At 71.8% G+C, this 54,495-nt stretch carries 58 protein-coding genes and 1 tRNA gene (1 of these 59 cut by a window edge); 27 read left to right on the top strand and 32 right to left on the bottom strand.

The window, feature by feature from the left end; all coding sequences use genetic code 11:
- Positions 1-197: 197 nt before the first annotated feature.
- The 5 genes from ACYVNR_RS04575 to ACYVNR_RS04555 form a co-directional block, all read right to left on the bottom strand.
- A complete protein-coding gene (locus tag ACYVNR_RS04575; protein ID WP_461046867.1) occupies positions 198-563 on the bottom strand; it encodes a hypothetical protein in 366 nt (121 codons plus the stop codon).
- A 71-nt stretch (positions 564-634) separates the two neighbouring features.
- Positions 635-1,150, bottom strand: coding sequence for a 2-C-methyl-D-erythritol 2,4-cyclodiphosphate synthase (ispF, locus tag ACYVNR_RS04570; RefSeq protein WP_045190921.1), 516 nt, complete (start codon positions 1,148-1,150; stop codon positions 635-637).
- Positions 1,147-1,944, bottom strand: coding sequence for an SDR family oxidoreductase (locus ACYVNR_RS04565; RefSeq protein WP_045191097.1), 798 nt, complete (start codon positions 1,942-1,944; stop codon positions 1,147-1,149). The genes ispF and ACYVNR_RS04565 overlap by 4 nt, the downstream gene beginning before the upstream one ends.
- Before the next feature lie 108 nt (positions 1,945-2,052).
- Positions 2,053-2,754: a 2-C-methyl-D-erythritol 4-phosphate cytidylyltransferase gene (gene ispD / locus ACYVNR_RS04560; protein WP_045190922.1), complete on the bottom strand. Its 702-nt coding sequence runs from the start codon at positions 2,752-2,754 to the stop codon at positions 2,053-2,055.
- 14 nt (positions 2,755-2,768) lie between these two features.
- Positions 2,769-3,251 carry a CarD family transcriptional regulator gene (locus ACYVNR_RS04555; RefSeq protein WP_030199704.1) on the bottom strand — a complete coding sequence of 161 codons (483 nt, stop codon included), beginning with the start codon at positions 3,249-3,251 and terminating at the stop codon, positions 2,769-2,771.
- A 329-nt stretch (positions 3,252-3,580) separates the two neighbouring features.
- On the opposite strand from ACYVNR_RS04555, the gene ACYVNR_RS04550 reads away from it, so the two are divergent.
- A complete protein-coding gene (locus ACYVNR_RS04550; RefSeq protein WP_045190923.1) occupies positions 3,581-4,102 on the top strand; it encodes a hypothetical protein in 522 nt (173 codons plus the stop codon).
- Positions 4,103-4,215: 113 nt separating this feature from the next.
- Here the strand turns inward: ACYVNR_RS04550 and ACYVNR_RS04545 are convergent, their stop codons facing one another.
- Positions 4,216-4,899, bottom strand: a complete 684-nt coding sequence (locus tag ACYVNR_RS04545; protein WP_045190924.1) for a response regulator transcription factor — start codon at positions 4,897-4,899, stop codon at positions 4,216-4,218.
- A 56-nt stretch (positions 4,900-4,955) separates the two neighbouring features.
- On the bottom strand, positions 4,956-6,290 hold the full coding sequence (locus ACYVNR_RS04540) for a sensor histidine kinase (protein WP_461046864.1): 1,335 nt from the start codon (positions 6,288-6,290) through the stop codon (positions 4,956-4,958).
- 316 nt (positions 6,291-6,606) lie between these two features.
- Here ACYVNR_RS04540 and phoU point away from each other — a divergent pair, with 316 nt between their 5' ends.
- Together phoU and ACYVNR_RS04530 are read left to right on the top strand one after the other, a co-directional pair.
- Positions 6,607-7,323: a phosphate signaling complex protein PhoU gene (gene phoU, locus ACYVNR_RS04535; protein WP_045190926.1), complete on the top strand. Its 717-nt coding sequence runs from the start codon at positions 6,607-6,609 to the stop codon at positions 7,321-7,323.
- Positions 7,324-7,476: 153 nt separating this feature from the next.
- Positions 7,477-8,427, top strand: coding sequence for a type IV toxin-antitoxin system AbiEi family antitoxin domain-containing protein (locus ACYVNR_RS04530; RefSeq protein ID WP_461046862.1), 951 nt, complete (start codon positions 7,477-7,479; stop codon positions 8,425-8,427).
- 47 nt (positions 8,428-8,474) lie between these two features.
- Here ACYVNR_RS04530 and ACYVNR_RS04525 read toward each other — a convergent pair whose 3' ends face one another.
- The 3 genes from ACYVNR_RS04525 to mshA form a co-directional block, all read right to left on the bottom strand.
- Positions 8,475-9,218, bottom strand: coding sequence for a phosphoglyceromutase (locus ACYVNR_RS04525; protein WP_045190928.1), 744 nt, complete (start codon positions 9,216-9,218; stop codon positions 8,475-8,477).
- A gap of 24 nt (positions 9,219-9,242) precedes the next feature.
- Positions 9,243-9,719, bottom strand: a complete 477-nt coding sequence (locus ACYVNR_RS04520; RefSeq protein ID WP_045191098.1) for a YbjN domain-containing protein — start codon at positions 9,717-9,719, stop codon at positions 9,243-9,245.
- A 77-nt stretch (positions 9,720-9,796) separates the two neighbouring features.
- Positions 9,797-11,116 (bottom strand): D-inositol-3-phosphate glycosyltransferase, encoded by a 1,320-nt coding sequence (gene mshA, locus ACYVNR_RS04515; protein ID WP_461048281.1) that lies wholly within the window; start codon positions 11,114-11,116, stop codon positions 9,797-9,799.
- Between the two features lie 113 nt (positions 11,117-11,229).
- On the opposite strand from mshA, the gene ACYVNR_RS04510 reads away from it, so the two are divergent.
- Complete coding sequence (locus ACYVNR_RS04510; RefSeq protein WP_458798784.1) at positions 11,230-12,030, top strand: methyltransferase domain-containing protein; 801 nt, start codon at positions 11,230-11,232, stop codon at positions 12,028-12,030.
- Between the two features lie 170 nt (positions 12,031-12,200).
- Entirely contained in the window at positions 12,201-13,133 is a 933-nt protein-coding gene (locus tag ACYVNR_RS04505; protein ID WP_461046859.1) for an MEDS domain-containing protein, read from the top strand.
- Between the two features lie 123 nt (positions 13,134-13,256).
- On the opposite strand, the gene ACYVNR_RS04500 is transcribed toward ACYVNR_RS04505, so the two are convergent.
- The 9 genes from ACYVNR_RS04500 to ACYVNR_RS04460 form a co-directional block, all read right to left on the bottom strand.
- Positions 13,257-13,715: a phosphomannose isomerase type II C-terminal cupin domain gene (locus tag ACYVNR_RS04500; protein ID WP_052677284.1), complete on the bottom strand. Its 459-nt coding sequence runs from the start codon at positions 13,713-13,715 to the stop codon at positions 13,257-13,259.
- An 82-nt stretch (positions 13,716-13,797) separates the two neighbouring features.
- On the bottom strand, positions 13,798-14,112 hold the full coding sequence (locus ACYVNR_RS04495; protein WP_045190931.1) for a DUF2516 family protein: 315 nt from the start codon (positions 14,110-14,112) through the stop codon (positions 13,798-13,800).
- Between the two features lie 53 nt (positions 14,113-14,165).
- Complete coding sequence (gene dtd / locus ACYVNR_RS04490) at positions 14,166-14,591, bottom strand: D-aminoacyl-tRNA deacylase (protein WP_461046857.1); 426 nt, start codon at positions 14,589-14,591, stop codon at positions 14,166-14,168.
- A gap of 10 nt (positions 14,592-14,601) precedes the next feature.
- A complete protein-coding gene (locus ACYVNR_RS04485) occupies positions 14,602-15,594 on the bottom strand; it encodes an asparaginase (RefSeq protein ID WP_461046855.1) in 993 nt (330 codons plus the stop codon).
- Between the two features lie 150 nt (positions 15,595-15,744).
- Entirely contained in the window at positions 15,745-16,725 is a 981-nt protein-coding gene (locus ACYVNR_RS04480) for a hypothetical protein (RefSeq protein WP_461046853.1), read from the bottom strand.
- Positions 16,726-16,769: 44 nt separating this feature from the next.
- Complete coding sequence (locus ACYVNR_RS04475; protein WP_461046851.1) at positions 16,770-17,198, bottom strand: helix-turn-helix domain-containing protein; 429 nt, start codon at positions 17,196-17,198, stop codon at positions 16,770-16,772.
- Between the two features lie 71 nt (positions 17,199-17,269).
- The gene (locus tag ACYVNR_RS04470; RefSeq protein WP_461046849.1) at positions 17,270-18,124 is read right to left on the bottom strand and encodes a beta-keto acid cleavage family enzyme; all 855 of its coding nucleotides are present in this window, start codon (positions 18,122-18,124) and stop codon (positions 17,270-17,272) included.
- 35 nt (positions 18,125-18,159) lie between these two features.
- On the bottom strand, positions 18,160-19,206 hold the full coding sequence (gene ygfZ / locus ACYVNR_RS04465; protein ID WP_461046847.1) for a CAF17-like 4Fe-4S cluster assembly/insertion protein YgfZ: 1,047 nt from the start codon (positions 19,204-19,206) through the stop codon (positions 18,160-18,162).
- Between the two features lie 49 nt (positions 19,207-19,255).
- Complete coding sequence (locus ACYVNR_RS04460; protein WP_461046845.1) at positions 19,256-19,753, bottom strand: heme-binding beta-barrel domain-containing protein; 498 nt, start codon at positions 19,751-19,753, stop codon at positions 19,256-19,258.
- Positions 19,754-19,776: 23 nt separating this feature from the next.
- On the opposite strand from ACYVNR_RS04460, the gene ACYVNR_RS04455 reads away from it, so the two are divergent.
- A complete protein-coding gene (locus ACYVNR_RS04455; protein ID WP_461046843.1) occupies positions 19,777-20,148 on the top strand; it encodes a DsrE family protein in 372 nt (123 codons plus the stop codon).
- A gap of 13 nt (positions 20,149-20,161) precedes the next feature.
- Here ACYVNR_RS04455 and ACYVNR_RS04450 read toward each other — a convergent pair whose 3' ends face one another.
- Together ACYVNR_RS04450 and ACYVNR_RS04445 are read right to left on the bottom strand one after the other, a co-directional pair.
- The gene (locus ACYVNR_RS04450; protein ID WP_045190941.1) at positions 20,162-20,974 is read right to left on the bottom strand and encodes a hypothetical protein; all 813 of its coding nucleotides are present in this window, start codon (positions 20,972-20,974) and stop codon (positions 20,162-20,164) included.
- Positions 20,975-20,980: 6 nt separating this feature from the next.
- Positions 20,981-21,238: a MoaD/ThiS family protein gene (locus ACYVNR_RS04445; RefSeq protein ID WP_461046841.1), complete on the bottom strand. Its 258-nt coding sequence runs from the start codon at positions 21,236-21,238 to the stop codon at positions 20,981-20,983.
- Between the two features lie 80 nt (positions 21,239-21,318).
- Between ACYVNR_RS04445 and ACYVNR_RS04440 the strand changes: the two genes are divergently transcribed.
- Complete coding sequence (locus tag ACYVNR_RS04440) at positions 21,319-22,023, top strand: response regulator transcription factor (RefSeq protein WP_458798795.1); 705 nt, start codon at positions 21,319-21,321, stop codon at positions 22,021-22,023.
- A gap of 77 nt (positions 22,024-22,100) precedes the next feature.
- On the opposite strand, the gene ACYVNR_RS04435 is transcribed toward ACYVNR_RS04440, so the two are convergent.
- Positions 22,101-23,909, bottom strand: coding sequence for a bifunctional metallophosphatase/5'-nucleotidase (locus ACYVNR_RS04435; protein WP_461046839.1), 1,809 nt, complete (start codon positions 23,907-23,909; stop codon positions 22,101-22,103).
- Between the two features lie 183 nt (positions 23,910-24,092).
- Here ACYVNR_RS04435 and mshD point away from each other — a divergent pair, with 183 nt between their 5' ends.
- From mshD to pstB, 7 genes are all read left to right on the top strand, one after another.
- Positions 24,093-25,070 (top strand): mycothiol synthase, encoded by a 978-nt coding sequence (mshD, locus tag ACYVNR_RS04430; protein WP_461046837.1) that lies wholly within the window; start codon positions 24,093-24,095, stop codon positions 25,068-25,070.
- Between the two features lie 44 nt (positions 25,071-25,114).
- A complete protein-coding gene (locus ACYVNR_RS04425; protein ID WP_461046835.1) occupies positions 25,115-27,403 on the top strand; it encodes an RNA degradosome polyphosphate kinase in 2,289 nt (762 codons plus the stop codon).
- A 66-nt stretch (positions 27,404-27,469) separates the two neighbouring features.
- Positions 27,470-28,417, top strand: a complete 948-nt coding sequence (locus ACYVNR_RS04420; protein ID WP_045190947.1) for an NUDIX hydrolase — start codon at positions 27,470-27,472, stop codon at positions 28,415-28,417.
- Between the two features lie 255 nt (positions 28,418-28,672).
- Positions 28,673-29,800 carry a phosphate ABC transporter substrate-binding protein PstS gene (gene pstS, locus ACYVNR_RS04415; protein WP_461046833.1) on the top strand — a complete coding sequence of 376 codons (1,128 nt, stop codon included), beginning with the start codon at positions 28,673-28,675 and terminating at the stop codon, positions 29,798-29,800.
- A gap of 115 nt (positions 29,801-29,915) precedes the next feature.
- Positions 29,916-30,923 carry a phosphate ABC transporter permease subunit PstC gene (gene pstC / locus ACYVNR_RS04410; RefSeq protein ID WP_045190949.1) on the top strand — a complete coding sequence of 336 codons (1,008 nt, stop codon included), beginning with the start codon at positions 29,916-29,918 and terminating at the stop codon, positions 30,921-30,923.
- Positions 30,920-31,879, top strand: a complete 960-nt coding sequence (gene pstA / locus ACYVNR_RS04405; protein ID WP_045190952.1) for a phosphate ABC transporter permease PstA — start codon at positions 30,920-30,922, stop codon at positions 31,877-31,879. The genes pstC and pstA overlap by 4 nt, the downstream gene beginning before the upstream one ends.
- Before the next feature lie 19 nt (positions 31,880-31,898).
- Entirely contained in the window at positions 31,899-32,675 is a 777-nt protein-coding gene (gene pstB, locus ACYVNR_RS04400; RefSeq protein WP_045190954.1) for a phosphate ABC transporter ATP-binding protein PstB, read from the top strand.
- Between the two features lie 120 nt (positions 32,676-32,795).
- Here pstB and ACYVNR_RS04395 read toward each other — a convergent pair whose 3' ends face one another.
- From ACYVNR_RS04395 to ACYVNR_RS04380, 4 genes are all read right to left on the bottom strand, one after another.
- Positions 32,796-33,800 (bottom strand): inorganic phosphate transporter, encoded by a 1,005-nt coding sequence (locus ACYVNR_RS04395; protein WP_458798801.1) that lies wholly within the window; start codon positions 33,798-33,800, stop codon positions 32,796-32,798.
- 7 nt (positions 33,801-33,807) lie between these two features.
- Positions 33,808-34,428, bottom strand: a complete 621-nt coding sequence (locus ACYVNR_RS04390; RefSeq protein WP_045190956.1) for a DUF47 domain-containing protein — start codon at positions 34,426-34,428, stop codon at positions 33,808-33,810.
- A gap of 147 nt (positions 34,429-34,575) precedes the next feature.
- The gene (locus ACYVNR_RS04385; protein ID WP_045190957.1) at positions 34,576-34,767 is read right to left on the bottom strand and encodes a hypothetical protein; all 192 of its coding nucleotides are present in this window, start codon (positions 34,765-34,767) and stop codon (positions 34,576-34,578) included.
- 354 nt (positions 34,768-35,121) lie between these two features.
- Positions 35,122-35,733, bottom strand: coding sequence for a hypothetical protein (locus tag ACYVNR_RS04380; RefSeq protein WP_458798802.1), 612 nt, complete (start codon positions 35,731-35,733; stop codon positions 35,122-35,124).
- Positions 35,734-35,898: 165 nt separating this feature from the next.
- Here ACYVNR_RS04380 and ACYVNR_RS04375 point away from each other — a divergent pair, with 165 nt between their 5' ends.
- Positions 35,899-36,687, top strand: a complete 789-nt coding sequence (locus ACYVNR_RS04375) for a sigma-70 family RNA polymerase sigma factor (protein WP_052677286.1) — start codon at positions 35,899-35,901, stop codon at positions 36,685-36,687.
- A 164-nt stretch (positions 36,688-36,851) separates the two neighbouring features.
- Here ACYVNR_RS04375 and ACYVNR_RS04370 read toward each other — a convergent pair whose 3' ends face one another.
- Entirely contained in the window at positions 36,852-37,373 is a 522-nt protein-coding gene (locus tag ACYVNR_RS04370; RefSeq protein ID WP_461046828.1) for a YbhB/YbcL family Raf kinase inhibitor-like protein, read from the bottom strand.
- Between the two features lie 223 nt (positions 37,374-37,596).
- On the opposite strand from ACYVNR_RS04370, the gene ACYVNR_RS04365 reads away from it, so the two are divergent.
- Complete coding sequence (locus ACYVNR_RS04365; RefSeq protein ID WP_461046826.1) at positions 37,597-38,115, top strand: hypothetical protein; 519 nt, start codon at positions 37,597-37,599, stop codon at positions 38,113-38,115.
- Between the two features lie 34 nt (positions 38,116-38,149).
- Here ACYVNR_RS04365 and ACYVNR_RS04360 read toward each other — a convergent pair whose 3' ends face one another.
- The gene (locus tag ACYVNR_RS04360) at positions 38,150-38,866 is read right to left on the bottom strand and encodes a hypothetical protein (RefSeq protein WP_045190961.1); all 717 of its coding nucleotides are present in this window, start codon (positions 38,864-38,866) and stop codon (positions 38,150-38,152) included.
- A gap of 70 nt (positions 38,867-38,936) precedes the next feature.
- On the opposite strand from ACYVNR_RS04360, the gene ACYVNR_RS04355 reads away from it, so the two are divergent.
- Together ACYVNR_RS04355 and ACYVNR_RS04350 are read left to right on the top strand one after the other, a co-directional pair.
- A complete protein-coding gene (locus ACYVNR_RS04355; protein ID WP_045190963.1) occupies positions 38,937-39,221 on the top strand; it encodes a three-helix bundle dimerization domain-containing protein in 285 nt (94 codons plus the stop codon).
- A gap of 61 nt (positions 39,222-39,282) precedes the next feature.
- Positions 39,283-39,891, top strand: a complete 609-nt coding sequence (locus ACYVNR_RS04350) for a 4'-phosphopantetheinyl transferase family protein (RefSeq protein WP_461046824.1) — start codon at positions 39,283-39,285, stop codon at positions 39,889-39,891.
- A gap of 76 nt (positions 39,892-39,967) precedes the next feature.
- Here ACYVNR_RS04350 and ACYVNR_RS04345 read toward each other — a convergent pair whose 3' ends face one another.
- Complete coding sequence (locus ACYVNR_RS04345) at positions 39,968-41,320, bottom strand: M1 family metallopeptidase (RefSeq protein ID WP_461046822.1); 1,353 nt, start codon at positions 41,318-41,320, stop codon at positions 39,968-39,970.
- Positions 41,320-45,306, bottom strand: coding sequence for a Pls/PosA family non-ribosomal peptide synthetase (locus ACYVNR_RS04340; protein WP_461046820.1), 3,987 nt, complete (start codon positions 45,304-45,306; stop codon positions 41,320-41,322). The genes ACYVNR_RS04345 and ACYVNR_RS04340 overlap by 1 nt, the downstream gene beginning before the upstream one ends.
- Before the next feature lie 244 nt (positions 45,307-45,550).
- Here ACYVNR_RS04340 and ACYVNR_RS04335 point away from each other — a divergent pair.
- Positions 45,551-45,626: transfer RNA gene (locus tag ACYVNR_RS04335), tRNA-Lys, on the top strand.
- Between the two features lie 210 nt (positions 45,627-45,836).
- Here the strand turns inward: ACYVNR_RS04335 and ACYVNR_RS04330 are convergent.
- Together ACYVNR_RS04330 and ACYVNR_RS04325 are read right to left on the bottom strand one after the other, a co-directional pair.
- A complete protein-coding gene (locus ACYVNR_RS04330; protein WP_461046818.1) occupies positions 45,837-48,239 on the bottom strand; it encodes a phosphoketolase family protein in 2,403 nt (800 codons plus the stop codon).
- A 170-nt stretch (positions 48,240-48,409) separates the two neighbouring features.
- Complete coding sequence (locus ACYVNR_RS04325) at positions 48,410-48,604, bottom strand: CsbD family protein (RefSeq protein WP_458802838.1); 195 nt, start codon at positions 48,602-48,604, stop codon at positions 48,410-48,412.
- A 123-nt stretch (positions 48,605-48,727) separates the two neighbouring features.
- On the opposite strand from ACYVNR_RS04325, the gene ACYVNR_RS04320 reads away from it, so the two are divergent.
- The 8 genes from ACYVNR_RS04320 to ACYVNR_RS04285 all read left to right on the top strand — a co-directional run.
- The gene (locus tag ACYVNR_RS04320) at positions 48,728-49,738 is read left to right on the top strand and encodes a cation diffusion facilitator family transporter (protein ID WP_461046816.1); all 1,011 of its coding nucleotides are present in this window, start codon (positions 48,728-48,730) and stop codon (positions 49,736-49,738) included.
- On the top strand, positions 49,735-50,247 hold the full coding sequence (locus tag ACYVNR_RS04315) for a methylated-DNA--[protein]-cysteine S-methyltransferase (protein ID WP_461046814.1): 513 nt from the start codon (positions 49,735-49,737) through the stop codon (positions 50,245-50,247). The genes ACYVNR_RS04320 and ACYVNR_RS04315 overlap by 4 nt, the downstream gene beginning before the upstream one ends.
- Before the next feature lie 85 nt (positions 50,248-50,332).
- A complete protein-coding gene (locus tag ACYVNR_RS04310; protein WP_461046813.1) occupies positions 50,333-50,833 on the top strand; it encodes an RNA polymerase sigma factor in 501 nt (166 codons plus the stop codon).
- The gene (locus ACYVNR_RS04305) at positions 50,826-51,437 is read left to right on the top strand and encodes a methylated-DNA--[protein]-cysteine S-methyltransferase (RefSeq protein WP_045190972.1); all 612 of its coding nucleotides are present in this window, start codon (positions 50,826-50,828) and stop codon (positions 51,435-51,437) included. Before ACYVNR_RS04310 ends, ACYVNR_RS04305 begins: the two co-directional genes overlap by 8 nt.
- Positions 51,434-51,997 (top strand): NUDIX domain-containing protein, encoded by a 564-nt coding sequence (locus tag ACYVNR_RS04300; RefSeq protein ID WP_458802843.1) that lies wholly within the window; start codon positions 51,434-51,436, stop codon positions 51,995-51,997. The genes ACYVNR_RS04305 and ACYVNR_RS04300 overlap by 4 nt, the downstream gene beginning before the upstream one ends.
- Before the next feature lie 95 nt (positions 51,998-52,092).
- Positions 52,093-52,596 carry a SigE family RNA polymerase sigma factor gene (locus tag ACYVNR_RS04295; protein ID WP_458802845.1) on the top strand — a complete coding sequence of 168 codons (504 nt, stop codon included), beginning with the start codon at positions 52,093-52,095 and terminating at the stop codon, positions 52,594-52,596.
- Positions 52,593-53,495, top strand: a complete 903-nt coding sequence (locus ACYVNR_RS04290) for a hypothetical protein (protein WP_461046810.1) — start codon at positions 52,593-52,595, stop codon at positions 53,493-53,495. Before ACYVNR_RS04295 ends, ACYVNR_RS04290 begins: the two co-directional genes overlap by 4 nt.
- 49 nt (positions 53,496-53,544) lie before the next feature.
- On the top strand, positions 53,545-54,495 hold the 5' portion of the coding sequence (locus ACYVNR_RS04285; RefSeq protein WP_458802848.1) for a PHP domain-containing protein. The gene runs 96 nt beyond the window's last position; 951 of the gene's 1,047 nt are visible here — the first part of the coding sequence; its start codon is at positions 53,545-53,547; the stop codon falls past the right edge of the window.

The raw sequence follows: 54,495 nt of genomic DNA, 5'->3' as shown, positions 1-54,495 counted from the left end.
AGTGCAGCGTCGAGTGCTCAGTTGCTGCGCCGGCGTGCCGTGGAGGAGCCGAGCTGGCTCATGTCGCCGCTCCTTGTCGATGAACACCGAGTCTTCCCCCCCGAGTCGAGTGCTCGGTTTCCGACGTGCTCGGCGTGCGAGGAACTGAGCACTCGACTGTCTGCGTGAGTCGAGTGCTCAGTTCCCTTCGTCGTGGGTCAGCGACCGAGGTCCTCGCGCGTCGGGTCGTGCCGGTCGGCCTCGCGCAGCCGCTCGTCTCGCTCCCGACGCGACTCCTCCGCGCCACCGCTCCGGTCGCGCGCCTCGGCCTCCAGCCGCTCGGCCTCGACCTCAGCACGCTGTGCCTGGGCGCGGGCCATCTGCGACCGGGCTTGGGCCTCGGTGGCGGCGGCCTCTTGCTCGCGCAGCTCTTGGTCGTGTTCGCGGGCCTGCTCGCGGATGTCGGCGGCCCGTTCGCGCTGCGCCTCGACTCGGTGGCCCCGGCCGCGAGCGGCGACGAAGCCGATGACGGCGAGAACGACGACGATCGCCACGACGATCCAGATGATGGTGCTGACTCGCATGCCGGACCTCCTCGGCGGGCCACGCGCCGATGCGTCGCCCTACACCGTGGGCGTACCCGCCGCGGCCGCCGTCAAGCGCCGCCCGTCGTCGAGGACGCCTGGTCCACGGCGACGACGAGGGCGGTCGCGATCGCCGCGACCCCCTCGCCTCTGCCGGTGAGCCCTAGGCCGTCGGTAGTGGTGCCGCTCACCGACACCGGGGCGCCGGCGGCCTCCGACAGCGCGGCCTCGGCCTCACCCCGACGCGTGCCGATCTTCGGCCTGTTGCCGACGACCTGCACGGCGATGTTGCCGATCTCGTAGCCGGCCTCCCGCACGAGCCGGGCCGCCTCGGCGAGCAGCGTCACGCCGGACGCGCCTGCGAGCTCGGGCCGGGCGGTGCCGAAGTGGGCGCCGAGGTCACCGATCGCCGCGGCGGAGAAGATCGCGTCGCACGCTGCGTGCGCGGCGACGTCTGCGTCGGAGTGCCCGTCGAGGCCACGCTCGCCCGGCCAGTGCAGCCCGGCCACCCACAGCTCGCGGTCGGAACCCTCCGGGGCGTACGCGTGGACGTCCACCCCGACGCCGACGCGCGGCAGCGTGGTCATCGGTCCTGCTTCCAGTCGATGGGCCCGCGGTGCACCTTGTGCGGCGCGGCCTGGGCGACCGGCTTGATCACCATGGTGTCGATGTTGACGTGCTGCGGCAGCCCCACGACGAAGCCGACGCACTCGGCCACGTCGTCGGCGACGAGGGGCCGGTCGACGCCCTCGTAGACCTTGTCGGCAGCGGCCCGGTCGCCGTGCAGCCGGGTGAGGGAGAACTCCTCGGTGCGCACCATTCCGGGGCGGATGTCGATGACGCGGATGTTCTCGCCGTTGAGCTCGAGCCGGAGGGTCTCGGAGACCACCGACGTGCCGTGCTTGGCCGCGACGTAGCCGGCTCCGCCCTCGTAGACGCGCTCGCCCGCGATCGAGCTGATGTCGACGATCGTGGCGCGAGCCGACTGCCGCAGCAGCGGCAGCACGGCCTGCGTGACACGCAGCGTCCCGACGACGTTGCTGGAGTACATGCGCTCCCACTCGTCGGGGTCGCCGTCCTCGACGCGGTTCACGCCGAGGGCGCCGCCGGCATTGTTGACGAGCACGTCGCAGCGGCCGAGGCCCGCGACGCCGCTCTCGACGGATGCCGCGTCGGTGACGTCCATGACGACCGCCCGCGCGTGTCCGCCTGCGCCCTCGACGGCGGCGACGACCTCGTCGAGCTTCTCGCGCCGGCGGCCGGCGACGACGACCTCGAAGCCGTCACCGGCAAGGCGGCGCGCGATGGCCGCGCCGATACCGGTGCCGCCACCGGTGACGAGGGCGAGGGGTCGGGACTGGTCAGCCGTCTGCTCGGTCATCTGCACGGTCATCTGCTCGGTCACGCTGCCGAGGATAGGCAACTCCCCCGTGGGATGTTGTGCACGGTCGCGCGTGACCGCGCGACACGTCGAACGGGAGCGTTCGGGTCAGGTGCTCTCGGCGAGCAGGCGCGCGGCTGTCTCGAGGTCGGCCGGCGTCGTCACCTTGAACGCGCGAGCGTCACCCTCGACGACGAGCACTGGCTCACCGAGCCGCTCGACGAGCCCGGCGTCGTCGGTCGCGTCGCTCGACGCTGCGTGGGCGCGCACGAGCACGTCGCGGCGGAAGCCCTGGGGCGTCTGGACTGCCCGCAACGACGAGCGATCGGGCGTCGCGACGACCAGACCCTCGACGTCCACCTGCTTGACCGTGTCGACGACCGCCGTGCCCGGTACGACGGCAACGGCCCCCGCCGTGACCGCAGCCACGACCCGGTCGAAGACCTCGACCGGGGTGAGGCACCGTGCCGCGTCGTGCACGAGCACGACCTCGACGCCCGCTGACAAGGCACCGAGCCCGGACGCCACCGAGTCGCCCCGCTCGGCGCCACCCACGACGACCGTCACGGCGCCCGCCGGCCCGACCTCACGGCATACGGCCTCGGCGATCGCCTGCGCGCTCTCGACGTGGGACGCGGGGACGACGAGCACGACCTCGGAGACGGCCGCGCACGCAAGAACCCCCCGCAGGGCGTGCCCGAGGAGGGGCACCCCGGCGAGGGGCACGAACGCCTTCGGGACCGAGGCCCCCAGACGTGAACCGGAGCCGGCCGCGACGACGATGACGCCGACGCGACCGGCTCCGGTCATGTGGTGTGAGCTGCTCAGGACGCGAGGACCTCGTCGAGGATGGTCTCGGCCTTCTCCTCGTCGGTCTTCTCCGCGAGCGCGAGCTCGGAGACGAGGATCTGGCGGGCCTTGGCGAGCATCCGCTTCTCACCGGCGGACAGGCCGCGGTCCTGGTCACGACGCCACAGGTCGCGCACGACCTCGGCGACCTTGATGACGTCACCCGACGCGAGCTTCTCGAGGTTCGCCTTGTAGCGGCGCGACCAGTTGGTCGGCTCCTCCGTGTGCGGGGTGCGCAGCACCTCGAACACGCGGTCCAGACCCTCCTGACCCACGACGTCACGAACGCCCACGAGGTCGCAGTTCTCGGCTGGCACTTCGATCGTCAGGTCACCCTGAGCGACCTTGAGCTTGAGGTAGAGCTTGTCCTCTCCCTTGATCGTGCGTGTGTTGATCTCTTCGATGAGTGCAGCCCCGTGGTGGGGGTACACGACCGTCTCGCCGACCTTGAAAACCATCTGCTGTTTTCCCCTTTCGCGACCTCCAGATTATCACGATCCAGCGCCCATCGCGATTTGAGGAACCGGCATCATCGCAGGTCAGAGCCACAGTCCGGCCCCAGGACGTCATGCCGGACGTCTTGACAGAGAGCCCTTTGGCGTGCATCGAGCGGCCCTCGCCACGGCCTTCCGGCGGCCCCACGACGGCCCCACGACGGCCCCACGGCGGCCGTCCGGTCGGCTCCGGGACACCCGAACCCACCCTCCGGTGCGGTCGCCGGCGCCCGAGGGGCACCTCGCGGCGGGTGCACGACGCTCCCGACGCGGCCGCCGGTAGGCTGTCGCCCGTGAAGCGTCGAATCCTCGCCCAGGCCCCCGCGCGTCGCCCGTCCACCCGTCGGGTGTCGACGGTGCTGGCCGGCGTGGCCCTCGCCGCCGTGACTGCCGGCTGCCAGGTCAACTCCCCCGTGCAGACCGACGTCCAGTACGTCCCGGCCGACGGCGTGCCCGCCGACGTGGGCCAGCTCGCCGTGCGCGACCTCGTGCTGATCGGCGACGGCAAGGGCACCGTCGTCATCTCGGGCTCGGCCGTCAACCTCGGCCAGCAGGAGATGACGGTCCAGATCGCCGCCCAGGCCGACCCGAACGCGACGACGCAGCCCACCGGCTCCGAGGTGCAGCTCCGCCCCCGCGAGCAGGTCAGCCTGGCCAGCAAGGGCCTGCAGCTGACCGGCGTCACGGCGAAGCCCGGCGGCGTCGTCCCGGTCACGGTCACGTCGAGCACGGGCGGCACCGCGGTCGTCAAGGTCCCCGTCCTGCCGGCCACCGGCTACTACGCCACGGTCACGCCGGCGCCGACCGGCGCCTGACCACACCCACCCGGCCTGCGCCTGCGCCTGCGCCTGCGAGCAGCAGCCCAGCAGGTACGCGAGGAGCGGCCCACCGCACGGTGGGCCGCTCCTCGTGCGTCAGGTCGTCCGGTTCAGCTCGCCTCGAACTTGTAGCCGAGCCCACGCACGGTGACGATGTGCACCGGGTTGCTCGGGTCGGGCTCGATCTTGGCCCTCAGGCGCTTGACGTGGACGTCGAGGGTCTTGGTGTCGCCGACGTAGTCGCTGCCCCACACCCGGTCGATCAGCTGCATCCGGGTGAGCACCCGGCCCGAGTTGCGCAGCAGCATCTCGAGCAGCTCGAACTCCTTGAGCGGCAGCGACGCCGACCGCCCGTCGACGCTCACGGTGTGGCGCTCGACGTCCATGCGCACCGGGCCCGACTCGAGCGTCGAGGGCAGCAGGTCCTCCGGCTCGGCCAGGCGCCGCAGCACCGCCTTGACCCGCGCCAGCAGCTCGCGGCTCGAGTAGGGCTTGGTGACGTAGTCGTCGGCGCCGATCTCGAGCCCCACGACCTTGTCGATCTCGCTGTCCTTGGCGGTCAGCATGATGACGGGCACCGAGGAGCGCTGCCGCAGGGCCCGGCACACGTCCACGCCCGAGAGGCCGGGGAGCATGAGGTCGAGCAGCACGAGGTCGGCGCCGTTCTTGTCGAACTCCGCCAGCCCGTCGGGGCCGGTCTCGGCCACGGCGACGTCGTAGCCCTCCTTCTTGAGCAGGTAGGACAGCGGGTCGGAGAACGACACCTCGTCCTCGACGATCAGGATGCGACTCAAGACGGGCCTCTCAGGGTCAGGCGGGCTGGCCGGCGGGGTGGGTCGGGTTCGAGGGTTCAGGCGTTGACGGTCGGTCCGGAGCCGGCCCGGCGCGCGTCGGTCTCGGCATCGGTCTCGGCGTCGGACTCGGCTCTCGTGGCGGCTTCGGAGCCGGCCGAGGGCGCAGGTGCCGTCGGTGCGGCGACCGGCCCGGCGGCATACGCCCCGGGTGGGTCTGTGGAGGGAGGGGCGGGCGCGGGCTCGGCGGCGGGCTGGATGGAGGCCGACGCGTTGGCGGCCGGCAGCTCGATGGTGAACGTCGAGCCGCGGCCGACCTCCGACCACACCGACACGTTGCCGCCGTGGTTGTCGGCCACGTGCTTGACGATGGCCAGGCCCAGGCCCGTGCCACCGGTCGCGCGCGAGCGGGCCGTGTCGACGCGGTAGAAGCGCTCGAAGATGCGCTGCTGCTCGTCGGCCGGGATGCCGAGGCCCTGGTCGGTGACCGAGACCTCGACGACTCCGGGCCTGCCGCGGCGCACCTTGACGCCCACGCGGGTGCCGTTCTCGGAGTATGCGATCGCGTTGCCGATGAGGTTGCTGATGGCTGTCGTGATGAGCTCGGCGTCGCCCCAGACCTCGCAGCCCTCGTCGACCGCAGCGGCGAGCTCGATCCGGCTCTCCTCGGCGAGCAGGCGGCTGCGGTCGGCGGCGTCACGCGCGCACGCGCCGACGTCGATGATGGCGGGGTCCTTGACGACGTCGGCACCCTGCAGGCGCGACAGCTCGACGATCTCCTTGACGAGGCGCGTGAGGCGCGTGGACTCGACGCTGATGCGCTTGGCGAAGCGGGCGACGGCCTCGGGGTCGTCGTGCGCGTCGAGCACGGCCTCGGCGAGCAGCGAGATGCCGCCCACCGGTGTCTTCAGCTCGTGGCTGACGTTGGCGAGGAAGTCGCGGCGGATCTCCTCGACGCGCGCCGCCTTCGACCGGTCCTCGACGAGCAGCAGCACGTGGTCGCCGCGGAGGGGCGCCACGCGGGCCGCGACCACGAGGCGGCCGTCGCCGAGACCCTTGCGCAGCACCATCTCGGCCTCACGGATGACGCCGTCGCGCCGGACCGCTCGGGCGAGGTGCAGCAGCTCCGGGTGGACGAGCTCCTGGCCGCGGACGAGGCCCTGGGCCACGGCGGCCGGCGAGTTGTTGACGACGCGGTCGGAGGAGTCGACGACGATGCCGCTCGAGCGCAGGACCGCGATGACCTCACCGACGCCCGGGGGCAGCGGCGGGTCGGGCGGCGCCGGGTCGTCGGCCGCGGTGGACCGGTCCGACAGGCGCACGGCGACCATCGCCAGGCCGCCCAGGGCGAGGCCGGCGATGCCACCGAGCGTTGCCGCGGTCGTCGGGTCCACGACACTCAGCGTACGCATCCGTCGGGCACGCTCAGACCATGCACGTACGCGTCGTGCGCGGCACGAACCCAGTGTTCACCTGAGCGTCCCCACGCATTCACGAAGCCCTGCGAGCCTCTGCACCAGCGGGGCTGGTGTCTCGCCGCGCGGTGTGCCTCCCGCGGGCCCGCGTGGTGGCAGGCTGGAGGACGACGAAGCCAGACACGGACCAGCGCCGCGCCCGCACCAGAACCACTATGACCAGCGACTGAAAGCCACGACGGCGCGACTGCCGCCATCGGCACCATCGGCACGACCGGCAACTGACAGGAAGACCATGCGCGACCAGTTCCACGAGGACCTCGACACGATCTCGGACCAGCTCGTCGAGCTGACCCGCCTCGCCGGGTCCGCCATCTCCCGCGCCACGACCGCGCTCCTCGACGCCGACGTCCATCTCGCCGAGTCGGTCATCGAGGCCGACCGCAAGCTCGACGACATCCGCATCGAGCTCGACGAGATGTCCATCGACCTGCTCGCCCGCCAGCAGCCGGTCGCGACCGACCTGCGCATCGTCGTCACGGCGATGCACATGAGCTCGGACCTCGAGCGGATGGGCGACCTCGCGCGCCACGTCGCCAAGGTCGCCCGCCTGCGCACGCCCGACTCCGCGGTGCCCCCCGAGCTGCGCTCGCACATCCTGCAGATGGGACAGGTCGCCGAGGCCATCGTCGCCAAGTGCGGATCGATCATCGCCAGCAAGGACGTCGCCGCCGCCATCACCCTGGAGAAGGACGACGACGCGATGGACGAGCTGCACCGGCAGCTCTTCGCCGCCCTGCTCGACGAGAACACGAGCTGGTCGCGCAGCGCGCTCCTCGACCTGACGCTGGTCGGCCGCTACTACGAGCGGTTCGCCGACCACGCCGTCTCGGTGGCCCGCCGGGTCGTCTACCTCGTCACGGGTGAGTACGACTCCGAGGTCAGCTACGACCACGAGGACGCCGAGGACGCCGACGTGCTCGAGTCCATCGAGCACGACAGGCACGCCTGACCAGACCGCGCCCGTCCCGAGGAGGGTTGACGTTGCCAGGGCAGCGTCAACCCTCCACGCGTATGCCGTGCCGTCTGCCGTGCCGTATGCCGTATGCCGGGTGCCTGGGGACAGCGCGCCCGGCCACCCGGTCGACCGCGGCAGGCTCGACCCATGCGCCGAGACCTCCGCGCCGTCGCCGGCTCGCAGCTCGGGCTCGTCACCCGCGCCCAGGCACTCGAGTCGGGTCTGACCGACGCGGCGATCCGCTGGAAGGTCGAGTCCGGTCGGTGGGTCCAGGTGCAGCGCGGGGTCTACTCCACGGCGCCCGGTCGTGACGACTGGCACGCCCGGGCGCTCGCCGCGCTGCTGCGGGTCGGCATCCCGTCAGCCCTCTGCGGGCCGAGCGCGGGGTTGCTCTGGGGGCTCGTGCCACAGCCGGGGAGCGACGTGCACCTGGTCGTCCCGGTCGACCGCCGGCCCGAGACGACCCCAGGCATCGTCGTCAGCCGCAGCCGCCACGCCTACGAACGCACCGACGAGCGGGCCTGGCCACATCGGATCGGCATCGACCACACGGTGTTCGACCTCGCGCAGGGCCAGCCGCTCGACCGCGCCGTGGCTCTCGTGGCCAAGGCCGTGGGGACGCATCGGACGACCGTGCGCAACCTGCGCCTCGCCCTGGCTCAGCGGCCGAACCAGTCGCACCGCACGCTGCTGCTCGAGGTTCTCGCCGATGTCGCCGCCGGCACCGAGAGCCCGGCCGAGCGTCGCTTCACGCGCGACGTGGAGCAGGCCCACGGGCTGCCGGCCTCGGTGCGCCAGGCCGACGGGCCCGGCGGCACCCGGTGCGACAACGACTACCCGGACCTGCGGGTCAAGGTCGAGGTGGACGGGCGGCTCGGGCATGCCGGCTGGGCGAACCAGCAGCGGGACGGCCGTCGCGACCGTCGCAACGCGGCCGGCCGCTGGCTGACGGTCCGGGTCTACTGGAGCGACGTCGCCGTGACGCCGTGCGAGACCGCGCTGGAGCTCGAGGCGATCTTCCGCGGCCGCGGATGGCGGGGGTCAGCCCGCCGCTGCCGACGCCGGGCCTGCCCGGTGGGTCGGGGTGTGGAGGGTTGACGTCGCCAGGGCAGCGTCAACCCTCCACGGGCCGGACGTGGTGCGGGTCAGCGACCCTGGTTGGCGACGGCCTCGGCCGCAGCCTTGGCGGCCTCGGGGTCGAGGTAGCGCCCACCCCGGGTGACGGGACGGAACTGCTCGTCGAGCTCGTAGACGAGCGGCATACCCGTGGGGATGTTGAGGCCCGCGATGTCCTCGTCGGAGATGCCGTCGAGCGTCTTGACCAGGGCCCGCAGCGAGTTGCCGTGCGCGGCGACGAGCACGGTCAGCCCGTCGGCGAGGTCGGTCTGGATCTCGTTCTCCCAGTAGGGCACGAGACGGGTGACGACGTCCTTGAGGCACTCGGTCGACGGCATCGCGGCGCCGAGCCCGGCGTAGCGCGGGTCGTTCGTCTGGGCGTACTCGTCGTCGGGGTCGATGGGCGGCGGCGGCACGTCGTAGGAGCGACGCCACAGCATGAACTGCTCCTCACCGAACTCGGCGAGGGTCTGCTTCTTGTCCTTGCCCTGGAGCGCGCCGTAGTGGCGCTCGTTGAGGCGCCAGTCGCGCTTGACCGGGATCCAGTGGCGGTCGGCGGCGTCGAGCGAGAGGTTGGCGGTGTTGATGGCCCGGCGCTGCACCGACGTGTGCACGATGTCGGGCAGGATGCCGGCGTCCCTGAGCTGCTGGCCGGCCCGCACGGCCTCGGCCCGGCCCTTGTCGGTGAGGTCGACGTCGACCCACCCGGTGAAGAGGTTCTTGGCGTTCCATTCGCTTTCGCCGTGGCGGACGAGGACGAGCGTGTAGGTCATGGCGGCCAGCCTAGCGACGGCCGGTCAGGCGCCCGAGCCGTCGTCCAGCAGGTGACGGAACGCGTCGAGGTTGCGGGTCGACTCGCCGCGCGAGACGCGCCACGCCCACTCCTTCTTCATCGACCCGAGGAAGCCGAGCGCGAGCAGCTCGTTGAAGACGTCGTCACTCGCGGCGAGCACGATGCCGAAGAGCTGGTCGAGGTGTTCGGCGTCGAGCGCGACCGTCGGCACCTCGCCGCGCAGGTAGACGTCCCCGTCGTTGTCGATGGCGTACGCCACCCCCTGCAGCCGCAGGTTCTTGCGGAGCAGGGTGCGGTAGAACGCCTCGTGGTTCTCGTCGGGGTTGCGGATGACGAAGGCGCTGAGGCTCGTCGTGCGGTCGCGCACCAGCACCGAGAGGACCGTCTTGAGCTTCTTCTCGCCGGGCAGGGTCACGACGTACTCCCCCGGCCGCCCGCCGAGCTCCCACTCGAGCCCGACCGAGCCGAGGTATGCCGTCAGGCGGGCCTCGGCGTCGGGGCCCGGTCCGCGACGGGCCGCGTCGGGGCGGCTGCCGTTGCTGCCGTTGCTGGGGGCGCTCACGGGATCACCGCCGTGGGCACGCCGACGAGACTCTGCCCCTCGTCGATGGGCGACTCGGCCGACCCGGTGGCGCGCTCGCGGATCGCCTGGCGGTAGACGTCGAGCAGCCGGTCGGTCGTGGCCGCCCAGCCGAACTGGGCGGCGTGACGGACTGCGGCGTCACCGAGCTCGAGGCGCCGGCGGTCGTCGTGCAGCAGCGACTCGACGGCGTCGGTCCAGTCGGGGATGCCGTGGCCGTCGACCAGCACGCCCGCGTCGCCGACGGCGGTGGGCAGCCCACCCACGCGGGCCGCGACAACGGGGGTGCCGCACGCCTGGGCCTCGATGGCGACGAGCCCGAACGACTCGGAGTAGCTGGGCACGAGCACGAGGTCGGCGGCGCGGTACCACTGCGCGAGCACGGGCCGGCCGACCGGGCGCACGAAGCGGACGACGTCGTCGATGCCGAGCGTGAGCGACAGCTCCTCGAGCTCGTGCGGACGCGTCAGGCCGCTGCCGCTGGGCCCGCCGAGCACGGCGACGGTGAGGTGCTCGCGGCGTGACGGGTCGCGGCGCAGCAGCTCGTCGGCCACGCGCAGCAGCACGTCGGGCGCCTTGAGCGGCTGGATGCGCCCGACGAAGAGGAGCAGTTGTCCGTCGACGGGCAGCCCGAGCTCGCGGCGCGCGGCGAGCCGGTCACCGGGGGTGAAGGTCGACAGGTCGACGCCGGGCGGGACGACCGACACCTTCGCCGGCGGCGCGGCATACAGCTCGACGAGCTCGCGGGCCTCGTCGTCGGTGTTGGCGATGAGCCGGTCGGCGGCCTCGACGACCTGGACCTCACCGATCTCGCGGCCGCGCGGCTCGGGGCGGTCGCCCTCGGCGAGGTGGAGGTTCTTGACGCGGGCCATGGTGTGCATCGTGTGGACGAGCGCGACGCGCCAGCGGTCGGCGGCGAGCCACCCCACCTGGCCCGAGAGCCAGTAGTGCGAGTGGACGAGGTCGTAGTGGTCCTCGGGCACCGACAGCCCTGCCTGCATGATGCCGGCCGAGAAGGCGCACAGCTGGCCGGGGAGGTCCTCCTTGGCGAGCCCCTCGTAGGGCCCCGAGGTCACGTGGCGCACCGTCACCCCGGGCGTGAGCTCGACCTCGACCGGGGTCTCGCCCGTGGTGCGCCGGGTGAAGATGTCGACCTCGACGCCGCGTGCGGCGAGCTCCCTCGCGGTCTCGGCCACGTAGACGTTGAGGCCGCCCGCGTCGCCCGTGCCCGGCTGCTCGAGCGGTGAGGTGTGGACGCTGATCATCGCCACCCGTCTCGGATCGGCCACCGTCGGCATCCCTTCGTCGTGCACACGTGCTCTCCCCGACTCAACCACACCACCGATTCGATGTATTCCGGCGGCCTCAGGGCCGCGCCGATACATCGACCGGGGGTGGCTAGGCTGCGGGCGTGGCCCGCCCAGCACGCCCCGTGGGGACCATCACGCGCGGGACGACCAACCCGAACCGGCTGCGCCGCTGCGACCGGTGGATCGCCGGGCCGCAGGGGTGGCGACTGCGCCGCTCCCCCACCCCGCCGGTCGTCGTCGACCTCGGCTACGGCGCCTCGCCCATCACCGCCGTCGAGCTGCACGACCGGCTGCGACAGGTGCGTCCCGACGTGCAGGTGGTCGGCATCGAGATCGACCCGGAGCGCGTCGCCGCCGGACGGCCACTCGAGCGTGACGGGCTGACGTTCCGGCTCGGCGGCTTCGAGGTGCCGCTCGACGACGGAACGCGCCCCACGGTCGTGCGCGCCTTCAACGTGCTGCGCCAGTACGCCGAGCACGAGGTCGCCGACGCGTGGGCGATGGTGCAGGACCGCCTGGCCCCCGACGGTCTGCTCGTCGACGGGACGTGCGACGAGATCGGCAGGCGTGCCGCCTGGGTGGCCGTCGACGCCTCCGGGCCGCTCAGCCTGACCATCTCGCTGCGGATGGGAGGGCTCGAGCGGCCCTCCGACGTCGCCGAGCGGCTGCCCAAGTCGTTGATCCACCGCAACGTGCCGGGCGAGCCCGTGCACGCCTTCCTCGACGACCTCGACGGCGCGTGGGCCCGGAGCGCTCCGCAGTCCTCGTGGGGTGCCCGCCAGCGCTTCCTCGCCATGTGCGAGGACGTGCGCGCGCGCTGGCCACTGCTCGACGGGCCGTCGCGGTGGCGGCTGGGTGAGGTGACCGTCGACTGGTCCGCCGTGGCACCGACCACCCGTTGACCCTCGTTCGAGGTGATGGCGCGTCACGGGTGACGCGCCATCACCTCGAACCGGCTGGCGCGACTTCCGGCGAAGTCACAGGCGAAACACTCGACCTGCCCGCCCGTCGTCGGCGTAGCATCGGCACCATGTCGCTCGACGGCATGACCGCCTGGGGGCGAGGCCATGCAGTGAGTTTCTACGCACTCGACAGTGAGGGTATCGACGCCGTCGCGCGATTCGTCGCGGACGGGTGGGACCGCGACGAGTGCGTCGTCGTCGTGGCCACCGAGCAGCACCGCCACGCCGTCGCCGAGCTGCTCGCGCAGCGCGGCTACGACCCGGCCGCCCGCTCCGAGCACGGCCGCTACCTCGCTCTCGACGCCGAGTCGACGCTGCAGCAGATCATGCTCGACGGGCGCATCGACCCCGACCGCTTCCTCCTCCGGGCCAACGAGGTCATCGCGCAGGCCTCGTCCGCCGGGGTCCCGATCCGGGCCTTCGGCGAGATGGTGTCGCAGCTCTGGCAGAACGGCCTGGTCGAGCCTGCGATCGAGCTCGAGCTGCTGTGGAACCAGCTGCTGCGCGCGCACGACTTCACGCTGCTGTGCGCCTACCCCACCGGCGCGTTCGAGCACGCCGAGCTCGTCGACGTGCGCCGGGTCTGCGAGCTGCACACCGACCTGCTGCCGCCGAGCGCCGTCTGGGAGGAGGGCGGTATCGTGGAGGCGGGCCACGCCTGTTCGCGCGTCTACCTGCCCATCCCCGAGTCGGTCCCGGCGGCACGGCACTTCGTCGTCGACGTGCTCCGGTCCTGGGGTCACGGCGAGCTCGCTCCCGACGCTGCGCTCATCGTCTCCGAGCTCGCGACGAACGCCCTGCGCCATGCCGACTCGCCGTTCCGCGCCGTCGTCGACCAGCGTCGCGGAAGGCTGCGGGTCGGCGTCGAGGACACCACGGAGACCCCGCTGGAGCGGCGCGAGATCACCATCGACGACGTGAGCGGCCGCGGTGCGCACATCGTCGAGGCGCTGGCCGAGCGGTGGGGATCCAGCCCCCTGCCGGGCGGCAAGGTGGTCTGGGCAGAGTTGACGGCGCGTCCGACCAGCACCCGCGCCGGCTGACCCGCAGGTCGAGGATCGCCGCTTCAGGCTGTGGACGGTCTGCGCGCGGGAGGGGCCCCGAGCATGCGTTTGCCGCCGGGCCCAGCCCGGCGGCATACGTGGTCTGTTGCTCGTGGACCCGCGTCAGCGGACGTAGTCGTCCTCGAGGCGCTCGATGTCGGCCTCGTCGAAGTGGCCGAAGCCGACCTCGAGCAGGCGTCCGGGGCGGTCTCCCGAGTTGCCCATGCGGTGGATCGAGTTGCGCGGCACCCACACGGTCTCGCCGGGCTGCGCGCTCCACGACCGGTCGCCGACGGTGACGTCGATCGGCACGTCGAGCACCTGCCACATCTCGCCTCGGTGGTCGTGGCGCTGGAGCGAGAGCCGGTGGCCCGGCTGGACCGTGATGATCTTGACCGTGACCTGCTCGTTGGAGACGAACTGCTGGAACTGACCCCAGGGTCGCTCGGCCACGAAGATGTCGTCGGCGGGGTTGCGGTCGCCGAGGTCGTAGTCGTCGGGCGTGTGCGTCGGCCCCAGCTCGTGCTCGTGCTGGTGCGGGTCGAGCGCGGAGACGCTGCCAGCCCGGTGCTGGTCGGTCATGGTTCCCCCATCGTCGGTGAGTGCCCAGTGTGCCCTACCGGGACGGCCCACCCGAACCGGACGCCGGAACGACGACCGGTGTTCACCAGCCCCCGCTGGACCGGCCGCCGATGCCGCGCACCTGGCGCAGGGCGGGGCGGACGTCGGCGAGGTAGACGGCCGCGCCCACGAACGCGAGCAGGCCGAAGAGGCTGAGCGGGTTGAAGAGGGTGACGAAACCGATGGCGAGCGCCACGCCGAGGATGGCGAGCCAGAACGTGCGCGTGCGCTTGCCGGCGGCGACGTAGGCCTTGTCGGGGTGGCGCAGGGCGTCGACGAACGCGAAGACCTCACAGCCGAGCGCGACCGCCCCGAGCACGAGGAGGACGACGTTCTGGAACCCCGAGTACAGCTGCATGGACGAAGCGTAACCTGCGCCGCTGAGAGCTCCCAGCGTTCTCCCAGACGCGGCTACGCGTCGATCACGAGGGTGACCGGACCGTCGTTGACCAGCGAGACCTCCATCATCGCGCCGAAGCGTCCCTGCTCGACCTCGACGCCCCGGGCACGCAGTGCGTCGACGAGCGCGGCGACCAGCGGCTGGGCCACCGGGCCGGGGGCTGCCGCGCTCCACGACGGCCGGCGACCCTTGCGGGTGTCGGCGTAGAGCGTGAACTGGCTGACGACGAGTACCGGTGCCCCGGCGTCGACGAGGCTCTGCTCGTCGCGCAGGATGCGCAGCTCTGAGATCTTGCGAGCCATCCGCTCGACGTGGACGGGCCCGTCGTCGTGGGTCACGCCCACGAGGGCGAGCAGCCCGGCGCGGTCGATGGCGCCGACGACCTCGCCGTCGACCTCGACGCGCGCGCTCGTGACGCGCTGGAGGACCGCCCGCACCGGACCGGCCTCAGATGCCGACGGCGACGACGGCCCCGACGGGCTGGCCGTGGCCCAGCACCGGCGCGTGCTCCAGCACCGAGAGCACCTCGTCGCTGCCGACGCCGATGCGGCGCAGCACGGCGGCGAGCACGACGCTCCGTGCCCGCGACGTGCCGTCTGCGACCTTGACGGCGATGCCGCGCCCGTCGCGCAGACCGACGGCGTAGACGGCCTCGGCGCCGTCCTTGGCGACCAGGCCGTCGACGCCGCGGATGAGCGTGGTGACGTCGCGGTGGGTGCCGCCGAGGTACTCGGGGAAGTCGCGGACGGCCCGGGCGATCTTCGCCTCGGCGCCCTCGGTGGCCGACGCGATGCGGCCGAACGCCCGCGCCAGCGCGCTCAGCGGAACGGCATGGATCGGAGCCCCGCAGCCGTCGACGGCGACGGCCGCCGGCTCGGCGCCGGTGAGCTCGCGCACCGTGTCGGCGACGGCGACCTGCAGCGGGTGCGACGGGTCGCGGTAGGTCTCGAGGTCCCAGCCGTTGGCGACGCAGGTCGCGAGCATCGAGGCGTGCTTGCCCGAGCAGTTCTGCACGATCGACTGCTTGGGCTTGCCCTCGGCGATCCAGGCGATGCGCGCGGCGTCGTCGTAGGGGTAGTCGGGCGTGTTCTGCAGGTCGGTCTCGGCCAGGCCCGCGCCGGCGAGTATCTCGCGCGCCGCATCGACGTGGAACTGCTCGCCGGAGTGGCTCGCGCAGGCGAGCGAGAGCAGCCGGCCATCGGTGTCGAGGCCGTGGCGCACCATGGCGAGCGCCTGGATGGGCTTGCTCGAGCTGCGGGGGAAGACGGGCCCGCTCGCGTCGCCGATCTCCAGCTCGACGGAGCCGTCGGGAGCCGTGACGACGGCGGTGCCGTGGTGCACCGACTCGACGAAACCGGCTCGCACGACGTGGGCGACGACCGGCGCTGCCGAGAGTGCCGCGCTGACGGGGGTGGACGTGGTGGCTGCGTGTTCCGACACGCCCCGCAGTATGCCGGAGCGTGCCGCAGGTGCCTGCGGCGAGGTCGCGGGTGCGCCGTTCGTGACGCGGCGGGCCGCGGATGCGACGAGGCCGCCACCCCGGTGGGTGACGGCCTCGTGCGGAGGGGACGCCGTGGCGTCGACCGGTGCTCAGGACTCCGTGGAGGTGGCGGCGGTCTTCTTGGCGGGCGTGGCCTTCTTCGCGGCGCTCTTGGTGGCGGCGGTGGCGGTGGTCGTCGCCTTCTTCGCCGTCTTCTTGGCGGCGCGCTTGGCCGGGGCGGTCTTGCGGGCCGCCGTGGCCTTCGGGTCGTCGGTCGTGGCCGAGGAGCGGGCGGCGACCTTGCGGGTCGTCGTGGCCTCGACCTCGTCGGCCTTGCGCGTGGCGGCAGCCTTCTTGGCGGAGGAGCTGCGGATCGCCTTCTCGTGGGCGGCGGTGCGCTTCGGCTCCACCGGGGCAGCGGCGGCCTCGACGGCCTCGGCCGACTTCTCGACCTGCGCGCCGACCTTCGAGGCGTCCTTGACGACGACGTCCATCAGGCTCTGGGCGACCTTCTCGCCCTCGCTGACGGCCGTCTCGGCGACGCGGCGGCCGCGGGTCACCGTGGCGGTGCCGCGCTCGGCGAGACCGAAGGCGGTGCGCTCACCCTGGGCGCGCAGGTCGGTGACGACCTTCTCGCCGCGGGCAGCCGCGGCGTCGTACTGGTCCTTGGCGTTGCTCGCGATGACGAGGCCCTCGTTGAGGACGCGGGCCGGGAAGTCCTGTGCCTGCGTGACGAAGCGGTCGGCGTACTTCGTGGCCAGCTTCTGCAGCTCGATGGTGCGGCCCTGGAGGTCGACGATGCGCTTCTGGAGCTCCTTCTGCAGCTGGTCCGCCTCCTTCTTGGCACCCTTGCGCAGGTCGACCTGCTTGGCCTGCTTGCGGGCCGCGTCGAGCTGCTCGCTCGCCGAGCGCACGGTGTCGATGGCGATGTTGGCGGCGCCGACGACGGCGTAGAACGGCGTCGGGTCGACCGCGACCTCCGGCAGCTTGCCGTCGATCTGGCCGAGCTGGCCGCGCACGTCGGCCACGGCGGCCTCGGCCTGCTTCTGGGCGTCCTTGACGGCCTTGCTGATCTTCTTGCTGAGAGCCATGTCAGTTCTCCTTGTGGATGGACTCGTTGAGCTCGGGGGTCGCGTCAGCGACGCTGCTGCGACGCGGGGCGCCGGCGGGCTGCCGGCTTCTTGCGAGGGGTCTGGGGTGCTGACGTCTCGTCCTCGCCGACGAACGACAGGTAGATGTCGACGAGCACCGCGCGCTGCCGGTCGGTGAGGACCGGGTCTGCCGCGATGGCGGAGAGGACGTCGGGGCGGGCGGCAGGGTCGTGGTCGACGACCCGCTCGTCGAGGATGCCGGCCCGGACGTAGAGCGACTCGGCAGAGACCTGCAGCCCCTTGGCGATCTGCTGCAGGATCTCGGCGCTCGGGCGCTTCAGCCCTCGCTCGATCTGCGACAGGTAGGGGTTGGAGATGCCGGCCATCTCGGCAAGCTGGCGCAGCGACAGGTGGGCACCCTCGCGCTGCTCGCGCAGGTAGGCCCCCAGGTCGGGTAGCGGAAGCTTGCTCATGCCTCCATTGTGCTAACTAAAGCAAGCAGAATGCAAACTCTGGGCAGCGTGAGCCGCCCCACACTCTCGCGTCAGCGGGTCCGGCGGTCCTTGATGGCGAGCATCGCCCGGGCCTCCGTGGTCGTCATGGCCGGGCGCTGCATGACCTCGGCGATCTGCGCCGCGCGCGCCACGAGCTCGCGGTTGTGCTCGACCGGGCGACCCTTGGCGTACATGAGGTTGTCCTCCATGCCGACCCTCAGGTGGCCGCCGGCGGAGAGGGCTGCGGCGACGATCGGCAGGTGCGCCCGGCCGATGCCGGTGGCCGACCAGCTCGTGACCTCCTCGGGCAGCATCGCGACGCCGGCCATGAGGGCCTGCGGGGTGCCGGGCATCGACCCGGGCACCCCGGTGACGAAGTCGACGTGCACCTTGCCGCCGTAGGGCAGGCCGCACTCGTCGATGAGGCGGCGCAGCGCGTGCACGTGGCCGAGCTCGAACAGCTCGAACTCCGGCACGACCTCGCGCTCCTGCGCCTGCTTGTAGAGGTCGACCATGAAGCCCCACGGGTTGAGGAAGACGCCGTCGCCGAAGTTCGTCGTGCCGCACGTGAGCGAGCACGAGTCGGGGTCGGCGTCGAGCACCGTGAGGCGCTGGTCGAGCGGGTCGGTGACGGCGCCGCCGGTCGAGAGCTGCACGATGAGGTCGGTCGCCTCGCGCACGCCGTCGACCGCCTCCTTGAGGAAGGCGCCGTCGAGGGTCGGCTGGTGCTCGCGGTCGCGCACGTGGATGTGGATGAGCGCCGCGCCGGCCTGCTCGCAGGCGATCGCCGTCTCGACGAGCTCCTCGGGTGTCGTCGGCAGGGCCGGCACGTCGGCCTTGGCGGTCTCGGCGCCCGTGGGGGCGACGGTGATCAGGGTGCTCGCGGCGGTGCGTGCGGTGCTCATGCCGCACATCCTGCCAGCGCCCGGGGGCGCCTCGGTCAGGGGGCGACGATCGTCGTCTGGGCCGCCGAGAGCCCCTCGACGAGCAGGTCGAGCGTGGGGTCGGTGTTGCGCTTGATCACGGCAAGCGCGATCGGCCCGTCGACGTGGTGGCGACCCACCGAGGTCAGGTGGCCGACGACGCGGTCTCCGGCATACACATCGCTCCCCCGCGCCGGCAGCACGTGGCCCGAGCCGTCGAGGTGGAGGAAGACGAGGCGCCTCGGCGGCCGGCCGAGGTTGTGCACGCGGGCCACCGTCTCCTGGCCCCGGTAGCAGCCCTTGTGCAGGTGCACGGCGGTGCGCAGCCAGTCGACCTCGTGGACGATCGTGCGGTGGTCGGTCTCGAGCCCGAGCCGTGGCCGCCAGGCGGCGATGCGCAGCGCCTCGGCCGCCCACAGGCCGGCGAGGGGTCGATCGCCCACTGCGGCAACGAGGTCGGCGCGCGGCACGAGCACCTCGCGCCACGAGCGCTCGGTGCCCGGGTGGTCGTCGACGGGGCCGTATGCCGTCGTGTCGCCGACGAGGTCGGGCCACGGGTCGCGCCACGCGAGGGGCTCGCCGTCGGCGGACTCGCTCGCGTGCGGCTCGCCGAGCACGGCCCACGCGTCGGTGACGAGGGCGACCTCGACGCGCAGCATGAAGCGCATCCGGTCGAGCCATTCGACGAGGGCGCCGCCCGCACCGGGCTCGGTCGTGACCCACGTCGTCCCGCCGTCGTCGACGAGGTGGAGCGAGTGCTCGACGTGGCCCTTGGGTGAGAGGATCAGCGCCTCACGCGACTGGCGCGGCTCGAGGCCGAGCAGGTGCTGGGTGGTGAGCGAGTGCAGCCAGCTGAGGCGGTCGGGCCCGGTGACGGTGACGACGTCGCGGTGCGACAAGTCGACCACGGCCAGGCCCTCCTCGAGGAGGCGCTGCTCGCGCATCGGGTCGCCGTAGTGCAGGGCGACACCCGCCTCGAGGCCTTCGCCCGCGACCGCACCCGGCCGCGCGAGCAGCGGGCTCGGGGCCGTCGTGGGACGCGTGGGCAGTTCGACGTCGCTCATGCTCGGGGCAACGCTGACGGCACACGGCTCATTCCGAAGGCCACCGACGTCACTCGACGCGCTTGAGCGTGGCGGACACGTGGCTCTGCATCTCCTGGCCGACCGCCGCCATGTCCATGACCCACATGAGCTGCGACTCGACGAGGCCGTACATGCGCGTCGCCGCGTTGTACTCCTTCGCACCGGGCGCGCGCAGCACGCCGTCGGTCTTGAGCTGCACCTTGGCCGGCTGGATCTCGCCGTAGTAGAGCTCGAGGATGCCGGTCGGGTGGGCGAGCAGCAGCTCGACCTCGCCGTTCTCGAGGGGGCGCCAGAAGCCGGACTCGACGGCAGCCGGGCGCACCTTGGCGCCGTTCTCGGAGTCGAGGATCCAGGCCCGGCTCTCCCACGTGAGGAAGCCCCGCCCGTCGTGGGTCACCTCGATCTCCTGACCGAAGTGCGCCGACTCGATCGTGGGGTAGCCGACGACCCCGGCGCCCTCCCAGCGTCCGATGAGCCACGCGAGGGGACGCAGCGGCTCCGGGATGTCCTGGTCGAGGTTGAACATGCGCCCGATCGTAGCCTGATCCCATGGACACCCCCGCGCGCTCGCTCGTCGTCAAGGTCACCGCCGGAACCGAGGCGCCGGAGCGTCTCTCGCAGGCCTTCACGGTGGCCGCGACCGCCGTCGCGAGCGGGGTCGACGTGTCGCTGTGGCTCACCGGCGAGTCGACGTGGATGGCCGTTCCGGGGCGGGCGGAGGAGTTCGAGCTGCCGTATGCCGCCCCGCTCGCCGAGCTGCGCGACGCCGTCGTCGCGGGCGGCCGGCTCACCGTCTGCACGCAGTGCGCGGCCCGGCGCGAGCTCACCGAGGCCCAGCTCGTCGAGGGCGCGGTCATCAAGGGCGCGGCCGTCTTCGTCGAGGAGGCGCTGGCCCCGGGCGCCCAGGCCCTCGTCTACTGACGCACCCGCGGGTTCAGGTGAGGACGGAGAAGAGGTGCACGACGGCGCCGACCACGAGCACCGAGCCGACGCCGGAGCCGACCTGGCCGCGGCGCGTCAGCATCGCCGGCTGCAGCGACAGCACGCGCCGGAACGACCACGACACCGTGCCGACGGCCGCGCCGATGCCGAGCGCCTCGAGGGCGGCGACCTCGTCGAAGAAGCTGGCCGCCACGAGCGCGGCGACGACGGACACCGCGAGCGCCACGAGGCCGAGGAAGGGCGCGAGCACCTTGACCCCCGGCAGCAGGTCGACCGCGACGGCCGCACCCACGGCGGCCATGGCGACGACCGCGACGGCCTGACCGCGGTCGCTGTTGGCCGCGACGACGGCGGTCGTGCCCGACGCGATGACGGCGAGTCCGCCGAACGCCGAGAGCAGGGTGAGCACGAGTCCCTCTCGGCCGGTGCGGCGCACGAGCTGGCCGAAGAAGGCGAGCAGGATGCCGAACGCGACGGCCGCGGGCACCCAGAGCAGGTCCTGGCGCAAGGCGCTCAGCACGATCGCCACCGAGCTGACGCCGAGCGCCACGGTGGTGGCCATCGGCGTGTAGGAGCCGCTCAACAGCGGCCAGCCCCACGCCACGGCGAGAGCGAGCACGAGGGTGACACCCAGCGTGGCGGCATACCCCGTGCCCTGGGCGACGAGGAGCGCAACGGCGGCCACGAACGTCGCGACGACGCCGAACCAGCGGATGCGGTCGGCGCGGACCGGCGACAGCGGCACGCGGAGCGTCCCCTCGGGGGCTCCCGCGCGGGCTGCGTCGTCGTCAGGCACGGGGGCCATTGTGCATCACCCTCCGGCGAACGGCGGCAGCACCTCGACGGTGGCTCCCGAGTCCACGACCTGCTCCCGGGTGACCTTGCGGCCGTCGAGCAGGAAGCTCGCCACCCTCGCCACGCGCCCGAGGTCCGGGTGCGCCTGCACGGCAGCGTCGACGACCTCGCCGACCGTCGCGCCCGAGCGCTCCTCGCTGTCGGTGCCGGTCGCCGCGCGCGCGGCCGCCCAGTAGCGCACGGTGACCGTCGGCGCGGCCGCTGTCGTGGGCATCTCGCTCCGTCTCATGGCAGGTGTCTCATCGTTGGTGTGGTCCCGTCCCCCGGTGACCAGTCTCGCCTATCCTGCATGAGATGGCCCGACTGCTGCTGCTCACCAACGCGCTCGCCCCGAGCGCCGAGGTGCTGCCCGCGCTCGGGCTGCTGAGCCACACGGTGCGCATCCTGCCTGCCGAGGCCACCGCGCTCGTCGACTCCCCCGACTGCGACGTCGTCATCGTCGACGCGCGACGGGAGCTCGCGAGCGCCCGGTCGCTGTGCCGGGTGCTGCGCACCACCGGGATCGGCACCCCCCTGCTGGCCGTCCTCACGGAGGGCGGCCTCGCCGGCCTCACGGCCGAGTGGGGCCTCGACGACGTGCTGCTCGACTCCGCCGGGCCCGCCGAGGTCGACGCGCGGCTGCGCCTCGCGATGACGAAGGGCCAGGACGACGAGGCCGACCTCGACATGCCGATCACGTCGGGTGACCTCGTCATCGACGAGGCGAGCTACTCGGCGAAGTTCCGCGGCCACCCGCTCGACCTCACCTACAAGGAGTTCGAGCTCATCAAGTACCTCGCGCAGCACCCCGGCCGGGTCTTCACCCGGGCCCAGCTGTTGCAGGAGGTCTGGGGCTACGACTACTACGGCGGCACCCGCACCGTCGACGTGCACGTGCGGCGGCTGCGGGCCAAGCTCGGCCCCGACCACGAGGCCCTCATCGGCACGGTCCGCAACGTCGGCTACCGGCTCGTGCCCGACCGTCCCGAGGCTCCCGCAGCCCAGCCCGCCGACGCCTGAACCGGTCGAGCCGGTATGCCGAACGGTCCGGCTCCCGAGGGAACCGGACCGTTCGTCGGTCCACCGTCGTCAGGCGGTCACGGCGTGTACGTGACGCGGTCCAGCGGCGGTGCGGTGTAGGGCGAGTGCTTCTCGAGGTAGTTCGAGAAGGCGTCGATGTCGAGCCCGCCGAAGTACCGGTCGGTGCCACCGCGGAAGGCCGGGAAGCCGTCCCCGCCGTCGGCGAGGAAGTTGTTCGTCACCACGCGGTAGGTGGCCGTGGGGTTGACCGCCACACCGTTGATCTTGACGTCGCTGACCGAGACCCGGTTGTGCGTGTACGTCAGGCCGGCGCTCGTGGCGAGCACGTAGGGCCGGGGCGGCGCGCCGGGCGAGTTGATGAACTGCTGGTTCAGCACATCGATGACCTGCTGGCCCGTGAGGGTCAGCGACACGAGGTAGTTGTTGAACGGCTGGACCGTGAACGCCGCCTCGTAGGTGACGTTGCCCGCGGAGTTCTCGACGAGGTCGGCTCGGATGCCGCCGGCGTTCATGAACGACACGACGGGCGTCTGGCCGCCCGTCACGACCGACGGGTCGGCGAGCTGGGCGTCGGCGATGAGGTCACCGAGCGGGGACTCGCCCGCGGCGTTGGGAGTGCGGCTGACCACCGAGCCGGCGACCTGGCCGATGACCTTGTTCGCGATCGTGGAGACCAGCGTCTTGTACCGGCCGATGAGGGCCGTCTGGGCCGGGTCCTTGGCGACGGTGCGCTCGACGATGTGGTTGGCCGAGGTGGCCGTCGTCGGCCGGACGATGTCGGAGGTGCGGCGGTCGTACGTGAGCGTCGTGTCGGTGTAGAGGCGACCGAACGACGAGGCGGACGTGACGAGACGCGGCTTGCCGGCCGGGTCGGGCAGCGCGCAGACATAGGGCTGGTGCGTGTGGCCGGAGACGACCATGTCGATGGCCGGGTCGAGGTTCGCGTTGATGTCGACGAGCGCGCCGGAGATGGAGCCGCCGGTCTGGCAGGCCCAGTCGTAGGACTGGCCGCTCTTCGTCGGGGCCGCGCCCTCGTGCAGCAGCACGACGATGGCGTTGACGCCCTGCGCCTTGAGCACGGGCACGAGAGCGTTGGCGGTCTCGGCCTCGTCCTTGAACGACAGGCCGGCGACACCGGAGGCGGTGACGATGCTGGGCGTGCCCTCGAGCGTCATGCCGATGAAGCCGATCTTGGCCCCGTTGAACTTCTTCACGGTGTAGGCCGGCAGGATCGTCTTGCCGCTCGAGGTCTCGACGACGTTGGCCGCGAGCATGTCGAAGTCGGCTCCGCCGAACACCCCGTCCGGGCAGGAGTTCTGGTTGTTCTGGCCCGCTCCGTCGTCGATGCACCCGCCGTGGGCGAGGCGCTGGAGCTCCTTGTAGCCCTCGTCGAACTCGTGGTTGCCCACCGACGTGACGTCGAGGCCGAGCTTGTTCATCGACTCGACGGTCGGCTCGTCGTGGAAGGCGGCGGACAGGAGCGGGGAGGCCCCGACGATGTCACCGGCGGCGACGGTCAGCGAGTAGGGGTGGCCCTTGCGTGCCTGGGCGAGCTCCGTCGCGAGGTACTCCACGCCGCCGGCGTTGACGAAGTTGATCTGCTCGGCGCGGTTGCCGTCGCCGTCGATGTCGTCCACGTCCGTGTAGAAGTGGTCGATCGTGATGCGACCGCTGGAGCCGCCGGGCGCCTCCAGGTTGCCGTGGAAGTCGTTGAACGACAGCAGCTGGATGTCGAACTGGGTCTTGCCGGGGGCGCTACCGGTGCTCGACCCCGCGGTGGGTGCGGCGAGGGCCGGGGCCGCGAGCGCAGCGGCGCAGGCACCTGCGACCGCGACGCCGGCGATGCGGCGGGTGGAACGGGACATGTCTTCCCCTTGCTCATGGATGGCGAACGTGCCCGCGGGCACCCGGGGAGGGTATCTCCGCACACGGGCGATTTGGGGTTTGCGAGGCAATGGTTCGGTAAAGGCCGGATGTCCAGTCGGACCCGGGCGGGGAGTCGGGACCGTCGGCGCCGGGAGCCGCACGCGTCGTGGTGGAATCGCCGTATGCCGCGCCCGACGATCGCCCGCCACGACGCCACGCACCCGCTGACCCACGAGGCGGCCGAGGCGGTGCTGGCGCTCGCCCGGGCGGCCGCAGCGCACGACGGCGCGCAGCCCCTCTCGGAGCAGTTCCTCCTCTCCGTGCGGGCTCGCGAGCACGACGGCGTCGAGCACGTCCTCGCGCTCGCCGACGACGGCACGGTCGTCGGCTACGCCCAGTCCCGCACGGGCGAGGCGCCGGACGGGGCGCCGGACGGGGCGCCCTCGGGTGAGCTCGTCGTCGCCCCGACCGCCCGCCGCGCCGGCGTCGGCACGGCACTGCTCGAAGCCCTGCCGGACGGCATACGCCTCTGGAGCCACGCGGTGGGGGCGGCCGCCGACGCGGCCACGGGCTTCGCCGCAGCGAGCGGGCTCGTGCCGGTGCGCTCGCTGCACGTCATGGGTCGGTCGCTCACGGGTGGCGACCCGTGGCCCGAGGCGACGGTCGACCCGCGGTATGCCGTGCGCACGTTCGAGCCCGGACGTGACGAGGAGGCGTGGCTGGCCCTCAACGCCGCCGCGTTCGCGCACCACCCGGAGCAGGGCTCGCTGCACCGGGCCGACCTCGACCAGCGGATGGGCGAGCCGTGGTGGGACCCTGCCGGCCTCATCCTCGTCGTCGAGGCCGACCATCCCGACACGCTCGTGGCCTCGCACTGGACGAAGGTCGACCCGCCCGGCGGCGACGTCGGCGAGGTCTACGTCGTCGCCGTCTCACCCGACCACCAGGGCGAGGGGCTCGGCCGCGCCGTCACGGTGCTCGGCCTCGACCACCTGCGCTCCCTCGGGCTCGACAGGGTCGTGCTCTACGTCGACGAGGAGAACGCGGCGGCCGTGCACACCTACCGCCGGCTCGGGTTCGAGGACGTCGAGGTGCACCGGCAGTACGCCCGTGCGACCTCGGCCCGACCCTCGGACGGTGACCGGACCGACCACGGCTGAGACGAGTTCACCCTCCGGTCGCCCATCGGTGCCACGATGGGCAGATGAGCACCGGCAGCCTCACGACCACCGACCTCGACGAGCCCGAGGCAGCGTCCGCCGAGGAGACGACGACCGAGGCCGCCGAGGTCAGCTCGTTCACGGCCACCGTCCCGACGCGGCGCGTGCCGGCGCGTGCCTCCAACGGCCGCTTCGTCGGCACCGGCGCACCCGAGGACGAGGGCGAGCTGCCGGCCGACCGCTACCTCGAGCGCGAGCTGTCCTGGCTGCAGTTCAACGAGCGCGTGCTCCAGCTCGCCATGGACCCCGCGGTCCCCCTGCTCGAACGCACCCGGTTCCTCGCGATCTTCTCGAACAACCTCGACGAGTACTTCATGGTGCGCGTCGCCGGCCTCAAGCGCCGCATCGCCACCGGGCTCGCGGTGCGCACGGCCGCAGGTCTCGAGCCGCGCGAGCTCATCGAGCGCATCGCCCGGCTCGCGCACGAGCTCATGCTGCAGCACGCGTCCGTCTTCCAGCACGACGTGCGTCCGGCGCTCGAGGACCAGGGCATCACCATCGTGCGCTGGGACGACCTCGACGACGACGACCGCGAGCCGCTGCACTACTTCTTCGCCGACCGTGTCTTCCCGGTGCTCACCCCGCTGGCCGTCGACCCTGCGCACCCCTTCCCCTACATCTCGGGGCTCTCGCTCAACCTCGCCGTGCTGCTCCAGAACCCCAAGACCGGCAGCGAGCACTTCGCGCGCGTCAAGGTGCCGCCCAGCCTGCCCCGCTTCATCCTCGTCGAGGAGGACGTCGACGCGGAGGTCGAGCGCAAGCGGTTCGTGCCGCTGGAGGACGTCATCGCGAGCCACCTCGACCAGCTCTTCCCCGGCATGATCGTCATGGAGCACTTCTCGTTCCGGGTCACCCGCAACGAGGACCTCGAGGTCGAGGAGGATGACGCCGAGAACCTCCTGACCGCCCTCGAGAAGGAGCTGACGCGGCGCCGCTTCGGCCCGCCGATCCGGCTCGAGGTCGAGGACGAGATCGACCCGAAGGTCCTCGACATGCTCGCGCGCGAGCTGCAGATCAGCGACCGCGAGATCTACCGCCTGCCGACGCCGCTCGACCTGCGGGGCCTGTTCACCATCGCCGACGTCGACCGCAGCGACCTCGAGTTCGCCAAGTTCTTCCCGCGCACCCACCCCGACTTCGCCCCGACCGAGAGCGCCAAGGCCATCGACCTGCTCGCGGCGGTGCGACAGAAGGACGTGCTGGTCCAGCACCCCTACAACTCGTTCTCGACGTCGGTGCAGGCGTTCATCGAGCAGGCGGCGAACGACCCCAAGGTGCTCGCGATCAAGCAGACGCTCTACCGCACCTCGGGCGACTCCCCCATCATCGACGCCCTCATCGACGCCGCCGAGGCGGGCAAGCAGGTGCTCGCGGTCGTCGAGATCAAGGCCCGCTTCGACGAGGTCAACAACATCTCGTGGGCCCGCAAGCTGGAGGAGGCGGGCGTCCACGTCGTCTACGGCGTCGTCGGCCTCAAGACCCACGCGAAGCTCTGTCTCGTCGTGCGCCAGGAGTCCGAGGGCCTCGTGCGCTACTGCCACATCGGCACCGGCAACTACAACCCGAAGACGGCGCGCGTCTACGAGGACTTCGGCCTCTTCACCACGGACCCCCAGGTGGGAGAAGACCTTTCGCGCCTCTTCAACCTCCTCTCCGGCTTCGCGCCCCGCAGCAAGTTCAAGCGCCTGCTCGTCGCGCCCCGCTCGGTGCGCTCGGGCCTCATCGACCTCGTCGACGAGGAGATCGAGCTGCACCGCAACCGGTCGAAGGACGCCCCACCCGGACGCATCGTCTTCAAGGCGAACTCCATCGTCGACGAGGCCACCATCGACGCGCTCTACCGCGCGAGCATGGCCGGGGTGCGCGTCGACATCTGGGTCCGCGGCATCTGTGCCATCCGGCCGGGCGTCGAGGGCCTCTCGGAGAACATCCGCGTGCGGTCGGTCCTCGGGCGCTTCCTCGAGCACTCCCGCGTGTTCTGGTTCGAGCACGGCGGCGACCCGCAGGTCTACATCGGCAGCGCCGACATGATGCACCGCAACCTCGACCGCCGCGTCGAGGCGCTCGTGCGCATCGCCGACCCGGGCCACATCGTCGAGCTGGCCGACCTCATCGACCTCGCGTTCGCCGAGACGACGTCGCGCTGGGACCTCGGGTCCGACGGCCGCTGGGTGCGCCACCACCTCTCCGAGTCGGGCGAGCCGCTCGACGACCTGCAGGAGAAGCTCATCGAGCGCCACGACAAGCGGCGCCGGAAGGCGCGCCGGCGCTGACCGGCATACGGGCACCTGCGACGCGTGGGGCGACCCGCCGGGCCCACGTCGGGCAGACTGGCGCGCGTGGCCTCCGTGATCCCCGCAGCCGGCACCCTGCCCTGGCGCCGCCGTGGCGGACGGCTCGAGGTCGCGCTCGTGCACCGGCCGAAGTACGACGACTGGTCCTGGGCCAAGGGCAAGCTCGACCCCGGTGAGCACCCGAGCGTCGCGGCCGCGCGCGAGACGCTCGAGGAGACCGGTCTCGTCGTGCGTCTCGGCGTGCCCCTCCCGTCGGCGGAGTACCCGGTGCTCGACTCGACCGGGGGTCCCGCGACGAAGCAGGTGCACTACTGGGCCGCGCGGGTCACCGGGGGCACCGGCGTGCTCGAGAACGAGATCGACGAGGTCGCCTGGGTCGACGTGCGCTCGGCGAACGACCGCCTCGACTACGCCCGCGACCGCGAGCAGCTGCTCGCCCTCGTGCGGGCCGAGCGTGCCGGCGAGCTGCGCACGTGGCCCCTTGCCCTCGTGCGGCACGCCAAGGCGGTCCCGCGCGGCAAGTGGGAGCGCGACGACCGCCTCCGCCCGCTGGATGCCGTGGGGCGAGCCCAGGCGGGCACCGTCGCCGCCGTGCTCGGTGCCTACGGGGTCGAGCGAGTCGTGTCGTCCTCGTCGTCCCGCTGCGTCTCGACGGTGGAGCCGTATGCCGTCGGGCGAGGACTGCGGCTGCGCACGCGCGACAGCCTCTCGGAGGAGGGCTTCGCCGAGAGCCACGACGGCGCTCTCGCACAGGTCGAGCGCCTGCTGCGCAAGGGTGACCCGGCGGCGCTGTGCAGCCACGGGCCGGTGCTGCCCACCCTGATCGAGGTGCTCGGCAGCCGGGTCTCGCACTCCGACGACCGTGGTGACGTCGCCGAGCTGCTGCGCCAGGCCGCGGCCGAGTCGATGCGCAAGGGCGAGGTGCTCGTCTGCCACGTCGTCGGCAAGGGTGACGACGCGCGCGTCGTCGACGTGGAGCGCATCGACACCTGAGGGCACGCCGACCAGCTGCCCGAACCCTCCATCGTGGGCGCGTTCCGACTGTCGCGCATCCCGGGCCGGGGCCGCACCCCAAGCCGTCGACCTGCGTTCACCCTCCGTTAACCGCACGTGGACGGCCCGTCACCCAGCGGACCTATCTTCGCGATGGATCAACCGTCCAGCAGCGTCGCTCGACAAGGTCCGCTCCACCTGGTCGACCGACCACCGGAACAACTCCAAGCATCCTTTTCGAGAGGGAACACACTCGTGTCTGTTTCGCGTATCAGCGCTCTCGGCGCCATCGCCCTGTCCGGCGCTCTTGCGCTCTCCGCCTGCGCGTCCGAGAACAACGGCGCCCAGCCCGGCGCGGGTTCGACCGGCGCCGGCGGCACCTCCGCCGGCGCGGGCGACTGCTTCTCCGGCGACCTCAAGGCCGAGGGTTCGTCGGCGCAGAAGAACGCCATCGACGAGGCCATCAAGGCCTACCAGACGGCCTGCGCCGACGCCACGATCGACTACCAGCCCACCGGCTCGGGTGCCGGCATCAAGCAGTTCATCGCCAAGCAGGTCGACTTCGCCGGTTCCGACTCGTCGCTCAAGACCAAGCCCAAGGACGGCGTCATCGAGTCCGACGCGGCCAAGCAGGCCTGTGGCTCCGAGGCCTGGAACCTCCCGATGGTCACCGGCCCGATCGCGATCGCCTACAACGTCAAGGGCGTCGACAAGCTCGTGCTCAACGCCGAGGTCGCCGCGAAGATCTTCGACGGCAAGATCACCACCTGGAACGACCCGGCCATCGCGGCGCTCAACAAGGGCGTCACGCTCCCCTCGACGCCGATCAAGGTCTTCTTCCGCTCCGACGAGTCGGGCACGACCGAGAACTTCACCAAGTACCTCAAGGCCGCCGCGCCCGGCGCCTGGTCCTACGAGACCGGCAAGAAGTGGACCGGCAAGGGCGAGGGCAAGGAGAAGTCGGCCGGCGTCGCCACCGCGACGAAGGGCCAGGACGGCGGCATCACGTACGTCGAGCTCTCCTACGCCCAGCAGAACCAGCTCCCGATGGCCCAGATCGACACGGGCGCCGGCCCCGTCGAGCTGACGGCCGAGTCGGCCGGCAAGACGGTCGCCACCGCCGAGCAGACGGGCACGGGCAACGACCTCGCCCTCAAGATCGACTACGCGACCAAGGAGGCCGGCGCCTACCCGATCGTGCTCGTGACCTACGAGATCGTCTGCTCCAAGTACGCCGACGCCGAGACCGGCAAGAAGGTCAAGGCCTTCCTCAAGTCGTTCGCCTCCGACGAGACGCAGAAGGGCCTCGAGGCCAAGGGCTACGCCCCCCTGCCGGCCGAGGTCGCCGCCAAGGTCAAGACCGCGGTCGACGCGATCTCCTGATCCACCGCCCGGCTGGTCCGGAGCACACCGGACCGGCCCACAACGCAGGGGCGGGCGCCGCACTCGGCGTCCGCCCCTTGCGCCAGTTCTCCCCCGACCAAGGAAGAGGCCCCACGTGTCGACAGTGACAGGTGTATCCGCCGCCGACGAGCTTCCCGGCCCCGACGGCGGCACGCCGCTGCGGGGCGACCGCGCCTCCACCGGACGCCTGGGCGACCGCCTGTTCGGTGGGTTCGCCACGTTCAGCGGCGTCCTCGTCATCGCCATCGTCACCCTCATCGCGGTGTTCCTCGTCGTGCAGGCGATCCCGGCCCTGACGAACAACTCCGAGAACTTCTTCACGAGCCGCGTGTGGGCCCCCGGTGGCGAGAAGCCGGCGTTCGGCGTCCTCGAGTTCCTCTGGACCACCGTCGCCGCCTCGACGATCGCGATGCTGATCGCGGTGCCTGTGGGCGTCGCGGTGGCTCTCTTCCTCACCCAGTACGCCCCGGTGTGGATGCGCCGGCCGGCGGCCGGTCTCGTCGACCTGCTCGCTGCCGTGCCCTCGATCGTCTACGGCCTGTGGGGCCTCATCGTCTTCTTCCCCGTGTGGAAGCCGGTCCAGCAGTGGGTCGAGGACAAGCTCGGCTGGTTCCCGCTCTTCGGCACCGCCGGCATCACCGGCGGCACCATCGCCTTCATCGGTGTGGTGCTCGCGATCATGGTCCTGCCCATCGTCACCGCCCTCTCGCGCGAGGTGTTCGACCAGACGCCCGCCACGCACAAGGAGGGCGCGCTCGCCCTGGGCGCCACCCAGTGGGAGATGATCCGCACGGCGGTGCTGCCCTTCGGCAAGCCCGGCGTCATCTCCGCCGCCATGCTGGCCCTCGGCCGCGCCCTCGGCGAGACGATCGCGGTCACCTTCCTCGTGTCCGCCCTGCCCGACGGCGCCAAGTGGACGTGGTCGCTCTTCAACGGCGGCGAGACCTTCGCCTCCAAGATCGCGAACAACGCGTCCGAGTTCAGCAACCCGAGCAAGACCGGCGCCTACATCGCGGCCGGTCTCGTGCTGTTCGTGTTGACCTTCGTCGTCAACAGCATCGCCCGCATCGTCATCGAGCGCAGGAAGGCCTTCAGCGAATGAGCACGGTGACCGAGAGCCGCGGACCCGCCGACGGCGTCACGCCCGACACCACTCCGCCCGGGGGCAAGGGTGGGCGCGACGTCCTTCGCGAGATGGACAACCCGCACCGCGTCCGCGCCGTCAAGGACGTCGTGGCCAAGGTGGTCATGTGGTTCGCCTTCGCGCTGGCCATGATCCCGCTCGTGTGGATCCTGACGACCGTCGTCGCCAAGGGCGTGCACATGCTCGGCTCCGCCACGTGGTGGACCGGCAACCAGCGCAACATCAACTCCGACGACTTCGGCGGCGGCGCGCGCCACGCCATCGAGGGCACCCTCGAGATGGTCGGCATGACGACCCTCATCGCCGTGCCGATCGGCATCATGACCGCGGTCTACCTCGTCGAGTACGGACGCGGCGGCCTCGCCCGGGCGATCAGCTTCATGGTCGACATCCTCTCGGGCATCCCGTCGATCGTCGCCGGCCTGTTCATCTACGCCGTCGTCGTCACGACCTTCGGCCTGCGCCAGTCGGGCTTCGCCGCCTCGCTGGCCCTCGTGCTGCTCATGATCCCGGTCATCGTGCGGTCCACCGAGGAGATGCTCAAGCTCGTCCCGAACGAGCTGCGCGAGGCCTCGTACGCGCTCGGCGTGCCCAAGTGGGTGACCGTCGTCAAGGTCGTCCTGCGCACGGCGTTCTCGGGCATCATCACCGGCGTGCTGCTCGGCGTCGCCCGCGTCATGGGCGAGACGGCCCCGCTGCTGATCCTCGCCCCGTACACGAAGAACTTCCAGCGGGACCTCTTCAACGGCAACTTCCCCACCCTGCCGATGATGATCAACCAGGACCGTGGTGACCTCGCCCTGCCCGCGGCCGCGGAGCGCATGTGGGGCGCCGCGCTCACCCTGATCCTCCTCGTCCTGCTGCTCAACGTGATCGGCCGCGTGGTCGCCCACTTCAACGCGGTCAAGAAGTAAGAGAAAGAGAAGCCTTCTCATGGCAAAGCGAATCGACGTCAGCGACCTCAACGTCTACTACGGCTCCTTCAAGGCCGTCGAGGGTGTCTCGATGACGGTCGAGCCCCGGTCCGTCACGGCCTTCATCGGCCCTTCGGGCTGCGGCAAGTCGACGTTCCTGCGCACCCTCAACCGCATGCACGAGGTCATCCCCGGCGGCCGCGTCGAGGGCAAGGTCATGCTCGACGACCAGGACCTGTATGCCGCCTCGATGGACCCCGTGACCGTGCGCCGCACCGTCGGCATGGTCTTCCAGCGCCCGAACCCGTTCCCCACGATGTCGATCTACGACAACGTCGCGGCCGGCCTCCGGCTCAACGGCGTCAAGAACAAGAAGACGCTCGACGGCATCGTCGAGAGCTCGCTCAAGGGCGCGAACCTCTGGAACGAGGTCAAGGACCGCCTGAACAAGCCGGGCGCGGGCCTCTCCGGCGGCCAGCAGCAGCGCCTCTGCATCGCCCGCGCCATCGCGGTACAGCCGCAGGTGCTGCTCATGGACGAGCCGTGCTCGGCGCTCGACCCGATCTCGACGCTCGCGATCGAGGACCTCATCAACGAGCTGAAGAACGACTACACGATCGTCATCGTCACCCACAACATGCAGCAGGCAGCGCGCGTCTCCGACCGCACCGCCTTCTTCAACCTCAAGGCGACCGGCGAGCCGGGCCGCCTCGTCGAGGTCGACGACACGACGCGGATCTTCAACAACCCGTCGCAGCAGGCCACCGAGGACTACATCTCCGGCCGTTTCGGCTGACCCGCACGTTCCGCCCCGGCTGGGCCACACCCCACATCGAAAAAGCAATCCGTCCGCCCCTCGCGAGGGTTCACCTCACGTGGAACGCGGACGGATTGCTTTTTCGATGCCGTAGGGGGCTCAGCGGAAGACGGCGGTGATGTACCAGGCGACGACGGCCACGAGGCCGGCGCCGGGGAAGGTCAGCACCCACGCGCCGACGATGTTGCCGGCCACGCCCCAGCGCACCGCGGAGAAGCGCTTCGTGGCGCCGACGCCCATGATCGACGACGTGATGGTGTGGGTCGTCGAGATGGGCGCGCCGAAGGCGAGGCCCGCGACGTAGAGGATCGCCGCCGCCGTGGTCTCGGCCGCGAAGCCCTGCGGGGGCGTCATGTGGATGATGCGCCGACCCAGCGTGCGCATGATGCGCCACCCACCGGCATACGTGCCCAGCGAGATGACGACGGCCGAGAGCACGAGGACCCACAGCGGGATGCTGTCGTCGCCGTGGTGGCCCGAGATGTTGAGCGCGAGCACGACGACGCCCGCCGTCTTGGCGGCGTCCTGCAGACCGTGGCCGAAGGCCATGGCCGCGGCCGACGCCGTCTGCGCCGTGCGGAACCCGCGCGACACGCGGCCGGGGTTGGCGTTGCGGAACATCCAGAGGATGGCCGTCATCACGAGGTAGCCGAGCACCAGTCCGATGATCGGAGAGGCGATCATCGGGATGATGACCTTCTCCCAGATGACGGTCCACTGCACGTTGACACCCGCGACGAGCGCGGCGCCGCCGAGGCCACCGATGAGGGCGTGCGACGACGACGAGGGCAGGCCGAACCACCACGTGAGCAGGTTCCAGCCGATGGCGCCGACGAGTGCCGCCGCGACCAGCCAGAGGCCGTTGACGCCCACCGGCTGCTCGATGATGCCCGAGCCGATGGTCTTGGCCACCTTGGTGCCGAAGAAGGCGCCGAAGAGGTTGGCGACGGCCGCCATGCCGAGCGCCACGCGCGGCGTCAGCGCCCGCGTCGAGACAGAGGTCGCGATCGCGTTCGCCGCGTCGTGGAAGCCGTTGGTGTAGTTGAAGCCCATGGCCAGTGCGATGACCGCACCGACCCCGAGGACGGGGATGGTCGTGTCCATCAGCGGGTCAGGACTCCTTGACCGCGATGCCCTCGACGACGTGGGCCACCTTCTCGAACGCGTCGGCGGCGTTCTCGAACCCGTCGACGATGGCCTTGACCTTGATCACCTCGACGGCATCGTGGGCGTTGTTGAAGAGCGCGGCGACCTGCTTGCGGTGAAGCGAGTCGGCCTGGTTCTCGAGGCGGTTGATCTCGATCCAGTAGCTCTTGAGGTCCTTGAGGGAGCGCAGGCGCGGCATCGCCTCGGCGGTGACCTCGGCCATGCGCGCGAGGATCTCGAACTGGTCGGCCAGGCCCTCGGGGATGTCACCGAGGCGGTAGAGCACGATGAGGTCGGCGGTCTCCTCGATGAAGTCCATGCAGTCGTCGAGGGACGCGGCGAGGTTGTGGATGTCCTCGCGGTCGAACGGCGTGATGAACGAGGTGTTCACCTTGTTGATCAGCTCGTGCGTCGCGTCGTCGGCGGCGTGCTCGAGCTCCTTGAGGCGGTCGGCGACCGCCTGGCGCTTCGAGGGCTCGACCTCGAGGAAGCGGGTCAGCTCCCGGGTCGCCTCGACGAGCAGCTCGGCGGATGAGGTGAAGAGGGTGAAAAAGCTCGTGTCCTGGGGTGTGAGGCGAAAACCCACGAGGTTGCTCCGGTCGATCGGGTGGCTGGTCCGGGGACGATGCTACGGCGTAGGAGCGACCCGGACGCAACCCGGCGGTCATCCGGCGTTCGCCCCGTGTTCGGCAACCGTCGCCGGTGGACCGCCGACAGGCTGGTGGGCCGACGCTCAGGCAGGCGTGCTGCGCGACGGGCTCGCCGCGGCGGCCTCACCCGTGATGCCGAGCAGCTCGTCGACCTCGTCGGGGGTGAAGTGGCGTGGGCTGGACGACGCAGCGACCACCAGGTCGCTCACGAGCTCGATCTCATCGGCCAGTGCGACATCGAGCAGGTCTCCGGAGCGTTCCTCCTCGGGCGTCATGAGATCACTGTAGGCACCTGCGCCGGGGCTCGTGTGGGGAAGGGCCGATCGAGATGGGCGGGCGGCTCGACAGACGCTGGACACGCTACGGACAGACGTGTGACAGCACGCCGACACGCCTCCGACATGCCTCGCGCCGCGCACCCGGGAGCGCCCGTGGACGCGGCGACTCGGGGGAAGAGGTTGCGTCGGGCCGGGAGCGCCTCTCGGCACTGGGCCGCTCGTAGCGGCTGAATTTGGGACCCGGGGCTACCGCGACCCGACGCGCGTCAAGAATAGATCGGCGCGAACGGATCGCCAAAGACGACCGGACGCACGACCGTGTTCCGGGCCACCGCCGGGAGCGGGGCGGCCTCAGTCCAGCGCGTCGGCCCGCCAGAGACGGGCGCAGACGGCGAGGTCGTCGGCCATGACGAGGACGTTGGCGGCCTGTTCGGCACTGTCGTCACCCGACGAGATGTCGGCCCGGCCAGCGGACACGACGCGGCAGAAGGCAGCGGCACGCTCGAGGGCGACGGCGAGGTCGCCCTCGAAGACGCCGCGCATCACCTCGTCGATGACGCGCCCCATCTCCTGCGGGCCGGGTGGCTCGGCGGCGCCGGCGACGGCGTGGTTCGGGCCGGTGAAACGGATGCCGGCGGCATACTCGCGGCTGGCCTCGTCGGGGGCGCGCCGGACCCACTCGCGCAGGACGTAGAGGCGCCACAGGGCGCCGGGCAGGGACCGGGCCGGGCGCTGGGACCACAGCTCGGCCAGGGTCGACAGGCCGATGTCGTCGACGAGCGCGACGAGCTTCTGCGTGACGGCGGGGTCGGCCGCAGCACGACCGGCGTGCACGAGGGCCAGCGCCGTCTCGTGGGCGACGTGGATCTGCTCGGTCGGGTCGTAGGCGGGCCCGTGCGCCTCGAGGGCGGACTCGCTGAAGAAGGCGGGCCGCCGGTGGGCGCGATGCTCGCTCTCGCTCATCCCTGAAGGCTAGCCCCCGCCACCCACGGCACGGATGACGCCGAGACGCCCCAGACCTTGGACAAAGCTGAATTTCTTGTCGAGCCCTTGTGCAATGTTGAGTCTTTGTCTAGGGTTTCGGTGTCGGTCAAGAAAGCGCCGCCGCCCACTCTGGATGGAGCTGACATGACTGACCCGTCGTACGGTCCGCGCAAGGACGCACGTACTCGTGAGCTGATCACCGCGGTCCGCACCTCCTCGTCGGACGCCGAGCGCTCCGAGGCGCTGGAGGCCGTGACCCGCCTGCACATGCCCCTCGCGCGGTCCCTCGCGCACCGCTACTCCGGCAAGGGCCTCGACCGCGAGGACCTCGAGCAGGTCGCCTTTCTCGCGCTGCTCAAGGCGATCCAGCGCTTCGACCTCGACCAGTCGACCGAGTTCGGTGCCTATGCGACGCCGACGATCACCGGGGAGCTGCGCCGCCACTTCCGCGACCACGGCTGGCTCGTCCGCCCGCCGCGCGGCCTGCAGGAGCGCCGCCAGGTCGTCGCCGACACGCGGACCCGGCTCGAGCAGCAGCTCGGCCACGAGCCCGGCGCCGCCGACATCGCCAGCGCCCTCGACCTCACCCTCGACGAGGTCAAGGAGGCGCAGGTCGCCTCGACCAACCTGCGCCCCGCCTCGCTGGACGCCACGACGACCGAGGGTGGGCGCCCGGTGCTCGACCTCGTCGACGCTCGCGCCGACCACGACTCCGACCCCGCCCGCGACGAGGGCATCGTCGTGCGCACCGCCCTGATGCGCCTGCCGGCGCGCGAGCAGCGCATCATCGAGCTGCGCTTCGAGCACGACATGACCCAGGCCGAGATCGCCGACACGATGGGTCTCAGCGCGATGCAGGTCAGCCGCCTGCTGCGCCGCATCCTCGCGGAGCTGCGCGAGCAGCTCGAGTCCGCAGAGCTGCTCAGCGCCTGACGTCCTACCTCGGCCCGGCGGCCCATCACCGGGCCCGGTCGACGTCGACGTGCTGATGGTCTGCCTGTCGGTGGGGTGGTCACCACACCGACAGGCAGACCATCACGCGTTCCACCGCGCGGCGGCTGGCGCGAACGGTCAGCTCGGACGGTCGGCTAGGACGGTCAGTGCTGGTAGGTGCCGTGCAGGATCGCCCTGCCGAGGGTCTTGAACGCGAGGTTGAACGAGACGACCGCAGGCGACGCGGAGTCGTCGACGCCCAGCGTCGGCTCCGACACGGCGTGCACCACGAAGAAGTAGCGGTGCGGCATGTCGCCCTCCGGAGGGGCTGCACCCATGAAGCCCTTGTCGCCGCCGTCGTTGCGCACGTGGAAGGCCTTGCCGGGCAGCGAGCTCGCGGCCGCCCCCGTGTCGAGGGACGTCACGTCGGCCGGCAGGTCGACGAGCACCCAGTGCCAGAAACCGGACGGCGTCGGCGCGTCGGGGTCGAAGCACGTGACGACGTAGCTCTGGGTCCCCTCGGGTGCGCCGCTCCACGACAGCTGGGGCGAGGTGTTGCCCTCGGCAGCGACCTGGTCGTCCTTGAGGGGCGCTCCGTCCGTGACGTCGTCGCTCGTCACCGTGAAGGAAGCCACCCGGGCCAGCAGCTCGTAGGGGTTGGGGGCGACCGGGCGGTCGAGGCTCATGCGGTCCTCCTGCGTCTCGTTGGCACTTGCACCGTACCCGCGCACCCGCACCCGCCGACCCCTCTCGACGCACCGACGTGCGAGCCGTGGACGTCCGAGCACAGGCGGAGCCTGGTGGTTACCCTGAAGACGAACCGGGCAAAAGGGACAGGGGGCCGGGATGCGGGGAGAACACAGGGCACCGCGCAAGACGGGACAGCAGCCAAGACCGACGCAGGATCCCTTGCGCCCCAACGACTTCCCGGTGTTCGCCGTGCGTGAGTGGGCCTCGCGCTTCTACGAGCAGCGACGGCTGGAGCGCGACGGCGCCTGGTGGCGGCTCGCGTGGCCCTTCGGCGTCGCGCTCCTCCTCGGCGCGCTCGCCGGGGCGGTGGCCACGCGCTGGCCGCTCAGGCAGAACGACATGGCTCTTGGCGCCGCCGTCGTCCTCACGGCAGCAGCCGCAGGCGTGTGCGTCGGCGGCATCATCCGCTGGCGTGCAGTCGGCCTGCGCCGCAAGGCCGCCCGGTCACGGCCCGCGACCGTCGACGAGCTGCCGAGCGCCGCCCGCGCCCTGGTGCTCGACTCCCCGCGGCTTCGCTTCCGCCGACCGGCCGACGCTGCGGGCATCGCTGCCGTACGCGACGAGGTGGCGTCCCAGGCGCCGCTGGGCCGGTTCGCAGCGACCGTCCTCGTGTGGGCGCTCGTGGTGGACGACGACGAGGCCACGCTCGAGGACTGGGTCCGCGGGCGCGCGGGCTGAAGCGGCAGAGGAGACCGGCCGCGCCGACCGCCTTTCAGCCGCCGGAACCGAGCGCCCCGACCGCCCTGGCGACGACGAGCAGCGACGTGAGCAGGGCTGCCGTCGCCTCGAGCCCCATGAGGCACTTGGCCCGCGGCGAGAGCGGCATCGTGTCGGTCGGGCTGAACGCGCTGGAGTTCGTCAGCGAGACGTAGAGGTAGTCCACGAAGTGGGGGCGCCAGTTGGTGCTGATGCTCGACCCGGCCGCAACCTCACGCACCGCGTCCTGGTTCTCGTCCTGCGAGAAGCGCCAGTCCGCGGGCGGGAGCCGATCGCGGGTCACGGTCTGTCGGGCCACCGGTCCACCGCGGTCGATCTCCCAGAAGAGCAGCCCGAACCCGATGACGTTGGTCAGCCACACCTGCATCCCCGCCACGAGCAGCGGCATCCCGCCGCGGTCGGAGGCGGAGAGCGACGCGACGAGCATGCCGAGAGCCACGAGGTTCGTCGCGATCACGAGGCACGCCAGCACGATCGACACCGCCCTCGACCAACGGGTCTGGCGCACGAGCCGTCGCGGGTTGGTCACGAGCAGCGCTGCGAGCAGTGCGATCTCGACGACGGGGATCGCCAAGCGAGGGCCGACGAGCAGCGACTCCGGCAGGCCGGCATACGCGACGGCTGCCACGACCACTGCAGCGGCAGGCGGGAGCCGGTTCTCGCCGCGGCTCGACCGCGGCTCCCGGCGGTGACGGGACGGGGTGCGAGGCATGCGCTCAAGGTAGCCCGGCAACCATGGACCGAGGCTTGCGCGCGCCGAGGAGCGACCTCATCCTTGGACCGTGGACCGCACGGACGAGATGAGGGCCCTGGCCGACGTGCAGGCGCGTCTGCAGGCGCGCTTCCCCGACCTCGACTCCGAGGTGGTCGAGGCGGCCGTGCGTCTCTCGCACTCGAAGCTCACCGGACGGGTGCGCGACTTCGTGCCCGTGCTGGTCGAGCACGCCGCCCGCGACCGTCTCGCCTTCGCCGCCCGGGAGGGTGACAACGACACCCTGCGCGACATCGACCCGGGGGCGCCGCCGGCGCCCGCGACCACGGACCCGCATGGTCAGTCCGCGGACTGAGGCCCGCGTCGACCTCTGGCTCCGCGCACCTGACGCCGCCACGCGCGGCGAGGCGCCCGACGTGGACGTACTCGACGTGGTGGAGCTCCAGCGCTGGCAGCGCTTCAGGCACGTCGAGAGCGCCCGGTCGTATGCCGCAGCGCATGCTCTGGCACGCAACGAGATCGGGCGCCTGCTGGGCCGCGAGCCTTCGTCGCTCCGGTTCGACCGGACGTGCGCCACCTGCGGCGCGCCACACGGTCGACCGCGCCTGCTCGACGACCCCGCACTGCACCTCTCCCTGAGCCGCACGCCCGACCTCGTCGCGCTCGCGGTGTCGCGCTCCGGCCCGGTCGGCGTCGACGTCGAGCGGCGACAGGCGGCCTCGTTCGACGGGTTCGCCGAGGTCGCGCTCCATCCCGGGGAACGGGCCACCGGCGCAGTGGCGGTGTCGCCCGACGGTGCGGTCGCCTGGGTGCGCAAGGAGGCAGCGCTCAAGGCTCTGGGGGTGGGGCTGCGGGTCGACCCGGCGAGCATGCGCACCCCGACCGAGGGGCAGGCGGGCGAGGTCGTCGCCGGGCTGCCGCCCGTCACGCTCGTCGACGTGCGGCCAGAGCCCGATCCGGCCGGACACGCGGTGGCGGTCGCGCTGGTCGGCAGCGGCGCGCCCCTCGTGGTGCGCCGGCACTGACCCGGACGAGCGGCAATACCGAAGGAGCACTGTCCCCGAACGAGCACTGGTCCCCGGCGACCCGAGGCCGCAGGCGTCAGGGCCGCGCGTCCAGCGGAGGCAGCGGCTCGGTCCACAGCCACGCCTCGAGGAGTCGCCGCACCTCGTCGCGTCCGTCGTCACCGAGGCCCCTCGAGGCGTGCGCCTCGGCGAGCGCGACGAAGTCCTCCGTGGTCACCGACCCGTGCCGATACGTCGCCACCCAGTCGCGCACCAGGGCGAAGAAGACCCCGTCACCGAGTCGTCTCCGCAACGCGTGCAGGGTCAGGGCTCCGCGCTTGTACACGCGGTCGTCGAACATCAGGTCGGGCCCCGGATCGGCCAGGACGAGGTCCTGCGGCAGTCGCAGCAGCCGCGCCCAGTGCGTCGTGGCGTTGAGGTGGGCGGACACACCGTCGGCGTGCTCGGCCCAGAGCCACTCGGCGTAGCAGGCGAAACCCTCGTTGAGCCAGATGTCGGCCCACGTGGCGGTCGTCAGGCTGTTGCCGAACCACTGGTGGGCGAGCTCGTGGGCCACGAGCCGCTCGTGTCGACGGTTGCCGTCGAGCCAGTTCGGGCCGAACGTCGCGAGCGCGTGCGCCTCGAGCGGGATCTCGAGGTCGTCCGCCGTGACGACGACGGTGTAGTCGTCGAACGGGTAGTCACCGAAGAGCTCACCGAAGTGGAACGTCATCCGGGGCAGCCGGCCGAGGTCGTGCATCACCGGCCGTTCGCACGCGGCCGGCATCGCGACCCTCACCGGCACGACTGCCGGGCCGAGCTCACGGTGCACGTAGCGGCCGACGTGCACGGTGGCGAGGTAGGTGGCCATCGGCACGTCCTGCACGAAGACCCGTCGGGTGCGGCTGCCGCGCACCCGGGTCGAGACCAGGGCGCCGGTCGCGACCACGTCGAAGGGCGAGTCGCACTCGAACGACAGGCGGTAGGTCGCCTTGTGCCGTGGGTGGTCGTTGCAGGGGAACCAGGTCGGCGCCCCGTTCGGCTGGGCGGCCACGAGCGCGCCCTCGGTGAGCTCCTCCCAGCCGACGTCGCCCCAGCGCGTCGACACGGGACCGGGCGTGCCGGCATACGTGATCGCGACCTGCGTGCGCTCTCCGCGCGTCAGCGGGGAGGCGGGGGTCACGACGAGGCGGGCTCCGCGGTGCGCCCAGCGAGCGGGGGCGCCGCCGACGGAGACCTTGCTGACGCGCAGTCCGACGAGGTCGACGACCAGGCGTCGGGTGTCGCGGGCCACGCGGACGTCGAGCACCGCCCGGCCGGACAGCCGGTTGCTCGAGACCTTGTAGTCGAGGTCGAGGTCGTAGTGGGTGACCACGTATGCCGGGTCGCCCCGGTCGGGCGTGTAGGGGTCGGCGAGCGCGCGGGCCTCGTGGGTGACGCCACCACCCATCAGGCGAGGCTCCCGGCGGTGCCGGCCGGCTGTCCCTGCGGGGCCGAGGCTCCCGTCGCTCCCGTCCACGGCGCGATCGGGTTGCCGGTCCAGCGCGTGCCGTCGGGGACGGCTTCGCCACGCAGCACGAGCGACCCGGGGCCGACGGTGGCGCCGCTCCCGATGGTCGCTGCGGGGAGGATGACCCCGTTGGGGCCGAGCGTGGCGCAGTCCTCGAGCGTGACCGTGTCCATGCTCATGATTCGATCATGGAAGAGGTGGGTCTGGAGGACGCAGCCGCGGTTGACCGTGGCGCCCTCACCGAGGGTCACGAGGTCGGCCTCGGGCAGCCAGTACGTCTCGCACCAGACGCCGTGCCCGATCGTGGCGCCGAGGGTGCGCAGCCACACGTTGATGGCCGGGGTGCCGGTCGCCGTCCACGCGAACCACGGGCCGGCCACCATCTCGACGAAGGTGTCGACCACCTCGTTGCGCCACACGAACGGGCTCCACAGCGGGTGCTCCACGGCGCCGATGCGCCCGACGACGACCCACTTCGCCAGGGTCGTGACGGCAGCGGCGACGGCGCCGGCCGCGGCGAGCACGACCCCGCCGAGGGCGGCCGTACCGGCCAGCCCGACCTTCGACGTGAGCCACCCCAGGGCGGCGAGGACGGTGACCGCGATGGCGACGGTGACCATGACGGGGACGATGCGGCACAGCTCGACCAGTCCGCGAAACACCTTGAGCCTCAACGGTGGAGCGAACGTGCGCTCGTCATCGGAGCCCTGCGGGGGCCGGCGCAGGCGCACGGGTGGGCTGCCGAGCCAGCTCGACCCCGCCTTGGACTTCTGGGGTGCGGCCGAGAGCACGGCGACGAGGCCGTGCTTGGGCACGCGCCGGCCGGGTGCCGCCATGCCGCTGTTGCCGAGGAAGGCCCGCTTGCCGATCTTCGCCGGGCCGATGCGCACCCACCCGTGGGCGAGCTCGTAGCCGGCGACCATCGTGTCGTCGGCGAGGAAGGCTCCGTCGGCGACCGTCGTCATCGAGGGCAGCAGGAGCACCGTCGACGCCTCGACGTCACGCCCGACGCGGGCTCCCAGCAGCCGCAGCCACGTCGGGGTGACGAGGCTCGCGTAGATCGGGAAGAGGAGTGTGCGGGCCTGGTCGAGCAGCCGCTCGGTGGACCAGACCTGCCAGCCGACGCGGCTGCGCACGGGGTAGCAGCCCTCGCGCAGGCCCAGCCCGAGCAGGCGGACGAGCACGACGGTGAGCAGCGCCAGCCCGAGGAGTCCCAGCACGGTCACGACGGGCACGGCCGCGTATGCCGCCGCGGCCGCCTCCGTGCCCGTGCGCGCCCGGGCGACCGCTCCCCCGACGAGCACGACGCCGGGCAGCAGGGCCAGGAACGGCAGGATCGAGAGGAGCCCGCCCGACAGGCCGTAGACGGCGACCCAGGCCGGCGCGTTGGGTGGTCGCTCGGCGGGCCACGCGGTGTGGCTCGGTCGGTCAACGCGCTCCGCCGGGGAGCCCGCGACGACGCGCCCGGGCCGCACCGAGCGGAGCACGGTGGAGCCGGCCTCGACCACGGCGTCGCGGCCGATGTGGACGTCCGGGCCGATGGTGCTGCGCGCGCCGACGACGGCGTCGCGACCGATGTGGACCGGCCCGACGTGCAGCAGGTCCCCGTCGATCCAGTAGCCGGAGAGGTCGACCTCGGGCTCGATGCTCGCGCCCGCGCCGATGGTGAGCATGCCGGTGACCGGCGGCACCGAGTGCAGGTCGACGCCGGGGCCGATGGAGGCGCCGAGCAGCCTTGCGTAGTAGACAATCCACGGCGCACCGGCCATCGTGATGGCGCCCATCGCGTCGGCGAACCGCTCGGCGGCCCAGAGCCGCGTCTGCACGACGCCGCCGCGCGGGTAGGTGCCCGGCTTGAGGCCGGCGAGCAGCACCCGGGCGGCCAGCGCCGAGAGGCCCATCCGCCCGAGCGGCGTGATGAACGCCAGCCAGCCGACGGCGAGGACCCACCACGACACGGGCACCGACCACAGCACGAGTCCGGCGAGGCGACCGAGCTCGGTGAGGGTCGCGAGCGCCACGAGCCACTGGAGTCCCTTCACGGTGAGCAGCACGACGGAGACGAGGATCTGCACGAGCTGGCTGCGCCGGGGGATGCGGCGCACGGTGCGGCCGCCGCCCGAGCCGTCCGCCGGGACCATGGTCTCGAGCAGCTCGGCCTGCGCGCCGAGACGTGGGTGGGCGTGGATGTCGGCGACGGTGACGGTCGGGTAGCGCTTTCGCACGATGGAGACGAGCTGTGCCGACGAGAGGCTGCCGCCACCGTGGTCGAAGAAGTCGGCGTCCTCCGAGCGCACGTCGGTGCCGAGCACGGCGGCCCAGTTGCTCGCCAGCCACGCCGCCGTGCCCGTGAGGGGGCTGGGCTCGTCGTCGTCGGCGGCGCCCGGCAGGGGCCACGGCAGCGCTGCACGGTCGACCTTCCCGGAGGTGCGGGTGGGCAGGTCGTCCGTCACGGCGAGCACCGGAACGAGCGCCGCCGGCAGCTCCTCGTGCAGCCGGGCGAGCGCGTCGGTGCGGTCGAACGCGTCGGGAGCCTCGGGGACGACGTAGCCGACGAGCACCTGCGTTCCGGCCGTGGTCGTCTTGACCGCCGCGGCGGCGCCGGTCACCCCGGGCAGCCCCTGCAGCGCCGCATCGACCTCACCGAGCTCGATCCGCCGGCCGCCGAGCTTGACCTGCTCGTCGGCCCGGCCGACGAACACCAGCCCCTCGGGATCGTTGACGACGAGGTCGCCCGACCGGTACGCCCGCTCCCACCCGAGGGTGGGCATCGGCGCGTACTTCTCGGCGTCCTTGGCCGGGTCGAGGTAGCGCGCCAGCCCGACGCCGCCGATGATCAGCTGCCCGGTCTCCCCCGGCGGCACCGGCTGCTCGTCCGGGCCGACGACGGCGAGATCCCACCCATCGAGCGGCAGACCGATGCGGATCGGTGCGCTGCCGTCGAGCCGGGCGCCGCACGCGACGACGGTCGCCTCCGTCGGTCCGTAGGTGTTCCAGACCTCGCGGTCCGGGGCGACGAGGCGCGCGGCCAGGTCGGGCGGGCACGCCTCCCCGCCGAAGATGAGCAGGCGCACGGGCTCGAGCGCCTCAGCCGGCCACAGCGCCGCCAGGGTGGGGACCGTCGACACGATCGTCACGTCCTGCGCCACGAGCCACGGGCCGAGGTCCATGCCGGTGCGGACGAGGCTGCGGGGCGCAGGCACCAGGCAGGCGCCGTGGGCCCACGCCAGCCACATCTCCTCGCACGACGCGTCGAAGGCGACAGAGAGACCGGCGAGCACGCGGTCACCGGGTCCGATCGGGTTGTCCTGCAGGAACATCCGCGACTCAGCGTCGACGAAGGCCGCCGCAGAGCGGTGCGACACGGCGACGCCCTTGGGCACGCCGGTCGACCCGGACGTGAAGATGACCCACGCGTCGTCGTCGACGGCCACCTCCGGCAGGGCGGAAGCAGGTCGGGCCGTCTCGGCGCCCGCGGAGCCGGGCGAAGGGGTGGGCCGCTCGGCCAATGGCGACCTCGCCACGGGGCGACGTCCCTTCGCCCCCGGCACCGAGATCTGGCGGCGGGCGCCGACGACAGCCGCGACGGCCGCCTCCGAGAAGACGAGGTCGGCGCGCTCCTGCGGGTCGTCGACATCGACCGGGACATAGGCCGCACCCGCATGGAGGATGCCGAGGATGGCGACGTAGAGGTCGGTCGTCCCCGAGGGCACTCTCACCCCGACCCGGTCGCCCCGGCGTACGCCCGCGGCGACCAGGTCGGCAGCCATCCGCACCGCCTGTCCGGTCAGCTGGGCGTAGGTGAGCACGGTGTGGGTGTCGTCGAGGGCGGGGGCGTCGGGGTGCCGCGCCGTGACGTCGGCCAGCACGTCCACCAGGGTGCGCGGCGGGGCAGCACGGCCACCGGCCAGCAAGGGGTCCAACACGCGTTCTCCTCCGAGGTCGACGCCCGGGCGACACCGGGCCTCACGGTGAACGTATCGCCGCCGGGTGAACGCACGGTGTGCTGCCCCGTGCCGGTTTCACGGTTCCCCGATCCGTCTCGCGGCGGCCCACCCGACCCGCCGGGACCGCGTACCCCGTCGGGTGGGCCCACGCGCCTGGTCGACGCGGTGCGGCCGGACGCACGCGGCTGCGGCATACTGGCCGGGCGGCCAGCAGCGCCGCCCCGGGCCTCTAGCTCAGTCGGTAGAGCATCGGACTTTTAATCCGCCGGTCGTCGGTTCGAGCCCGACGGGGCCCACCACCGCTCGCGGTGCGCGCTCACGCCAGGAGTGCGCGGTGCACCGTGCATCCCTGACGGCAAGCCGCACCTCTGCCGGAAGGGGTGGTGCCTGCGTCGAGACCGGTGACGCAGGGGTCGCCGGTGACACAGGGGCAAGACGCTGTTCGCGGCCGTGACGGGGAAGGCACACGACGGGGCGGCTCACGGCGGCACGCGGAGCTGCAGTTGGGCTCAGTCCTCGACGACCGTCGTCATCACCCAGTCCCGCACTTCGGGCATGTCCTCGAGGTTCTCGACGATGTATGCCGCGTGCTCGGCCAGCTGCGACTCGCACCACTCCTTGACCTCGCTGGAGCCCCTCACCTGGCGCCCCGCGTTGTTGATGGCGTCCATGACCAGGTGGTAGCGGTCGACCTCGTTGCGCACCACCATGTCGAAGGGCGTCGTCGTCGTGCCCTCCTCGCTGAAGCCGCGCACGTGGAAGCGGTCCGCGTCTGGCCGGCCGTGGACGAGCTGGTGGATCGCGCCGTGGTAGCCGTGGAACGCGAACACGACGTCGACGTGGTCGGTGAACAGCTCGCCGAAGCGCACGTCGTCCATGCCGTGCGGGTGGCTGCGAGGTCGCGCGAGACTCATGAGGTCCACGACGTTGACGACGCGAACCCGTAGCTGCGGCAAGCGTTCCCGGAGGATCTGCGCAGCCGCGACGACCTCCATGGTGACGACGTCTCCTGCGCAGGCGAGCACGACGTCGGGGTCGCGGTCGCCGTCGTCGTTGCCGGCCCAGTCCCAGGTGCCTGCGCCGCGCGCGCAGTGATCGACGGCCTCGTCGATGGTCAGCCACTGGGGCTGCGGCTGCTTGTCGATGACGACCAGGTTGACGTAGTTCTTCGACCTGAAGCAGTGATCCGCCACGGAGAGAAGGCAGTTGGCGTCCGGCGGCAGGTAGATGCGCGACACGTCACCCTTGGCGTTGAGCACGGTCTGGATGAGACCCGGGCCCTGGTGCGAGAAGCCGTTGTGGTCGTTGCGCCACGCCGTCGACGTCAGCAGGATGTTGAGGCTGGGCACCTTGGCCCGCCAGTCGAGCCGGTTGGCCTCCTGCAGCCACTTGCAGTGCTGCACCGTCATCGAGGCACTCACCATCGCGAAGGCCTCGTAGGTCGCGAAGAGCCCGTGCCGGCCGGTCAGGTTGTAGCCCTCGAGCCAGCCGTGGCAGTTGTGCTCCGAGAGCACCTCCATGACCCGACCCTCGTGCGAGAGCTGCACATCGTCGTCGGTGACCCGCTCGGCCGTCATGCGGTCGGAGACGTCGAAGACCGCGCCGACCCGGTTGCTGTTCGTCTCGTCGGGGCTGAAGAGCCGGAAGGTCGTCGGGTTGCGCACGTAGAGTTCGCGCATCAGCTCGCCGATCGCCCTCGTCGACTCCTCCCGCACGGTCGCGGGCGCGGGCACGTCGCGGGCGAAGTCGCGGAAGTCGGGGATGTCGAGGTCCTTCGTGAGCACTCCGCCGTTCGCGTGCGGCGATGCGCTCATGCGCAGATCTCCTTCCGGGTTCGCTTGCAGCACAGTCGCGCTCGGTGCACCCGAGTCGTCGAACAGCTCCTCGGGTCGGTAGGAACGCATCCACGACTCGAGCTGGGCGAGGTGCTCGGGGTTGTCCTTGACGCCCGACAGCGGCACCTGGTGCGAGCGCCACGTGCCGGTCACCCTGACGCCGTCGACCTCGGCGGGCCCGGTCCAGCCCTTGGGGGTGCGCAGGATGATGAGCGGCCAGCGAGGCCGCCGCGTCATGACCCACCCGTCGGCCCGCGCCTCGGCCTGGATGTCCTTGATCCGGCCGTATGCCGTCGCGAGCGTCCCGGCGAACCGTTCGTGCATGCCGGGCAGGTCGTCACCCTCGACCTCGAGCACCTCGTAGCCGTGCCCCTCCAGCAGGGCACGGACCTCGGCGGGGTCCTTGCGGCCGAGCACGGTGGGCCCGGCGATCTTGGCGCCGTTGAGGTGCAGCACCGGGAGCACCGCGCCGTCGCGGCGGGGGTTGAGGAACGAGATGCCCTTCCACGAACCCTCGAGGGGGCCGGTCTCGGCCTCCCCGTCGCCGACGACTGCGAGCGCCAGCAGGTCGGGGTTGTCCATGACGGCACCGAAGGCGTGCATCAGGACGTAGCCCAGCTCGCCGCCCTCGTGGATGGATCCCGGGGTGGTCACCGAGACGTGGCTCGGGATGCCGCCGGGCGCGGAGAACTGACGGAAGAGCCGCCTGACTCCTTCCGCGTCGCACGTCACCTTCGGGTAGGTCTCGGAGTACGTGCCCTCGAGGTAGCCGGCGGCGACCAGGGCGGGACCGCCGTGCCCCGGGCCGGTGAGGTAGATCGTCTGCTGACCCGTGTGCCGGATGACCCGCGACAGGTGTGTGTAGACGAACGAGAGGCCGGGGCTCGTGCCCCAGTGGCCGAGCAGCCGCGGCTTGATGTGCTCTGGCCGCAGGGGCTCTCGCAGCAGCGCGTTGTCCTGCAGGTAGATCTGGCCGATGGTGAGGTAGTTGTTGGCCCGCCACCAGGCGTCCATCGCCGCGATCTCCTCGGCGGTGGGAGCCGGAACGGTCGTCTGATGCGTCGTCGGGGTCGTCACGTCTGGCGCCTCTCGAGTGAGCGGAAACGTTCGTCCCGTCGAGACTCACGGAACCCGGGCGTGCTGGCAAGGGGACGAACGCCCCGGCACCCCAGCCGGGCGGCATACGCCCACGGGACAGCAGTGGGCCGGTCCCCCGTGAAGAGACCGGCCCACCCCACTCCGGAAGATCAGCGGTCGAGGGCGTCCTTGACGTCCTTGCCCGCGTCCTTGAGCTGCTCACCCCGCTGCTTGAGGTCCGCCGAGGCCTGGTCACGCTCGCCCTCGGCCTCGAGTCGCTCGTTGTCGGTGACCTTTCCGGCGGCTTCCTTGGCCTTGCCCTTGAGGTCCTCGCCCATGTTCCTGGCCTTGTCCTCAACACCCATGTCGGGCTCCTTTCGCCAACGATCGGATACCTCTGCCCCTACCCGCTCCGCCACCATCCTCACCACCCGTCCACGTACGGGCCGGCGCCGACCGTCGTCGGTGCCCTTTGCGACACTGGGGGTGTGTCAACCTCTCCCACGCCTGCGTCCGAGGGTGCGGGCCGCCTGCAGCAGACGCGCGACCTGAGCCGCTTCGCCTACCTCTCGATCGCGGCGGCGGTCGTGACGATCACCCTGAAGTTCGTCGCCTGGCGCATCACCGGCTCGGTCGGTCTCCTCTCCGACGCCGCCGAGTCGGTCGTCAACCTCGTCGCGGCCGTCGCGGTGCTCATCGCGCTCAAGGTCGCCGCCATGCCGGCCGACAAGAACCACCACTTCGGCCACACCAAGGCCGAGTACTTCTCGGCGGCCGTCGAGGGGATGATGATCTTCGTCGCCGCGGTGGTCATCGTGGTCAGTGCCGTCGAGCGCTTCATCCGGCCTCAACCCATCGAGAACGTCGGCCTCGGCCTCGCCATCTCGGTCGTGGCGTCGCTCGTCAACGGGGCCGTGGCGATGGTGCTGCTCCGGGCGGGGCGCCAGCACCGCTCCCTCACCCTCACCGCCGACGGCAAGCACCTCATGACCGACGTGTGGACGTCCGCGGGAGTGGTCGTCGGCGTCCTCGTCGTCGCGCTCACCGGCATCGAGCGCCTCGACCCGGTCGTCGCCTTCCTCGTGGGCCTCAACATCATCTGGACCGGCTGGAAGCTCGTCCGCGAGTCCACCGAGGGCCTCATGGACATCGCCATGCCCAAGGAGGACAACGCCGCGATCGCCGAGATCCTCTCGCGCTTCGTCACCCGCGAGGTCCACTTCCACGCGCTGCGCACGCGCCTCTCCGGACACCACCGCTTCGCGGAGGTGCACGTGCTCGTGCCGGGGGCGTGGACCGTCCAGCGTGGCCACGACCTCGTGGAGGAGGTCGAGGAGGCCGTGCACCGCGAGTTCGGCGACCTCGCCCTGACCTGTCACCTCGAGCCCACCGAGGACCCCCGCGCCTACGGCGACTACGCCGCCGAGTTCCCGGTGCCCACCCACGCCGACATCGTGGCGGCCCACGGCGGCGCCGGGAACGGCGACGACGACGCATGAGCCGCGTGCACGTCGTCCTGCCCTCGCCGATCGGTGACCTCACCGTCGTCGCCGAGGACGGGGCGCTCACGCACCTGCTCATGGATGCCGCGAAGTACCGTCCCAAGGACCCCGCCGTCCTGGGCGAGCCGGGCGACGTCACCGACGAGCCCTTTGCCGCCGCGTCGGTGCAGCTGGCCGCCTACTTCACGGGCGCGCTGACCGACTTCGACCTACCGCTCGCGCCGCAGGGCGACGACTTCCACCAGCGCGTGTGGGCGCTGCTGCGCGAGATCCCCTACGGCGAGACCCGCAGCTACGGCGACCTCGCCCGGGCCCTCGGCGACCGCAACCTCGCGCAGGCTGTCGGCACCGCCAACGGGCGCAACCCGATCGCCGTCGTCGTGCCGTGCCATCGCGTCATCGGGGCCGACGGATCCCTGGTCGGGTATGCCGGTGGGCTCGAACGCAAGCGCTTCCTCCTCGCGCTCGAGGAGCCCGCTGCCGCCGAGGTGGGTCGCCTCTTCTGAGGGTCGCCGGCCGCTCCCGAGGCTGCTCGTCCGCGTCCGCCACACTGGGACCTCACACTTCCGCAGGTCGGAGCGTCTACAGGACATGAAGCGACCGTTCGAGCAGGCCGTCACCGAGCACGGTGCCGTGGTGCTGCGCGTGTGCCGCTCCGTCCTGGGGCCCGACGAGGCCGACGACGCGTGGTCCGAGACCTTCCTCTCGGCCCTGCGCGCCTGGCCCGACCTGCCCGAGGACGCGAACGTCCGGGCGTGGCTCGTCACCATCGCTCACCGCAAGGCCGTCGACGTCGCCCGCGCGAGGGCACGTCACGCGGTCCCGGTGGCGCTGGTTCCCGATGCCCCCGCCCCACACCGCGACCAGTCCGAGGAGGCCCTGCCCGACGGTGGCCTCTGGGCCGCGCTGGCCGCCCTGCCCGACAAGCAGCGTCTCTGCGTGGCCTACCACCACGTGGCCGGGCTGCCCCACCCCGAAGTCGCCCGCATCGTCGGCGGCACGCCCGCGGCGGCACGCCGCGCCGCCGCCGACGGCATCGCCCGGCTCCGGTCCACCTACGCACCCGAAGGAAGGGTGAGCCTCCATGTCTGACCACACGATCCAGCTCCTCGAGAGTGGCACGAACGACGAGGCCGATCACCTCGCGGCCCTCCACGCCGCACTGGTCGACCGCGCCACCACCGAGTCGTCCGTCGACGCGACCTACCGCGTCGTCGACTCCCCCGTCGGCGCCCTCCTGCTCGCGGCCACGGAGGCCGGGGTCGTTCGCGTCGCGTTCGCCGTCGAGGACCACGACCGTGTGCTCGAGTCGCTCGGCACCACGGTCGGCTCGCGGATCCTCCGCGGCGGTCACCGCCTCGACCCCCTCGCCCGAGAGCTCGACGACTACTTCGCGGGCGCACGACGCGACTTCGACGTGCCGATCGACCTGCGACTCGCCCACGGCTTCAGGCTGTCGGTGCTCCAGCACCTCAAGGAGATTCCCTACGGGACCACCGAGAGCTACGGCCAAGTCGCCGTGGCGTCCGGCAGCCCGCGCGCGGTCCGCGCCGTGGGGTCGGCGTGCGCGACCAACCCGCTCCCGATCGTCGTCCCGTGCCACCGGGTCGTGCGCTCCGACGGCTCTCTCGGGGGCTACCTCGGCGGCCTGCCCGCCAAGGAGCTGCTCCTCGGCCTCGAGCGAGGGCCGCGGTGAGCTGGCCCGTCCGCGACACCCGCCTCGTCTACGAGAACGCCTGGATCCGCGTCCGGGAGGACGCTGTGACCCGCCCCGACGGCAGCGAGGGCATCTACGGCGTGGTCGAGCTGCAGCGGCCCGCGGTCTTCGTCGTCGCGCTCACCGACGACGACGAGGTCGTGCTCGTCACGATCGACAGGCACACGGTCGGCGCTTCGGTCGAGGTGCCGGCGGGTGGCACCGACGGGGAGGACCCGCTGGTCGCCGCCCGCCGCGAGCTCGCCGAGGAGACCGGCCTGACGGCTCGTGACTGGCGCCGGGTCGGGGAGATGAACGCGCTCAACGGCGTCTGCCGCGCCTTCGAGGTCGTCTACCTCGCGACCGGCCTGGAGCCGGTCCACGGCTTTCACGGCGACACGGGCGAGGGCGCGCGCGAGCGGGCGCTCGAGGGGATCCGCGAGGTGCGCACCGTGCCCGTTGCCGACGTGCTGGGCCTCGTGCGCGACGGCACGATCACCGACGGCGAGACGATCGCGGCGCTCATGCTCGCCCTCCTCGAGCTCGGCCGGGTGTCCTGACGGGTGCATGCAACGGTTCGGGGTGCCCCCGTGTCCAAGGGGGTGTACGACACCAGTGACGACCTGACCGAACCGACGGCGACGAGCGGGAGCACATGAGACGGAGGGACGAGGCCGCGTTCCGCGCCTTCGTGGAGGAGCGGCAGACGATGCTGCGCCGGCGCGCCTACCTGCTCTGCGGCAACTGGGCCGACGGCGACGAGCTCGTCCAGGAGGCGCTGGCCCGGGTCTACGTGGCCTGGCCACGCATCGCCGCCGGCGCAGAGACCGCCTACACGAGACGCACGATGATGAACCTCTACCTCAACGACCAGCGCAAACGGCGCCGCGAGGTGCTCACCGACGAGGCCCCCGAGCCCCCCACCACCGACCACGACCGCGAGCTCGCGATGACCCTCACCGACCTCTTGCGGGACCTTCCCGAGAAGCAGCGCGCCGTCCTCGTCCTCCGCTTCTGGGAGGACCTCACCGTGCCCCAGATCGCCGAGTGCACCGGCGTGGCAGAGGGCACCATCAAGAGCCAGATCTCGCGCGGCCTGGCCGTGCTGCGCGACCGGCTCGCCGAGCCACCACTGACCGGGGCAGGAGCCGTCTCATGAGTGCCACCGACGACGGGTTCGGCCCGGACACCCCGGAGCAGCGCTCCGCCCCCGAGGCGGGCGAGCTGCAGCTGCGAAAGGCGCTGTCGACCATGAACGACCTCGAGCCCCCACGCGACGACCTCTTCGTGCAGCGGGCCCTCATCCGCGGCCGGGCCCGCACGTCCCGGCGCCGCAACACCGTGCTCGGCGCGGCCGCCGCTCTCGTCGTGGTGGGCGCGGTCGGCACCGCCTGGGTGACCAGCCAGTCGGCGTCGACGACCACCGCGAGCGCCGGTTCGGCGGCCGAGGCTCCCAAGGACGTCACCGGTGCAGCCCGCGGCTCCGACGACGGTTCGGGCAACACCCCCCAGTCACTCCGCGAGAGCGGCGGCACCGACGGGCCCGCGGTGGCTCCCAGTGTCGCCCCGGAACGTGACGCGTCGACCTGGTTCGGCACCCTCGCGACCGCGCAGACGGCCGCCTTCGACACCGTCGAGCAGCAGCTCGTGACGCGCTGGCCCGACGTCTTCTCCGGGGCGTATGCCGCCGACGCCACCGGCACGCGCCTCGTGGTCACCGTGACCCGCCACGACCCGACTCTCGAGTCGCTCGTGCGAGGCGCGATGCCCTCGCCCGGTGACGTCGACTTCGTCGTCGTCAAGCACTCCTACGCCGAGAAGGCGCGCGTGCAGCAGGAGATCGGCAACGAGCGAGAAGCGTGGCGCACCAAGGGGGTCCAGGTCCTCGGCCTCTCGCTCGACGCCCGCACCGACACGGTGGTCGTCCTGGCCGACGAGGGCTCCTCCCCCGGCCTCCTCGCCCAGCGCTACGGCGACCTCGTCCGTGTCGTGCCGTCCACGGCGGTCCCCACCGGCAAGCTGCCCGACGGCTCCACGCTCCCGCCCCTCCAGCGCTAGCCGGCGCGAGGCCGTTTCGGCGTCCGCCCGCGCCGTTAGGCTGCACGGCATGGAGCAGCCGACCCCTCCGCAGGCACCGATCAGCCCTCTCGACGCCCTGCGGCGCATCTGCTTCCTGCTCGAGCGCGGCCGCGAGAGCAGCTATCGCATCGATGCCTTCCGCAAGACCATCGAGGCCATCACGCTGATCTCCGACGACGAGCTGCGCGAACGCGTCGAGGCCGGAACCCTCAAGCAGATCAAGGGGATCGGCGACTCGAGCGCGGCGATCATCGGGCAGGCAGTGCGAGGCGTCCTGCCGGCATACCTCGTGTCCGCCGAGGAGAAGCACGGCGAGCCGCTCACCACAGGGGGCGCCGAGCTGTATGCCGCCCTGCGCGGCGACCTGCACGCCCACTCGAACTGGAGCGACGGGGGCAGCCCGATCGAGGAGATGGTGCTCGCCGCCGTGCAGCTCGGTCAGGAGTGGATGGCCCTGACCGACCACTCCCCCCGGCTGACCGTCGCCAACGGCCTGAGCCGCGAGCGCCTGGCCGACCAGCTGACGCGCGTCGACGCGATCAACGCGAGCCTCGGCGACGCGTTCACGCTGCTCAAGGGCATCGAGGTCGACATCCACCTCGACGGCACCCTCGACCAGGACGACGACATGCTCGACCAGCTCGACGTCGTCACGGCCTCGATCCACTCGAAGCTGAGGCAGCCCTCGTTCGAGATGACGCCGCGCATGGTGGCCGCCGTGCGCAACCCCCGCACCAACGTGCTCGCGCACTGCACCGGTCAGCTCGTCACGGGCGGCCGCGGCAAGCGGCCGCCGTCGGCCTTCGACGCCGAGAAGGTCTTCACGGCCTGCCTCGAGAACGACGTCGCCGTCGAGATCAACTCCCGCCCCGAGCGCTGCGACCCGCCCGACGAGCTCATCGAGCTGGCCCGCGACCTCGGGTGCCTCTTCACCATCGACTCCGACGCCCACGCCCCGGGCCAGCTCGACATGAAGTCG

Source organism: Terrabacter koreensis (genome assembly GCF_054783315.1).
The sequence above is the reverse complement of the archived record's forward strand: the minus strand, read 5'-3'. Positions and strand labels throughout refer to the sequence as shown.

What these genes read in the sequence shown, in the direction of transcription:
- ACYVNR_RS04575 (WP_461046867.1), bottom strand. Translation starts at nt 563, where the DNA reads ATGCGAGTCAGCACCATCATCTGGATCGTCGTGGCGATCGTCGTCGTT.
- ispF (WP_045190921.1), bottom strand. Translation starts at nt 1,150, where the DNA reads ATGACCACGCTGCCGCGCGTCGGCGTCGGGGTGGACGTCCACGCGTAC.
- ACYVNR_RS04565 (WP_045191097.1), bottom strand. Translation starts at nt 1,944, where the DNA reads ATGACCGAGCAGACGGCTGACCAGTCCCGACCCCTCGCCCTCGTCACC.
- ispD (WP_045190922.1), bottom strand. Translation starts at nt 2,754, where the DNA reads ATGACCGGAGCCGGTCGCGTCGGCGTCATCGTCGTCGCGGCCGGCTCC.
- ACYVNR_RS04555 (WP_030199704.1), bottom strand. Translation starts at nt 3,251, where the DNA reads ATGGTTTTCAAGGTCGGCGAGACGGTCGTGTACCCCCACCACGGGGCT.
- phoU (WP_045190926.1), top strand. Translation starts at nt 6,607, where the DNA reads ATGCGCGACCAGTTCCACGAGGACCTCGACACGATCTCGGACCAGCTC.
- ACYVNR_RS04530 (WP_461046862.1), top strand. Translation starts at nt 7,477, where the DNA reads ATGCGCCGAGACCTCCGCGCCGTCGCCGGCTCGCAGCTCGGGCTCGTC.
- ACYVNR_RS04525 (WP_045190928.1), bottom strand. Translation starts at nt 9,218, where the DNA reads ATGACCTACACGCTCGTCCTCGTCCGCCACGGCGAAAGCGAATGGAAC.
- mshA (WP_461048281.1), bottom strand. Translation starts at nt 11,116, where the DNA reads ATGCCGACGGTGGCCGATCCGAGACGGGTGGCGATGATCAGCGTCCAC.
- ACYVNR_RS04500 (WP_052677284.1), bottom strand. Translation starts at nt 13,715, where the DNA reads ATGACCGACCAGCACCGGGCTGGCAGCGTCTCCGCGCTCGACCCGCAC.
- ACYVNR_RS04495 (WP_045190931.1), bottom strand. Translation starts at nt 14,112, where the DNA reads ATGCAGCTGTACTCGGGGTTCCAGAACGTCGTCCTCCTCGTGCTCGGG.
- ACYVNR_RS04480 (WP_461046853.1), bottom strand. Translation starts at nt 16,725, where the DNA reads ATGGCTCTCAGCAAGAAGATCAGCAAGGCCGTCAAGGACGCCCAGAAG.
- ACYVNR_RS04475 (WP_461046851.1), bottom strand. Translation starts at nt 17,198, where the DNA reads ATGAGCAAGCTTCCGCTACCCGACCTGGGGGCCTACCTGCGCGAGCAG.
- ACYVNR_RS04470 (WP_461046849.1), bottom strand. Translation starts at nt 18,124, where the DNA reads ATGAGCACCGCACGCACCGCCGCGAGCACCCTGATCACCGTCGCCCCC.
- ygfZ (WP_461046847.1), bottom strand. Translation starts at nt 19,206, where the DNA reads ATGAGCGACGTCGAACTGCCCACGCGTCCCACGACGGCCCCGAGCCCG.
- ACYVNR_RS04460 (WP_461046845.1), bottom strand. Translation starts at nt 19,753, where the DNA reads ATGTTCAACCTCGACCAGGACATCCCGGAGCCGCTGCGTCCCCTCGCG.
- ACYVNR_RS04455 (WP_461046843.1), top strand. Translation starts at nt 19,777, where the DNA reads ATGGACACCCCCGCGCGCTCGCTCGTCGTCAAGGTCACCGCCGGAACC.
- ACYVNR_RS04450 (WP_045190941.1), bottom strand. Translation starts at nt 20,974, where the DNA reads ATGGCCCCCGTGCCTGACGACGACGCAGCCCGCGCGGGAGCCCCCGAG.
- ACYVNR_RS04445 (WP_461046841.1), bottom strand. Translation starts at nt 21,238, where the DNA reads ATGCCCACGACAGCGGCCGCGCCGACGGTCACCGTGCGCTACTGGGCG.
- ACYVNR_RS04440 (WP_458798795.1), top strand. Translation starts at nt 21,319, where the DNA reads ATGGCCCGACTGCTGCTGCTCACCAACGCGCTCGCCCCGAGCGCCGAG.
- ACYVNR_RS04435 (WP_461046839.1), bottom strand. Translation starts at nt 23,909, where the DNA reads ATGTCCCGTTCCACCCGCCGCATCGCCGGCGTCGCGGTCGCAGGTGCC.
- mshD (WP_461046837.1), top strand. Translation starts at nt 24,093, where the DNA reads ATGCCGCGCCCGACGATCGCCCGCCACGACGCCACGCACCCGCTGACC.
- ACYVNR_RS04425 (WP_461046835.1), top strand. Translation starts at nt 25,115, where the DNA reads ATGAGCACCGGCAGCCTCACGACCACCGACCTCGACGAGCCCGAGGCA.
- pstA (WP_045190952.1), top strand. Translation starts at nt 30,920, where the DNA reads ATGAGCACGGTGACCGAGAGCCGCGGACCCGCCGACGGCGTCACGCCC.
- pstB (WP_045190954.1), top strand. Translation starts at nt 31,899, where the DNA reads ATGGCAAAGCGAATCGACGTCAGCGACCTCAACGTCTACTACGGCTCC.
- ACYVNR_RS04395 (WP_458798801.1), bottom strand. Translation starts at nt 33,800, where the DNA reads ATGGACACGACCATCCCCGTCCTCGGGGTCGGTGCGGTCATCGCACTG.
- ACYVNR_RS04385 (WP_045190957.1), bottom strand. Translation starts at nt 34,767, where the DNA reads ATGACGCCCGAGGAGGAACGCTCCGGAGACCTGCTCGATGTCGCACTG.
- ACYVNR_RS04380 (WP_458798802.1), bottom strand. Translation starts at nt 35,733, where the DNA reads ATGAGCGAGAGCGAGCATCGCGCCCACCGGCGGCCCGCCTTCTTCAGC.
- ACYVNR_RS04375 (WP_052677286.1), top strand. Translation starts at nt 35,899, where the DNA reads ATGACTGACCCGTCGTACGGTCCGCGCAAGGACGCACGTACTCGTGAG.
- ACYVNR_RS04370 (WP_461046828.1), bottom strand. Translation starts at nt 37,373, where the DNA reads ATGAGCCTCGACCGCCCGGTCGCCCCCAACCCCTACGAGCTGCTGGCC.
- ACYVNR_RS04360 (WP_045190961.1), bottom strand. Translation starts at nt 38,866, where the DNA reads ATGCCTCGCACCCCGTCCCGTCACCGCCGGGAGCCGCGGTCGAGCCGC.
- ACYVNR_RS04345 (WP_461046822.1), bottom strand. Translation starts at nt 41,320, where the DNA reads ATGGGTGGTGGCGTCACCCACGAGGCCCGCGCGCTCGCCGACCCCTAC.
- ACYVNR_RS04325 (WP_458802838.1), bottom strand. Translation starts at nt 48,604, where the DNA reads ATGGGTGTTGAGGACAAGGCCAGGAACATGGGCGAGGACCTCAAGGGC.
- ACYVNR_RS04315 (WP_461046814.1), top strand. Translation starts at nt 49,735, where the DNA reads ATGAGCCGCGTGCACGTCGTCCTGCCCTCGCCGATCGGTGACCTCACC.
- ACYVNR_RS04310 (WP_461046813.1), top strand. Translation starts at nt 50,333, where the DNA reads ATGAAGCGACCGTTCGAGCAGGCCGTCACCGAGCACGGTGCCGTGGTG.
- ACYVNR_RS04305 (WP_045190972.1), top strand. Translation starts at nt 50,826, where the DNA reads ATGTCTGACCACACGATCCAGCTCCTCGAGAGTGGCACGAACGACGAG.
- ACYVNR_RS04295 (WP_458802845.1), top strand. Translation starts at nt 52,093, where the DNA reads ATGAGACGGAGGGACGAGGCCGCGTTCCGCGCCTTCGTGGAGGAGCGG.
- ACYVNR_RS04290 (WP_461046810.1), top strand. Translation starts at nt 52,593, where the DNA reads ATGAGTGCCACCGACGACGGGTTCGGCCCGGACACCCCGGAGCAGCGC.